Annotated in this window: 51 protein-coding genes (1 of these 51 running past the window's edge); 26 read left to right on the top strand and 25 right to left on the bottom strand. The window is 63.3% G+C overall.

All coding sequences use genetic code 11. The annotated features are described in order from the left end of the window. Together NKI19_RS23600 and NKI19_RS23595 are read left to right on the top strand one after the other, a co-directional pair. Positions 1 to 308, top strand: partial view of a baeRF12 domain-containing protein gene (locus NKI19_RS23600; protein WP_352488606.1) — the 3' portion only. 142 nt of this gene lie to the left of the window's left edge; 308 of the gene's 450 nt are visible here — the last part of the coding sequence; its start codon lies off the left edge, out of view; the stop codon is at positions 306 to 308. A gap of 440 nt (positions 309 to 748) precedes the next feature. Continuing rightward, a complete protein-coding gene (locus tag NKI19_RS23595; RefSeq protein ID WP_352488605.1) occupies positions 749 to 2,557 on the top strand; it encodes a cation:proton antiporter domain-containing protein in 1,809 nt (602 codons plus the stop codon). Here the strand turns inward: NKI19_RS23595 and NKI19_RS23590 are convergent. From NKI19_RS23590 to NKI19_RS23565, 6 genes are all read right to left on the bottom strand, one after another. Further along, on the bottom strand, positions 2,529 to 3,356 hold the full coding sequence (locus tag NKI19_RS23590) for a hypothetical protein (protein ID WP_352488604.1): 828 nt from the start codon (positions 3,354 to 3,356) through the stop codon (positions 2,529 to 2,531). The two genes, NKI19_RS23595 and NKI19_RS23590, sit on opposite strands and share 29 nt — an antisense overlap. After that, positions 3,353 to 4,105: an SDR family NAD(P)-dependent oxidoreductase gene (locus NKI19_RS23585; RefSeq protein WP_023675240.1), complete on the bottom strand. Its 753-nt coding sequence runs from the start codon at positions 4,103 to 4,105 to the stop codon at positions 3,353 to 3,355. Before NKI19_RS23585 ends, NKI19_RS23590 begins: the two co-directional genes overlap by 4 nt. A gap of 505 nt (positions 4,106 to 4,610) precedes the next feature. Next, positions 4,611 to 6,863 (bottom strand): transglycosylase domain-containing protein, encoded by a 2,253-nt coding sequence (locus NKI19_RS23580; protein WP_352488603.1) that lies wholly within the window; start codon positions 6,861 to 6,863, stop codon positions 4,611 to 4,613. Positions 6,864 to 7,291: 428 nt separating this feature from the next. Continuing rightward, positions 7,292 to 7,543, bottom strand: coding sequence for a hypothetical protein (locus tag NKI19_RS23575; protein WP_352448348.1), 252 nt, complete (start codon positions 7,541 to 7,543; stop codon positions 7,292 to 7,294). A gap of 267 nt (positions 7,544 to 7,810) precedes the next feature. After that, positions 7,811 to 8,431 (bottom strand): ribonuclease D, encoded by a 621-nt coding sequence (locus NKI19_RS23570; protein ID WP_352488602.1) that lies wholly within the window; start codon positions 8,429 to 8,431, stop codon positions 7,811 to 7,813. A 103-nt stretch (positions 8,432 to 8,534) separates the two neighbouring features. Continuing rightward, on the bottom strand, positions 8,535 to 9,920 hold the full coding sequence (locus NKI19_RS23565; RefSeq protein WP_352488601.1) for a M20/M25/M40 family metallo-hydrolase: 1,386 nt from the start codon (positions 9,918 to 9,920) through the stop codon (positions 8,535 to 8,537). A gap of 443 nt (positions 9,921 to 10,363) precedes the next feature. Here NKI19_RS23565 and polA point away from each other — a divergent pair, with 443 nt between their 5' ends. After that, positions 10,364 to 13,312, top strand: a complete 2,949-nt coding sequence (polA, locus tag NKI19_RS23560; protein ID WP_352565599.1) for a DNA polymerase I — start codon at positions 10,364 to 10,366, stop codon at positions 13,310 to 13,312. A gap of 502 nt (positions 13,313 to 13,814) precedes the next feature. Here the strand turns inward: polA and NKI19_RS23555 are convergent. Then, a complete protein-coding gene (locus NKI19_RS23555) occupies positions 13,815 to 14,219 on the bottom strand; it encodes a Fur family transcriptional regulator (protein WP_023675234.1) in 405 nt (134 codons plus the stop codon). 211 nt (positions 14,220 to 14,430) lie between these two features. On the opposite strand from NKI19_RS23555, the gene NKI19_RS23550 reads away from it, so the two are divergent. The 3 genes from NKI19_RS23550 to NKI19_RS23540 all read left to right on the top strand — a co-directional run bounded on the left by NKI19_RS23550 (position 14,431) and on the right by NKI19_RS23540 (position 17,812). Next, complete coding sequence (locus NKI19_RS23550) at positions 14,431 to 16,632, top strand: caspase family protein (protein ID WP_352488598.1); 2,202 nt, start codon at positions 14,431 to 14,433, stop codon at positions 16,630 to 16,632. A 98-nt stretch (positions 16,633 to 16,730) separates the two neighbouring features. Beyond that, the gene (locus tag NKI19_RS23545) at positions 16,731 to 17,111 is read left to right on the top strand and encodes a hypothetical protein (protein ID WP_352488596.1); all 381 of its coding nucleotides are present in this window, start codon (positions 16,731 to 16,733) and stop codon (positions 17,109 to 17,111) included. Further along, positions 17,108 to 17,812, top strand: coding sequence for a DUF4760 domain-containing protein (locus NKI19_RS23540; protein WP_352488595.1), 705 nt, complete (start codon positions 17,108 to 17,110; stop codon positions 17,810 to 17,812). Before NKI19_RS23545 ends, NKI19_RS23540 begins: the two co-directional genes overlap by 4 nt. 84 nt (positions 17,813 to 17,896) lie before the next feature. Here the strand turns inward: NKI19_RS23540 and NKI19_RS23535 are convergent, their stop codons facing one another. Continuing rightward, the gene (locus NKI19_RS23535) at positions 17,897 to 18,979 is read right to left on the bottom strand and encodes a trypsin-like serine peptidase (protein WP_352488594.1); all 1,083 of its coding nucleotides are present in this window, start codon (positions 18,977 to 18,979) and stop codon (positions 17,897 to 17,899) included. Positions 18,980 to 19,372: 393 nt separating this feature from the next. On the opposite strand from NKI19_RS23535, the gene NKI19_RS23530 reads away from it, so the two are divergent. Next, on the top strand, positions 19,373 to 20,464 hold the full coding sequence (locus NKI19_RS23530; protein ID WP_352488593.1) for a S1 family serine peptidase: 1,092 nt from the start codon (positions 19,373 to 19,375) through the stop codon (positions 20,462 to 20,464). Between the two features lie 67 nt (positions 20,465 to 20,531). On the opposite strand, the gene NKI19_RS23525 is transcribed toward NKI19_RS23530, so the two are convergent. Beyond that, positions 20,532 to 20,882 carry a hypothetical protein gene (locus NKI19_RS23525; RefSeq protein WP_352488592.1) on the bottom strand — a complete coding sequence of 117 codons (351 nt, stop codon included), beginning with the start codon at positions 20,880 to 20,882 and terminating at the stop codon, positions 20,532 to 20,534. A gap of 190 nt (positions 20,883 to 21,072) precedes the next feature. On the opposite strand from NKI19_RS23525, the gene NKI19_RS23520 reads away from it, so the two are divergent. Then, on the top strand, positions 21,073 to 21,402 hold the full coding sequence (locus tag NKI19_RS23520) for a DUF2934 domain-containing protein (RefSeq protein ID WP_352491744.1): 330 nt from the start codon (positions 21,073 to 21,075) through the stop codon (positions 21,400 to 21,402). Between the two features lie 29 nt (positions 21,403 to 21,431). On the opposite strand, the gene mgrA is transcribed toward NKI19_RS23520, so the two are convergent. The 7 genes from mgrA to NKI19_RS23485 form a co-directional block, all read right to left on the bottom strand. Next, positions 21,432 to 22,478, bottom strand: a complete 1,047-nt coding sequence (gene mgrA, locus NKI19_RS23515) for an L-glyceraldehyde 3-phosphate reductase (RefSeq protein WP_352565597.1) — start codon at positions 22,476 to 22,478, stop codon at positions 21,432 to 21,434. A gap of 129 nt (positions 22,479 to 22,607) precedes the next feature. Continuing rightward, positions 22,608 to 23,756 carry a Gfo/Idh/MocA family protein gene (locus NKI19_RS23510; protein WP_352491746.1) on the bottom strand — a complete coding sequence of 383 codons (1,149 nt, stop codon included), beginning with the start codon at positions 23,754 to 23,756 and terminating at the stop codon, positions 22,608 to 22,610. A 12-nt stretch (positions 23,757 to 23,768) separates the two neighbouring features. Next, complete coding sequence (locus NKI19_RS23505) at positions 23,769 to 24,515, bottom strand: sugar phosphate isomerase/epimerase family protein (protein WP_292664725.1); 747 nt, start codon at positions 24,513 to 24,515, stop codon at positions 23,769 to 23,771. Positions 24,516 to 24,621: 106 nt separating this feature from the next. After that, positions 24,622 to 25,752: an ABC transporter ATP-binding protein gene (locus NKI19_RS23500; RefSeq protein ID WP_352491747.1), complete on the bottom strand. Its 1,131-nt coding sequence runs from the start codon at positions 25,750 to 25,752 to the stop codon at positions 24,622 to 24,624. Between the two features lie 5 nt (positions 25,753 to 25,757). Further along, positions 25,758 to 26,693, bottom strand: a complete 936-nt coding sequence (locus NKI19_RS23495; RefSeq protein ID WP_352491748.1) for a carbohydrate ABC transporter permease — start codon at positions 26,691 to 26,693, stop codon at positions 25,758 to 25,760. After that, positions 26,686 to 27,579: a carbohydrate ABC transporter permease gene (locus NKI19_RS23490; protein WP_352491749.1), complete on the bottom strand. Its 894-nt coding sequence runs from the start codon at positions 27,577 to 27,579 to the stop codon at positions 26,686 to 26,688. Before NKI19_RS23490 ends, NKI19_RS23495 begins: the two co-directional genes overlap by 8 nt. A 107-nt stretch (positions 27,580 to 27,686) precedes the next feature. Continuing rightward, a complete protein-coding gene (locus NKI19_RS23485; protein WP_292663281.1) occupies positions 27,687 to 28,925 on the bottom strand; it encodes an ABC transporter substrate-binding protein in 1,239 nt (412 codons plus the stop codon). Positions 28,926 to 29,319: 394 nt separating this feature from the next. On the opposite strand from NKI19_RS23485, the gene NKI19_RS23480 reads away from it, so the two are divergent. After that, positions 29,320 to 30,390 (top strand): LacI family transcriptional regulator, encoded by a 1,071-nt coding sequence (locus NKI19_RS23480; protein WP_352491750.1) that lies wholly within the window; start codon positions 29,320 to 29,322, stop codon positions 30,388 to 30,390. Positions 30,391 to 30,672: 282 nt separating this feature from the next. Here NKI19_RS23480 and NKI19_RS23475 read toward each other — a convergent pair whose 3' ends face one another. After that, entirely contained in the window at positions 30,673 to 30,981 is a 309-nt protein-coding gene (locus tag NKI19_RS23475) for a hypothetical protein (RefSeq protein WP_352491751.1), read from the bottom strand. Positions 30,982 to 31,069: 88 nt separating this feature from the next. Between NKI19_RS23475 and NKI19_RS23470 the strand changes: the two genes are divergently transcribed. After that, positions 31,070 to 32,743, top strand: coding sequence for a winged helix-turn-helix domain-containing tetratricopeptide repeat protein (locus NKI19_RS23470; RefSeq protein ID WP_352491752.1), 1,674 nt, complete (start codon positions 31,070 to 31,072; stop codon positions 32,741 to 32,743). 403 nt (positions 32,744 to 33,146) lie between these two features. Here NKI19_RS23470 and NKI19_RS23465 read toward each other — a convergent pair whose 3' ends face one another. From NKI19_RS23465 to NKI19_RS23435, 7 genes are all read right to left on the bottom strand, one after another. Continuing rightward, complete coding sequence (locus NKI19_RS23465; RefSeq protein ID WP_352491753.1) at positions 33,147 to 33,377, bottom strand: hypothetical protein; 231 nt, start codon at positions 33,375 to 33,377, stop codon at positions 33,147 to 33,149. A gap of 188 nt (positions 33,378 to 33,565) precedes the next feature. Next, positions 33,566 to 34,990, bottom strand: coding sequence for an NADP-dependent phosphogluconate dehydrogenase (gene gnd / locus NKI19_RS23460; protein WP_352491754.1), 1,425 nt, complete (start codon positions 34,988 to 34,990; stop codon positions 33,566 to 33,568). Positions 34,991 to 35,130: 140 nt separating this feature from the next. After that, entirely contained in the window at positions 35,131 to 36,768 is a 1,638-nt protein-coding gene (locus NKI19_RS23455) for a copper resistance CopC/CopD family protein (RefSeq protein ID WP_352565596.1), read from the bottom strand. A gap of 52 nt (positions 36,769 to 36,820) precedes the next feature. Beyond that, a complete protein-coding gene (locus tag NKI19_RS23450) occupies positions 36,821 to 37,339 on the bottom strand; it encodes a YcnI family copper-binding membrane protein (RefSeq protein WP_352491755.1) in 519 nt (172 codons plus the stop codon). 25 nt (positions 37,340 to 37,364) lie between these two features. Continuing rightward, entirely contained in the window at positions 37,365 to 37,901 is a 537-nt protein-coding gene (locus tag NKI19_RS23445; RefSeq protein WP_352491756.1) for a copper chaperone PCu(A)C, read from the bottom strand. 102 nt (positions 37,902 to 38,003) lie between these two features. Further along, positions 38,004 to 38,360: a DUF2946 family protein gene (locus NKI19_RS23440; protein ID WP_352491757.1), complete on the bottom strand. Its 357-nt coding sequence runs from the start codon at positions 38,358 to 38,360 to the stop codon at positions 38,004 to 38,006. Positions 38,361 to 38,481: 121 nt separating this feature from the next. Then, entirely contained in the window at positions 38,482 to 39,384 is a 903-nt protein-coding gene (locus NKI19_RS23435; RefSeq protein WP_352491758.1) for a GntR family transcriptional regulator, read from the bottom strand. Between the two features lie 255 nt (positions 39,385 to 39,639). Between NKI19_RS23435 and NKI19_RS23430 the strand changes: the two genes are divergently transcribed. The 5 genes from NKI19_RS23430 to NKI19_RS23410 all read left to right on the top strand — a co-directional run bounded on the left by NKI19_RS23430 (position 39,640) and on the right by NKI19_RS23410 (position 46,175). Beyond that, positions 39,640 to 41,145: a UxaA family hydrolase gene (locus NKI19_RS23430; RefSeq protein ID WP_352565594.1), complete on the top strand. Its 1,506-nt coding sequence runs from the start codon at positions 39,640 to 39,642 to the stop codon at positions 41,143 to 41,145. Between the two features lie 326 nt (positions 41,146 to 41,471). Then, entirely contained in the window at positions 41,472 to 42,467 is a 996-nt protein-coding gene (locus NKI19_RS23425; RefSeq protein WP_352491760.1) for an ABC transporter substrate-binding protein, read from the top strand. A 102-nt stretch (positions 42,468 to 42,569) separates the two neighbouring features. Beyond that, positions 42,570 to 44,123, top strand: a complete 1,554-nt coding sequence (locus NKI19_RS23420; protein WP_352491761.1) for a sugar ABC transporter ATP-binding protein — start codon at positions 42,570 to 42,572, stop codon at positions 44,121 to 44,123. Continuing rightward, positions 44,120 to 45,085: an ABC transporter permease gene (locus tag NKI19_RS23415; RefSeq protein ID WP_292664616.1), complete on the top strand. Its 966-nt coding sequence runs from the start codon at positions 44,120 to 44,122 to the stop codon at positions 45,083 to 45,085. Before NKI19_RS23420 ends, NKI19_RS23415 begins: the two co-directional genes overlap by 4 nt. A gap of 70 nt (positions 45,086 to 45,155) precedes the next feature. Then, positions 45,156 to 46,175 (top strand): zinc-binding alcohol dehydrogenase family protein, encoded by a 1,020-nt coding sequence (locus NKI19_RS23410; RefSeq protein WP_352491762.1) that lies wholly within the window; start codon positions 45,156 to 45,158, stop codon positions 46,173 to 46,175. A gap of 341 nt (positions 46,176 to 46,516) precedes the next feature. Here NKI19_RS23410 and phnF read toward each other — a convergent pair whose 3' ends face one another. Then, positions 46,517 to 47,260 (bottom strand): phosphonate metabolism transcriptional regulator PhnF, encoded by a 744-nt coding sequence (phnF, locus tag NKI19_RS23405; protein ID WP_352491763.1) that lies wholly within the window; start codon positions 47,258 to 47,260, stop codon positions 46,517 to 46,519. A gap of 137 nt (positions 47,261 to 47,397) precedes the next feature. Between phnF and phnG the strand changes: the two genes are divergently transcribed. From phnG to phnE (NKI19_RS23350), 11 genes are all read left to right on the top strand, one after another. After that, entirely contained in the window at positions 47,398 to 47,859 is a 462-nt protein-coding gene (gene phnG, locus NKI19_RS23400; protein ID WP_352491764.1) for a phosphonate C-P lyase system protein PhnG, read from the top strand. Continuing rightward, entirely contained in the window at positions 47,859 to 48,470 is a 612-nt protein-coding gene (phnH, locus tag NKI19_RS23395; protein WP_352565592.1) for a phosphonate C-P lyase system protein PhnH, read from the top strand. Before phnG ends, phnH begins: the two co-directional genes overlap by 1 nt. Before the next feature lies 1 nt (position 48,471). Beyond that, positions 48,472 to 49,584 carry a carbon-phosphorus lyase complex subunit gene (locus NKI19_RS23390; protein WP_352491766.1) on the top strand — a complete coding sequence of 371 codons (1,113 nt, stop codon included), beginning with the start codon at positions 48,472 to 48,474 and terminating at the stop codon, positions 49,582 to 49,584. Then, positions 49,581 to 50,492, top strand: coding sequence for an alpha-D-ribose 1-methylphosphonate 5-phosphate C-P-lyase PhnJ (locus tag NKI19_RS23385; protein ID WP_352469194.1), 912 nt, complete (start codon positions 49,581 to 49,583; stop codon positions 50,490 to 50,492). Before NKI19_RS23390 ends, NKI19_RS23385 begins: the two co-directional genes overlap by 4 nt. After that, positions 50,489 to 51,265 carry a phosphonate C-P lyase system protein PhnK gene (phnK, locus tag NKI19_RS23380; protein WP_065009749.1) on the top strand — a complete coding sequence of 259 codons (777 nt, stop codon included), beginning with the start codon at positions 50,489 to 50,491 and terminating at the stop codon, positions 51,263 to 51,265. The genes NKI19_RS23385 and phnK overlap by 4 nt, the downstream gene beginning before the upstream one ends. A 2-nt stretch (positions 51,266 to 51,267) precedes the next feature. Further along, positions 51,268 to 51,852: a phosphonate C-P lyase system protein PhnL gene (locus NKI19_RS23375; protein WP_352565590.1), complete on the top strand. Its 585-nt coding sequence runs from the start codon at positions 51,268 to 51,270 to the stop codon at positions 51,850 to 51,852. Beyond that, on the top strand, positions 51,849 to 52,466 hold the full coding sequence (locus NKI19_RS23370; RefSeq protein WP_352491769.1) for a DapH/DapD/GlmU-related protein: 618 nt from the start codon (positions 51,849 to 51,851) through the stop codon (positions 52,464 to 52,466). The genes NKI19_RS23375 and NKI19_RS23370 overlap by 4 nt, the downstream gene beginning before the upstream one ends. A 244-nt stretch (positions 52,467 to 52,710) precedes the next feature. Beyond that, positions 52,711 to 53,559 carry a phosphonate ABC transporter ATP-binding protein gene (phnC, locus tag NKI19_RS23365; RefSeq protein WP_352491770.1) on the top strand — a complete coding sequence of 283 codons (849 nt, stop codon included), beginning with the start codon at positions 52,711 to 52,713 and terminating at the stop codon, positions 53,557 to 53,559. A gap of 90 nt (positions 53,560 to 53,649) precedes the next feature. Continuing rightward, a complete protein-coding gene (phnD, locus tag NKI19_RS23360) occupies positions 53,650 to 54,558 on the top strand; it encodes a phosphonate ABC transporter substrate-binding protein (protein WP_352491771.1) in 909 nt (302 codons plus the stop codon). 53 nt (positions 54,559 to 54,611) lie between these two features. Further along, positions 54,612 to 55,568 (top strand): phosphonate ABC transporter, permease protein PhnE, encoded by a 957-nt coding sequence (phnE, locus tag NKI19_RS23355; protein WP_352565588.1) that lies wholly within the window; start codon positions 54,612 to 54,614, stop codon positions 55,566 to 55,568. Positions 55,569 to 55,635: 67 nt separating this feature from the next. Further along, complete coding sequence (phnE, locus tag NKI19_RS23350; RefSeq protein WP_352565586.1) at positions 55,636 to 57,003, top strand: phosphonate ABC transporter, permease protein PhnE; 1,368 nt, start codon at positions 55,636 to 55,638, stop codon at positions 57,001 to 57,003. The last annotated feature ends 20 nt before the right edge of the window (positions 57,004 to 57,023 follow it).

The following is a 57,023-nucleotide window of genomic DNA, read 5'->3' as shown; positions in this document are numbered from 1 at the left end:
GAGAACAAGGCACGGACCGCCCCGGCCGCTACAGCGACGGCCCTTCCGTCCACCGCAGTGCGGTCGAGGACACCGATTGGCACCGTCTCGGCAAGGAGCGTTTTGCCGATGAGATTGCCGACAGGCTCTACAAGCTCGCGCATCGCGGCACGTTCAAGGAGATCGTGCTGATCGCGCCGCCGGCGGTGCTGGGCGACATGCGCAGGAAGCTGCACAAGGAGGTCACCGACAAGATAACGTCGGAAATTCCAAAGACGCTGACCAACCACAGCATACCCGATATCGAGAACCTGCTGCAGGCGACCTGATCGGCATCGGCGGCGCAGCAATTCCTTATTAATCGCCACGCTGGAGCAGGCCAGGGTAATCGGCTCGGTTTGCGCTGCCCCTCACCCTTACCCATTCCGGGGCGAGCCGCTTGTCTCGCCCGTCCTTCGGACCCCCGTGAAGGACGGGGAGAGGGGGTCGCCAGCGTTGCGTCCAAGCCCCTTCTCCCCGTTCTGCACGGGGAGAAGGTCCCGGCAGGGGGTTGAGGGGCGGCGCCGAGTTTGCCAATTGGTTGCGCCCTACTGAGCAAGCCGCGCCGTAGTGGCAAATCCCGCCGGCTCTCCGCCTTTTGCCGCCTTGTCATCGATTTCACGGTGATTGCGGGTTGTCTCGCGACTGTCGCAGCCTCCATACTGCCAAGGCGGCGGCTTGTGGGCGGCGCACACTCGACATCGCAATTCCTGAAGGCGCTTCATAGACAATGCCGCATGACACGCCCCTTATCGCCACCATCGTCGCCGGTCTGGGGCTGGCTTTCGTCTTCGGCGCACTTGCCAACCGTTTTCGCGTGCCGCCGCTGGTAGGTTATCTTGTCGCCGGCGTTCTGGTTGGACCGAACACGCCGGGTTTCGTTGCCGATGCCGGCCTCGCCAATGAACTGGCCGAGATCGGCGTCATCCTGCTGATGTTCGGCGTCGGCCTGCATTTCTCGCTGAAGGACCTGTTGTCGGTTCGCGCCATCGCCGTGCCCGGCGCCATCGTGCAGATCGGCTTCGCGACAGCCCTCGGTGCCGGCCTTGCCTGGATGCTCGGCTGGTCGATGGGCGCCGGGCTGGTCTTCGGCCTGGCGCTTTCCGTGGCCTCGACCGTGGTGCTGTTGCGCGCCCTGCAGGAGCGGCGGCTGATCGAGACCGAGCGCGGCCGCATCGCCATCGGCTGGCTGATCGTCGAGGATCTCGCCATGGTGCTGGCGCTGGTGCTTTTGCCGGCATTGGCCGGCGTGCTCGGCGGCCAAGAGCAGGTGGAGGTGCACTCCAGCGGTCTGCTGTCGCTGCCGGCGAGCTACGGCGTCTGGGGCGTCGTCGGCATCACACTGGCCAAGGTCGCGGCCTTTGTCGTGGTCATGCTGGTGGTCGGCCGCCGGCTTATCCCCTGGATCCTGCACTACGTCGCCCATACCGGATCGCGCGAACTGTTCCGGCTGGCGGTGCTTGCGATTGCGCTTGGCGTCGCCTTCGGCGCGGCCAAGCTGTTCGGTGTGTCGCTGGCTCTCGGCGCTTTCTTCGCCGGCATGATCATGAGCGAATCCGAGCTCAGCCATCGCGCGGCCGAGGAATCGCTGCCGCTGCGCGACGCCTTTTCCGTGCTGTTCTTCGTCTCGGTCGGCATGCTGTTCGACCCGTTCAGCCTGATCAGCAATGGCTGGCCGATCCTGGCGACGCTGGCCATCATCGTTATCGGCAAGTCGCTGGCAGCCTTCGTCATCGTCGTCGTCTTCCGATATCCGGTCGCAACCGCATTGATGATTTCGGCAAGCCTTGCCCAGATCGGCGAATTCTCGTTCATCCTTGCCGAACTCGGCGTCGGGCTGAAGCTGCTGCCCGAACAAGGCCGCGACCTCATCCTCGCCGGCGCCATCCTGTCGATCGTCCTCAATCCGCTGATGTTTCTTGCCGTCGACCGGATGAAACCCTGGCTGGAAGCACGCGCCGGCAGGGCGGCGCCGTCCGGCGAAGCAAGGCCGATCGGCCCGGCGACCGAGCCCGGCCAGGTCGCTTCGGTCGCGGCGCCTGCGAAGGAGGGTGGCCCGCCGCCCAGGACGAGGCTGACCGGCCACACTATCCTGATCGGCTACGGCCGGGTCGGCAGCCTCGTCGGCGCGTCGCTGAAACAGGCCGCCCTGCCCTTCCTCGTCATCGAGGATGCAGACAAGACGCTGGCGAAGCTCAAAGCCGACGGCATCGAAACCGTTGCCGGCAACGCAGCGAATAGCGACGTGTTCGCCGCATCCAATCCCGAGGGTGCGAAGCGGCTGATCCTGGCCATCCCCAACGCCTTCGAGGCCGGGCAGGTCGTGCTGCGCGCCCGCGCCGCCAACCCGGCAATCGAAATCATCGCCCGCGCCCATTCCGACGCCGAGGTCGAGCACCTCAAGGGCCTCGGCGCCGACACCGTCATCATGGGCGAACGCGAGATCGCCCGTGGGATCGTCGAAGTGGTGACGGCGAGCAGGACCGAGCCGGCTTTGGCTGCCGACACCGCTACGACGGCTGCTCTTTCACAATCGTGATTCCTGCATCGATCAGAAATTTTCTGATCTTTTGAATGTCTTCGGGCGGAACATCCCACCGCCATGACACAGGCGACAGTTGCCGCAAGACACCATAGGCGTTGTCCAGAATCCAATTCTGCAACCGCTTACGGTCGATCCGACGGTCCAAATGCCCCTGGGACAGCAAGTTGAACGGGAATACATCCCGGAGATTTACGTCGAGGTGCCGTTCATCACTTCGCGCATGAAAGGTTCGTCCGAAAACAAAGGATTGCGCCCGTAGCTGTTCTGGCGGGCCATAGAAAGTTTTGTCGACGGTCGCGAAGCGGGAAGACGTTGAGCCACGTGCAAACGCTCTTGGGCCCCAGGAATATGGCATGGACAATCCTACGCCATAGATCGGCTGAAGCTCTTGAACGAGCAGCTTGATGATTCTTTCGAAGGTTTTTTTCGCGTCTGCGTTAGCAGCTCGATCGATATGAATCTCGAAGAGCCTGAAACGATCGACAGAGCAGCCAATGTCTATAGAAAAATCCGATAGCACATTCGGACTTCTCTTCCACAAGTACCCGACCGACTGCCAATCTTTCTTGGTTATAACGTCGCGTTTCGCAAAATTTCGATAGAGATAATCCTTGCCCGTCTTTTCATCGGTGACCGTGGCGATATCAGGCGCAGAGCCGAGGACCTCGACTATGCGATCCAGTATGTCGCGCGCGCCGGAAATATCTAAACTGGCGGCCCATTCGTAGATAATGAGCGATCCAACCACGTTGGTTTCGGTGAAACGCTCATATCGATCGGTCTGCTCGCTCAAACGTGCTGGCCGCCATTGATGTGGATTTCCGAGCCGGTCACGTAGGACGCCTGCTGCGAGCATAGGAAGAAGATGATGTCGGCGACTTCCGCCGTGGTGCCCAACCGTCTCAGCGGAATGGTCTCGACGATTTTTTCCGTGCCCGGCGACAGGATCGCGGTGTCGATCTCGCCCGGCGCAATGGCGTTGACGCGAATGCCGTGCGGACCGAAATCATGCGCCATCTCGCGCGTCAGCGAGCCGAGTGCCGCCTTCGAGGTCGCATAGGCGGTACCGGCGAAAGGATGCACTCGGGTGCCGGCGATCGAGGTGACGTTGACGATCGAGCCCTTGGCCGACGCCAGCTCCTTGAACAGGCCGCGGGCCAGCATGATCGGCGCGAAGAAATTCACCTGGAAGACGTCGCGCCAGACATGCATCGGCGTGTCGATCGAGTTCATGCGGCTATTGCCGTCCTTGAGCTTCGGCGAGATACCGGCATTGTTGACCAGCGCGTGCAGCTGTCCGCCATGCGCCTCCAGCCGGTGGCGGATTTCCGAGATGGCGATGCCGACATCCTCCTGGTCGGCGAGGTCGACCTTGATGTGGTCTTCCGGGCCGGCCGGCCAGGGGCAGTCCTCGGCAAAGGCCTGGCGCGAGCAGGTGATGACGCGCCAGCCTTCGCGTGAAAAGCGCTTGACCGTGGCATGGCCAATGCCACGGCTGGCGCCGGTCAGCACGATGGTCTTTCTGGTGTCGGTCTCTGCCATTAGCGAGTCTCCGGCGCGTGATCTAGCCGAATATGGTTGCGGTGGCGAGGGCCATTCGACGGCCGCGCGAGCATGCGCCCCGATGCCGAATAACGGACGATCTCTTCAAAAACAGGTGGGGCACTCGTAGCGCATGCTGAGGTTTGAGAGGAACATGAGTACCGCCAAAACCCCCAGGACACTTAGAAATACGGTACGGGACCTCCGGAACACGCGCCCACTGAGCCAAGCCAGACCATACGGGATGGCAAGACTGGCAATGAAGGCGCCGGTCATTCCACCTATTCTCTCATCAAGAAGGTATGCCGGCTCAGATCTGAGATTAGGTATCTGTCGGAACAAAATGGCACTTGCTGTTATGGCGATCAGCAACGCCCATTGTTCAAAGCTCAGACGGTTGAACCTACGAACAGCTTCCATCGTTCGCCTTACCCGGCAATAGTCGACCAACTGATCAACTATAGGCCGAGTTTGTCAATCCCGATCAGTCTGATGGCTTTGACGTTCAGCCGCCTGTCAGAATATCCAGGATCGAGGTCTGCCGCTTCTTGACCGGGCCGCCGACTTCGCCGGGCGGCACCGGATGCTTGATCGATCCGGTAGCGCTGTCGACGCCCGGCATGGCCAGGCCGCCGGCATCGACCGTCTCGGCAGGACGCGCGGGACGCGAAGCCGACTGGGTGGCTGCTGCGGGCGGCGTCGATTGGCCAACGGAAGCGACCGGCGCAGGCGGTGCCGTGTCGGACGGTATGTCGTCCGGGACGACGGTGTCGGGCGGCGTCGATTTCCAGGTTCCGGGCAGCGGCCGCACCGGCACGCCCTCATGGGCGGCGACCATGAACTCGTGCCAGGCCTGCGCCGGCAGTGCGCCGCCGGTGACCTTCTTCATCGCGCTGCCGTCATCGTTGCCGAACCAGACGCCGGTGGTCAGGTTGGCTGTATAGCCGATGAACCAGGCATCGCGCGAGTTCTGGCTGGTGCCGGTCTTGCCGGCCGCCGGCCAGGCGAACGCCGCCTTCCTGGCCGTGCCGATCTCGACCGTGCCGGTCATCATCGAGTTCATCATGCCGACGATGTCGGCCTTGACGACGCGCGGCGCACCGCCGCCATTGTTTTCGTAGAGCACCTTGCCGTCGCTCGTCGTGATGCGGCGGATGAAATGGATATCCGGCTTATAACCGCCATTGGCGAAGGGAACATAGGCCGACGTCAGTTCCAGCGGCGTCACTTCCGAGGTGCCGAGCGCGATCGAGGTGTTGGCCGTCAGCTCGGACTGGATGCCCATGCGGTGCGCCGCCTCGACCACCGCATTCGGTCCGACTTCCATGGTCAGCTGCGCGGCAACCGAATTCAGCGATTTTGCCAGCGCCGTCGCCAGTGTCACCTTGCCAAAATATTTGCCGCCGTAATTGTCGGGCGTCCAGTTGCCGATCTTGATCGGCGCGTCGTTGCGCACGCTGTCGGGCGTACGGCCGGATTCCAGCGCCGCCATATAGACGAACGGCTTGAACGCCGAGCCCGGCTGGCGGCGTGCTTCCGAGGCGCGGTCGAACTGGCTGGTCGAATAATCATAACCGCCGACCATTGCGCGCACCGCGCCGGAATTGTCGATCGACACCAGCGCGCCCTGGCTGACGTTGAGCTTCTTGCCGCTCTGGTCGATCAGCCGGCGGATCGATTGCTCGGCGAGCTTCTGCAGCGTCAGATCGACGGTCGTGTCGACGACGATGTCGCGGCGCACGTCGCCGATCAGGTCGGGCAGTTCTTCCATGATCGTGTCGGCGACATAGTTTTCCGAGCCGGTCCAGTAGGACGGCGAACGCGTCGCCGGCGCGCTCATCGCCGTGGTCATCTCCTTGGCGCTGATCTTGCCTTCGTCGCGCATCGCGGCGAGCACCAGCTGCGAACGCTGTTCGGCCGCCTTCGGGTCGCGCGCCGGCGACAGCCGCGACGGCGCCTTGAGCAGGCCGGCGAGAAGTGCGGCTTCCGACAGCGTGACGTCGCGCGCGCTCTTGCCGAAATAGCGGCGCGAGGCCGCTTCGACGCCATAGGCGCCGGAGCCGAAATAAACCCGGTTGAGGTACATTTCGAGGATCTGGTCCTTCGTATGCTTGTGCTCCAGCCACAGCGCCAAAAGCACTTCCTGCACCTTGCGTTCCAGGGTGCGGTCCGGCGTCAGGAACAGGTTCTTGGCCAATTGCTGGGTCAGCGTCGAACCGCCCTGCGAAAAATGCCCGCCCAGCACATTGGTCGCCATAGCCCGGGAAAGGCCGATCGGATCGATGCCGAAATGCGAATAGAAGCGGCGGTCTTCGATGGCGATGACGGCCTCGGGAATATAGGGCGACATTTCGTGCAGGCCGACGGCCTCGCCGCCGCTCATCCCGCGATTGCCAAGCAGCTGGCCGTCGACCGAGACGATCTTGATGTTGGGGGCTCGGTCGGGAATGGCCCAGGTGGTGGCCGCCGGCATTTTCGCGCCGTAATAGACGACGATGCCGGCAGTGGCGATGCCGCCCCAGATGGCCAGCACGAAGCACCAGTAGAACAGCCGGGCAAGCACGCCGAACGCGCCGCGCCGGCCTTTGCCCCGCCCGCCGCGTGACGGCTTGGCCTTGGACGATTTGCGCTTTGCAGCGGCTTTTCGGTTGCTCGGCACGACGCGGTCCTCCTCGCTCACCGAAAAACCGGACGAGGATCTCGCCCCCGGCGATGCCTCGAAGCTGGGCTCGATGCGGCTGTCTTTCCGGTTCGCCATGCGCTGTGCTGTCTTCCCCATGCCTATGGCGTTTGGGTTGAAGACTAGATGCGGCGGTTTAAAGGCGGGTTAAGTCGGGAAAAATCGAAGTAAACTGTATTCAATCGCTTGCGAAACACGCGCGGCCCGCGACAGTGCCAAAGCCGGAAATGAAAAACCCGCCTCGGCGGGCGGGTCGTTGGAGCCAATTAGCACCATACTGAAATTAGTAGCATAGCTGCCGGCACAAAGCAAGAACAAAATACGCCTTGCCTCAGAATAATCACTTCAGGTCGGCGCTGCCCCTCACCCTTACCCTCTCCCCGTGAACGACGGGGAGAGGGGAGATCGCCGGCGTTGCGACAAGCCCCTTCTCCCCGTCCTTCACGGGGAGAAGGTCCCGGCAGGGGGTTGAGGGGCAGCGCCGAGTTCGGCGATTGCGACAGCCCTCAGTCGTCGGCGTCCGGATCGTCGGAGGCCGGCCGCCAGCTGATTGGCTCGATCTTCCTTTGCGTATGGCCGTCGGTATAGGCCCACCAGCCGGCATCGCTTTCGTCCCAGTCGCCGCCGGCCGCCTTCAGCCGGTCGAGCGAACGGTATTGCGCGATGCTCTCGTTCATCACGCCGTCGCTGTCCTGCCAATAGACGGTGACCTTGGAACCATCCTTCGGTGCCGTTTCGATCGGTTTTCGCGCAGCCATGTCAATTCCTCCCGGTGAAGCGAACGGAGCGCCGGGACAAGCGCCCTCGGTTGCTGGCCGATGGCCTTTATGAGAATTCGCTCCGGCGAGACATATGGCGTGGTTTTCGAGAACCGGAGCGCAGCGGACATTTGGGTCCGTGAGCACCGGCCTACGCCGGCCATAGCCTTAACTGCCACGACCGCTCAGAATGCTTCGGCCGGCGAAGGCCGGAAGCGGAGAAAACTGCGCCAGATGGCCGCCGGAGTAGAATTATCATGAAGGCCATTAGCTGTGGGCGAAGATATCCTCCTCATCCCAGCCCATCAGGTCGAGTTTCGCACGCGTCGGCAGGAAGCGGAAGCAGGCATCGGCCTCCCTGGTCCGGTTGTCGCGCGCCAGCCGCGCGCTCAGCACGTCGCGCAGCCGGTGCAGATAGAGCACGTCGGAGGCGGCATATTCGAGCTGCTCGGGCGACAGCGTCTCGGCCGCCCAGTCCGACGATTGCTGCGCCTTCGACAGGCCGACCCCGAGAAGCTCGAAGCAGATGTCCTTCAGCCCGTGCCGGTCGGTGTAGGTGCGCGTCAGCCGCGACGCGATCTTGGTGCAGAACACCGGCTCAGGCATGACGCCGAAGGCGTTGTAGAGCACGGCAAGATCGAAGCGGCCGTAATGAAAAAGCTTGGTGATGCTGCGGTTCTTGAGCAGGCTGACGAGATTCGGCGCCTTCTTCTGGCCGGGCGCGATCTGGATGACGTCGGCCGAGCCGTCGCCCGGCGATATCTGCACGACGCACAGCCGGTCGCGATGCGGGTTCAGCCCCAGCGTCTCGGTGTCGATGGCGATCGCCCCGACATCGTAATGCAGCAGGCCGGGCAGATCGTTTTTGTGGAAACGTATGTCGCTCATCGTCTTCTCCGGTCGCGGCCCCGTGCAGCGATGCGCGACGGACCATGCCCGTCCTTGCCGCGATCCGGCGAAAAATCAACAGAAACTTGAGTCTGGCGCAATTTCAGCGTGTCAGCGCCTCGAGAATGCGAGCCCAGGAGCGCTGGCCCTTGTGGAAGGAGCTCATCTCGTACTTCTCGTTCGGTGAGTGGATGCGGTCGTCGTCGAGGCCGAAACCGACCAGCAGCGATTCCATGCCGAGATAGGTCTGGAAATCGCCGACCACCGGGATCGAGCCGCCGCTGCCGGTCACCACCGCCGGTTTCGGCCATTCGTCGGACAGCGCCTGCTTGGCCTTGGCGAGGAAGGGCGAGTCGTAGGAAAGCTGGATCGCCGGCGAGCCGCCATGCGGGTGGAATTCGACCGAGCAGTCGGCCGGAACGCGCTGCCTGACGAATGCCTGGAAGGCGGCGCGGATTTTTTCCGGATCCTGTTTGTGGACGAGGCGGAAGGAGACTTTCGCCGAGGCTTGTGCTGCGATCACCGTCTTGAAGCCCTTGCCGGTGTAGCCGCCGATAATGCCGTTGAACTCGGCCGTCGGCCGCGCCCAGGTCAGTTCGAGCACCGAGCGGCCCTTTTCGCCGGACGGGATCGACAGGCCGATGGGGCCGAGGAAGGTCTCGGCGGTCTCGCCGAGCGACAGCCACGACTGCAATATCTGCGACGGCGTTTCCTCGACGCCGTCATAGAAACCCGGAATGGTGACGTGGCCGTCCGCATTGTGGATGTCGGCCAGGATTTTTGCCAGGATGCGGATTGGATTGGCGGCCGCACCGCCATAGAGACCGGAATGCAGGTCGCGGTCGGCGGCCGTCACCGTGATCTCCTCGCCGACCAGCCCGCGCAGCGAGACGCAGATCGATGGCGTATCGCGGTCCCACATGCCGGTGTCGCAGACCAGCGCGAAATCGGCCTTGAGCTCGTCAGCATTCGCTTCGAGAAACGGCTTCAGCGACGGCGATCCGGACTCCTCCTCGCCCTCGAACAGGATCGTGATGCGGCACGGCAATCCGCCATGCACCTGCTTCCATGCGCGGCAGGCCTCGACGAAGGTCATCAGCTGACCCTTGTCGTCGGCCGCGCCGCGACCGGTGATCACCTTATGGCCGGGCTCGATCTCCTTGACCGCCGGCGCGAACGGGTCGCTTTCCCACAATTCGATCGGATCGACCGGCTGGACGTCGTAATGGCCGTAAAACAACAGATGCGGCGCGCCCGCCGGCCCATCGTGATGCGCGACCACCATCGGATGCCCCGGCGTGTCGCGCACGCTGGCGTCGAAGCCGATCAGCTTGAGCTCGGCGACCAGCCATTCGGCGGCCTTGCGGCAGTCGGCGGCGTAGTCCGGATCGGTCGAGATCGACTTGATGGCGAGCAGGCCGAACAGGCGTTCCAGGCTCTGGTCGAAGTTCTTGTCGAGGCGGTCGAGAACAAGGGAAACTGCGGACATCTGGGAGGCCTTTCGATTCTGGCGGCGAATCTAGAGCCCATGCGGCGAAACGGAAAGCCCGCGACCGTTGGGCCACAGCTTCCTGTCGAAAGGCAAAAAAATGCCGCCGTGGTGGAGGGGGAACCACGGCGGCCTTACTCGAAACGATGCGGCAGCCCGGAGAGGGGGGATAGGCTGCCGCAAGTGTCCGGGATAGGCGGGGGACGGGCCTTGCTCCGGACTTCGGCGAAAACTGCCGATGGCGTTTATCTGTGTCTGCGAACGTGGCGATTCAAGGGCACAAAAATTACACTTTTGTAACATAGGCGTGAGCGAACAAAGCTCCGAGCAAGCCGCAATGGGCGGCCAGGCTCGCACGCCATTTGTCAGGGTGTTGCCGGAACGCTTGGCGCAAGCCGCCTTTGGCATGGACCGCGGCGCTGCGCCGCGCTATCCCTCGTGCCATGAAAAAAGGCGATCATCTCTTCCTTGTCGACGGTTCCGGCTACATCTTCCGTGCCTATCACGCGCTCCCGCCACTGTCCCGCAAGTCCGACGGGCTGCCGACCAGTGCCGTGCTCGGCTTCTGCAACATGGTCTGGAAGCTGACGCAGGACGCCCGCAACACCGATGTCGGCATCGTGCCGACGCATTTCGCCGTGATTTTCGATTATTCGTCGAAGACCTTCCGCAACGACCTCTACCCCGAATACAAGGCCAACCGCTCGGCGCCGCCCGAAGACTTGATCCCGCAGTTCGGCCTGATCCGCCAGGCGACCAGGGCCTTCAACCTGCCATGCCTTGAGACTGAAGGTTACGAGGCCGACGATTTGATCGCCACCTATTGCCGGCTTGCCTGCGAAGCCGGCGCCGACACCACCATCATCTCTTCCGACAAGGATCTGATGCAGCTGGTCGGCCCAACGGTTGCCATGTACGACCCGATGAAGGACCGCCAGATCGGCGTTCCCGAGGTGATCGAGAAATGGGGCGTGCCGCCGCAGAAGATGATCGACCTGCAGGCGCTGACCGGCGATTCGGTCGACAATGTGCCGGGCGTGCCCGGTATCGGGCCGAAGACGGCGGCGCAATTGCTCGAACAGTTCGGCGACCTCGACACGCTGCTCGCCCGCGCCGGCGAGATCAAGCAGGACAAGCGGCGCGAATCGATCATCGCCAATGCCGACAAGGCGCGCATCTCGCGTGACCTGGTGACGCTGAAGAACGACGTGCCGGTGACCGAGGGGCTTGACGAGTTCGTGTTGCATGCGCCGGACGGCCCCAGGCTGATCGGCTTTCTCAAGACCATGGAATTCTCGACGCTGACCCGCCGCGTCGCCGAAGCGACCGGAACCGACGCGGGCGACGTTCCAGCCACCCCCGTCACGATAGAGCGTGCCGATACCGCGCATGGCCCCGATATGGGTTTTGGCGTGCCAGCTGCCGCCGAGAGCGCACCGCCGTCGGACGAAGCGGCACTCGAAGCCCCGGCCGCAGCCAAGCAAGGCGACACCCCATCGCTGCTTTCGGCGCTTCGCCTGGAGGCTGCCACCGCCCGCAAGATCGACACCAGCGCCTACACCTGCATCCGCGACGCCGCGACGCTGAAGGCCTGGATCGCCGAGGCGATGGAGAGAGGCATCGTCGCCTTCGACGTTAAGGCCTCCTCGCCCGATCCGATGCGGGCCGAACTGATCGGCCTTGCCATGGCCGTCGCGCCCGGCCATGCCGCCTATGTGCCGCTTGCCCATAAGAACGGCAATGGCGACCTGCTCGGCGGCGGCGCGGTCGAAAACCAGATCCCGATCCGCGACGCACTGGCGTTGCTCAAGCCGCTGCTCGAGGACAAATCCGTCCTCAAGATCGTGCACGATATGAAATACCGCCTTGTCGTCATGAGCCGTCACGGTATCGAGATCGGACCCTATGACGACACCATGCTGATCTCCTACGTGCTCGAGGCCGGCACCCATGGTGGCCATGGCCTGGAGGCGCTGGCCGATAAATGGCTCGGCCACGCGACGATTCCGCTGAAGGAACTGGCCGGTTCGGGAAGAAGCTTCGTCGGCCTCGATCAGGCCGACCTCGGCAGGGCGACGGCTTACGGGGCCGAGCACGCCGACGTCGCGCTCAGGCTCTGGCAGGTGCTGAAGCCGCGGCTTGCCGCCAAGGGCCTGGTCTCGGTCTATGAACGGCTGGAACGGCCGCTGGTGCCGGTATTGGCGCGGATGGAACAGCGCGGCATCTCGGTCGACCGGCAGATCCTGTCGCGGCTCTCCGGCGAACTGGCACAGGGTGCCGCACGGCTCGAGGACGAGATCTACCAGCTGGTCGGCGAACGCATCAACATCGGCTCGCCAAAACAGCTCGGCGACATCCTGTTCGGCAGGATGGGCCTGCCCGGCGGTTCTAAAACCAAGACCGGCCAGTGGTCGACCTCGGCGCAGCTTCTCGAAGACCTCGCCGCCGAAGGCCACGAATTGCCGCGCAAGATCGTCGACTGGCGCCAGCTGACCAAGCTGAAATCGACCTATACCGATGCGCTGCCCGGCTTCATCCATCCCGACACCAAGCGCGTCCACACCTCCTACGCGCTTGCCGCGACGACAACCGGCCGGCTGTCGTCGTCGGACCCCAATTTGCAGAACATTCCGGTGCGCACTGTCGAGGGCCGAAAGATCAGGACGGCCTTCATCGCCGACAAGTGCAACAAGCTGGTATCCGCCGACTACAGCCAGATCGAATTGCGCGTGCTGGCCCATGTCGCCGAAATCCCGCAGCTCAAGCAGGCCTTCGCCGACGGTGCCGACATCCACGCGATCACCGCGTCTGAAATGTTCAACGTGCCGGTCGAGGGCATGCCATCGGAAGTGCGCCGTCGTGCCAAGGCGATCAATTTCGGCATCATCTACGGCATTTCGGCCTTTGGCCTCGCCAACCAGCTGTCGATCGCGCGCGAGGAAGCCGGCGATTACATCAAGAAATATTTCGAGCGCTTCCCCGGCATCCGCGACTATATCGACGCGACCAAGGCCTATGCCCGCGAGCACGGCTTCGTCGAGACCATTTTCGGCCGCCGCATCCACTACCCGGAGATCAGATCGTCAAATCCCTCAGTCCGCGCCTTCAACGAGCGCGCCTCGATCAACGCACGCCTGCAGGGCACCGCCGCCGACATCATCCGCCGCGCCATGATCCGCATGGACGAGGCGCTGGAAAAGGCCAGGCTTTCTGCCCGCATGCTGCTGCAGGTGCATGACGAGCTGGTTTTCGAGACGGTCGAAGCCGAGGTCGAGGCGACGATCCCGGTCGTCTGCCACGTGATGGAGAACGCCGCGATGCCCGCAGTATCGATGTCGGTGCCGCTGCACGTCGACGCCCGCGCCGCCAACAACTGGGAAGAGGCGCATTAGGGCCGTGTTGTGTTCAAGCGACGCCGGCCTGCGAACGGCGGCTTCTGCATTCCATAACAGCACCAACTGATAGTCCTCGGCGCCGCCCCTCATCGCCCTGCCGGGCACCTCTCCCCGTCCTTCACGGGGAGAGGGTAAGGGTGAGGGGCAGCGCAAACGCCTGGAATCGGCGCAAAGTGAAAAATCCAAACGCGTCCCCAGTATGATACAAAGCCCTCATGATCACCAAGATACTCGAGAGTCTCGTAAAGCGTGCGGAGGCTTGGCCTCGCGAAGACCAAGAGGAACTTGCTAATTACGCCCGCGTCATCGAGGCGCGGCGAACTGGTGTATATGCGACGTCGAAACCAGAGCGCAGCGCGGTCACAGCGGGGCTAGCAGAGGCCGATCACGGCACCTTCGTATATGAGGATACCGTTCGCGCGGCCGACACCCGCCGCAGGCTATGAAGGTCCGATTTACGCGGCAGCCTGCCGAACGCGAGGCGCGTTGCGCCGGCTTGCTAAGCCGCCTCGGCCAAACACTTTGCACATGTCCCACGAAACTCGATCACCGCCTTCTTGGCGGCGAAGCCAGTCGAACGCACCCATTCGTCGAGCCGGTGTCCGACATCGTGGTCGGAGAACTCGGTTACCTGGCCGCAGGTGTCGCAGATGGCAAACGCCGTCATCGAATGGCTGTGGTCGTGCGGCTCGGCACAGGCGACGAAGGAATTGAGGCTTTCGAGCCTGTGCACGAAGCCGGACTTCACCAGCGTGTCGAGCGCCCGGTAGACCTGCAGCGGCGCGCGAAAACCGCGCTCGCGCAATTGGTCGAGCAACGTATAGGCGCTGAGCGGGCCGCTGGCGGCCTCGAGTTTCTCGAGAACGCAAAGCTGGTTCTTCGTCAGTACATCCCTTGCCGCCATGATCCTGTTCCAAGCCGCTCCATGCCGATCAATGCCAGTTCGCATGCAATCGGACCTTTTCCATTGAGATAGCGACGAACTGCCATTTTTGCTACTGTTTCTATTCGCAGCCGGTGGTCGGCTGGCCGGCGGCGCCATATTCAAAATACTGACAAAATCGTCGGCCAGGCTGGCCGTGCTTGGAAATTCGATCGGGCTTGGGGAAGCAATCATGATCAAAGTGACGCGGCGGACGCTGCTTGCCGGCACGTCCGCGCTGGCCGCTGCCGGCCTGGTGCCGTTTCGGGCATTCGCAGCGGCGCGCACCTACCATGCGCTGCTTGTTGCCTGCACCGATTACCCGAACCTGCCGAAGAAAAACTGGCTGATCGGACCGAAGAACGATGCCGGCTTGGTGCGCGATTACCTCCTGAAGAACACGCCCGCGCCGGTGAAGTTTTCAGCCGAAAACGTCACGCTGCTCGCCAAGGATGTCGAAGGCGCCAACGGACCGCCGACACATGCGGCGATCAAGGCGGCGTTGGCCGACCTTGCCGCCAAGGTCCAGCGCGACGATTTCGTCTACCTGCATCTGTCCGGTCATGGCGCGCAACAGCCGGCGGCGAACAAGGGCGACGAGACCGACGGCCTCGACGAGATTTTCTTGCCGTCCGACATCGACAAATGGGTGAACCGCGAACAGGGTGTGCCCAATGCGCTGGTCGACAACGAGATCGGCACCGCGCTCGACGCCATTCGCGACAAGGGCGCCTTTATCTGGGCCGTGTTCGACTGCTGCCATTCCGGCACGGCGACGCGCGCCGCCGAGGTCGACGACGAGCTGGAACGCAAGGTCGAGTTCGCCGATCTGGTCGGGGGCGACGACGCTGCCAGGGCGGCTGCGGTGAAAGCCTATGACGGGATTGCGTCGGCCGCGCCGCGCGGCTTTGACGAGGACGGGCAGCGCAAGCCGGCTTTCAAGCTGACGCCGACCGGCGCCGAGCCGACCACCAAGGGTAAATTGGTCGCCTTCTACGCGGCGCAGACGGTCGAGACGACACCTGAGATGCCGCTGCCCAAGGGCACGGCCGATGCGCCGCGTTTCGGGCTGTTCACCTTCACCATCCTGTCGAAACTGGCCGAGAACCCCAACATCACTTACCGCCAGCTCGGCCAGGCGGTGCTGCAGCAATATTCGGCGGACGGCCGCACCCGGCCAACGCCGCTGTTCGAGGGAGAACTCGACGCACGCGTCTTCGGCACCGACAAGACCGACGCGGTCATGCAATGGCCGATCGTCATCGAGAGCGACAAAGCCACGATCGGCGCCGGGCTGCTGCATCGGCTCACTCCAGGCAGCAGGCTCGCAATATTGCCGTCGGCGCTGTCGCTGCTGTCCGAGGCGCTTGGCTATCTCCAGGTGCAGTCGGCGAAGAACCTGGAAAGCCGCGTCCAGCCGGTCGAGTTTGGCGGTAAACCGGCGCTCAAGCTGGCCGACATCCCCGCCAATGCCTATGCCCGGCTGGCCGAGCTCGCCGTCGACTACAAGCTCGTGGTCGCGCGGCCGGCGGCGGCCAAAGGCTTGGAGAAGGCGGCAGCGCTGGCGAACTCGGTTCTCGACGATCTGGCGGCCAGGCAGAACTCAGGATTCCACATCGCGCTGGTCGAGCCGGGCAAGACCGCAGATCTGCGTCTCGCCGTGCTGCGCGAGAACGCCATTGGCGGCGCCACGGAAGATGCCACCGACGCGCCGGCGTTGTGGTTCCTGCCGGCTTCGGGCGACATGACTCTCAAGGACGGCAGCAAGCCGCCGTCGATCGTCATTCATCCGGATGGCCGCGAAAAGTTGATCGATGCCGCGGCAGGGACTCTGACGAAAATCTTCCGCGCCATCGGCCTGTCGCGGCTAGCCGCCGCTTCCGACTATCGGCCGGAAGAAGTCAGTGTCGAGTTCCGGATCAAGCGTTTTGACAGTGACACGCTGCAGCCGATCGAACCGTCGACGGTGCCGCGTGTTTCGCCCGACGATCAGGTGCACGTGCTGGCCAGGAACGGCTCGACCAACCTGGTCGACATCAACGTGCTCTACGTCGGCTCCGACTATTCCATCCAGCATTTTCTTGCCGAGCGCCTGACCGAAGGCGCCGTGCTCGAGGAAGGCCTGTTCAAATTCACCGATACCAGCTTCGGCATGGAGCGGATGATCGCCGTCTTGACCGAAGCACCGCCGCAGAGCGAGAAGCAGGACCTGAGTTTCCTGGCGCAAGACGGCGTTGTCTCGGTAACGCGCGGACTGGGACAGCCAAGTTTCTCCGACATGCTGGCCGATATCGGCATGGCGCCGGCGACGCGGTCGGCCATGCGGCTCACCGATGACAAGACGTCGAAGGGCGCCGTGATGATCTTCCCGATGGAGACGGTGCCACGCGCCTGAGGCGGGATCAGGCGGCCGGGCCTCTTGCCTGATCGGCTGATAATGAACATTCTTCGACCGCCGCTGTCGGCGGCCGAACGGAACGGATGAGGGCGTTCGTGAACGGGATCGTATTTTCGTGGCACGCAACAATCGCCGGCCTTGCCGCCGGGCTGTTGCTGGCCGGCAATGCCTCGGCGGACGAGGCTTGCGGCCTCTGCGCCAAGGAGGTCGTCATCAACTCCGAACTGGCGAGCTGCTTTCTCGACCAGTACGACCAGATCGCCAAAACCGGCAACACCGCCGTCGTCGTCGATCTCAGCAGCTGTACCTCACGCGGCGTGGTCGAAGCGTTGCCGTCGCCAGGCAAGGCGCAGGTGGCGCCTGACGTGCAGTTCATCGTTTCGCGCACGCAGCTGGATTGCCTGAAGAAGAAGCTGGAGACGCCGGGCATCGTGCTCGACCCGTCCGCCACCATAGAACTGGACAGCTGCGGATGACGAAAGCAGGGGGCAGCGCAACGCAGCAGGCAGTGTCAGCGCCTGCATCGGGAAAGAAGCCGGTGTCGCTGCCGGAAACCGTCGAAGGCCTGCCGTGGGTGAGCAATCACGAGGTCAAGAAGGAGGCGAACCCGTTCACCGATCGCGACTGGCGCATGCTCGTCTATGCCTGGTCCGGATTGCTGGTGCGCCTGGCGATCATCTTCACCTTGATCTTTTCGGTCTACCACTTCCTGGCAAACCAGGAGCAGAAGCGCGTCGAGCAGACGATGTCGCTGGTCGAGCTCTGGGAAAGCAAGGACTACCAGCAGGCGCAACGGGCCCTCAAGCAACGCCTGGCGGCGCTCAACGCCAAATACGGCAATCTGCTCAGCGCCAATCCGACGCCGACCGAGGAACAGGTCTATCGGCAACGCATCGGCATCGAGGCAATGAGCGCAACTGGCGGCGACATGCCGCTTACCGAGTTCAGCGATAATTTCGACCGCATCGTCTATTTCCTCAACCGCCTTTCCTTCTGCGTCGAAGGCAGGCTGTGCTCGCGCGAGGTCGCCGACTCCTATTTCCGCGACTATGCCGCTTCCTTCTGGAGCTATTTTGCCGGCTATATCGACAAGGAGCGCAAGGCCGGCTCGCCGACCTTCGCCCTGCCGATCGAGAACTATGTGCGCCAGGCGCCACCTTCGACCCAGTCCAGATAATCCCCCAAAATGCGAAAGCCGGCGACGGAAATGCTCCGCCGCCGGCTAATTCTCCGCGACGATCGCGGCCGAAATTCTGCACGCCTATTTGTACAGGCTGTTGATCCACTGGACGTTGATGGCGTTCAGGCGCACGGCGGTATTGGCATCCGGGCTCTCGGCCACGTTCACGCCGGTGATGACGCGCTGCTTGGAGCCATTGTCATAGGCATAGACCGAGCTGCCGCTCGATCCTGGATACGTGTCGCAGTCGTACTGGAAATACTCGGTGGCGATGTTTTCGGCGTGCACTTCGCAGGTCGCCTTCCACATCGTGCCCATCGGCTTGTCGCCGGGATAGCCGATGATGTTGGCGGTAAAATCGCCGAGATCCACATAGTTGGCATAGCCCAGCCAGCCGAGATTGGTGCCGACATCCTGTTTCAGGGTGACGATGCCGAGATCCCACGGCACGACCGAGCCGTAAAAGCCCTGGTAATTGTCGATGAAACCCTGGATGACATAGGCGCTTTCATAGGTGAAGGCGCCGAACGGTGCGTCGTCGGCGGTTTTGCCATTGAGGGCCGGGACGAACAGGATATCGTCGAGCCAGGCCTTGTCTTCGTGGCTGTAGAGGCAGTGCGCCGCGGTGAGCACCGTGCGCGGGCCGATCAGTGTCGCCGAGCAGCTGCCATAGCTGCCGCTCTTCGATTTGCCTTCGAGATAGCCGATCGCGGTGAACGGGTAGGTCTTGGTATTCTTGATCTGCTCGCGGTCGTCCGTGCCGAACACCTGGCGGCCGGCCTCTTCGCCTCCGTTCAGCCCGGAATTATCGGACTTCTGCCCGTCGGCGGGCGCGTTCATTTCCTTGATGACAAGGTCCTTCAGCGTCTCGTTCGGGTCGATCTTGATGTCCTTGCCATCGGCGGAGCGGCCGATGATGCCGTAGGATTTGACGGCAGTTGCTTCGTCGGTGAGCGGCGCGGCGCGATTGGCCTCGTCGTCGGTCAATTTCGGCGGGGCGATCGGTTTCGCCCGGCCAGGCTTGTAATCGCCCGATGTTACGTCCCGCATGCTTTCGCCGTTGCCGGCATTGGCGGAACCTGGATCGGCTGCCAAGGCAGGAACCGCCCACATTGCGGTGGAAAGCAACGCGGACGCAATAATGCTATGTGTCAGTTTTGTCATGGTGAGACTCTCCCAAAAAGTCAGCAAGGACTGGATCAAGATAGAGAAATATTGTCGAGATCGTGGTGGCGCAGAAAAATGAAATTGGTTACCGGTGCCTTTACCGGGCCATTATTCAGTGCAGCCAGTTTAGGTCCCCGCCAAAAATGCCTGCAACGGTATACTGCCTAAAATAATCCAACATTGGCAACGACAAATTGCTTCCACATAGCCCGTGGGGGGCTATAGGATTTTGGGCGGGTTTGGCTCGACAGCACGACTGGCAGAAATGGTGCTCGGCTTTGTGACGGATCGTGCTTCGCCGTGGAGCATGATCTCACCGGCCGGTTCCATTTCAGTGGATCATGCGTCGGCGACTGACCTGTCGGGAACATCGTCTCAGGGGGGTTCGAGGTGAAGATCATCCATAGGTTCAGACCGATTGCCGCCGCGCTGCTCGGCATCGCGGCGGCCGTGCCGGCCGTCAATTCCGTTCATGCTACGGACGCGGCCGCCCGGCCGGAGGCGGCGATCTCGCCGATGAAACGCGTGGCCGAGGCGAGGGCCAAGGCCAGGGCGGAGGACCCCGACGGCGCCGATCGCGTCTACGGCGGCAAAGAGGCCGAGAAGGGCGCTTACCCGTTCCAGGTGGCATTGCTGACCACCGGCAAACTGGACAAAAGCCCGGCCTCGCAGGCGAATGCGCAGTTCTGCGGCGGCAGCCTGATCGCGCCGCAATGGGTGCTGACGGCGGCGCACTGCCTCAATGACGACGGCGAGCCGATTTCGCCTGATGTGGTGACCGTGCTCACCGGCGCCACCGATCTCAGCGAGGGCAAGCGCTACAAGGCGGTGGAGATCATCGTCAACGAGGGCTATAGCGAGCAGACGCTGGACAACGATCTCGGCCTGATCCGGCTGGCCGAGCCGGCTGATGCCCCGACCATCAAAATTGCCCGTGAGCCGACCCCCGACGCCGGCAAGACGACGGTCACCGGCTGGGGCAAGATGCAGGACGGAACATTTCCCACCGCGCTGATGGTCGCCGACCTGGACCTCCAGCCGAACGCAACCTGCAACAGCGGCATCAAGGCGATTTATGCGCGTGATTTGAAAGCAGCGCTCGGCGAGCTCGCCCGCCGCATGCGTTATTCGGAAAGGGGCATCGAGGCGGCCGCCAACGCGATTGCTGCCGATATGGCCGATCCGCTGACCGGCAACATGATCTGCGCCGGCACCGCCAGCGGCGAGCGCGACGCCTGCAATGGCGACAGCGGCGGACCGCTGTTCATGACCGGCGCCGATGGCCCGGTGCAGGTCGGCGTCGTCAGCTGGGGCGAAGGTCCGGCCGACGGCGGCACCGCCTGCGGCCACAAGAACGCCTACGGCATCTACACGCGGCTGGCCAATTACACCGGCTGGATCGAGGAGAAGATGAAAACGGCAGCGCCCGTGCCCGCAGCACCCAAAGCCCTCGGCACGGCCCAGAAGCCGGCCACGCCCTGACCGCTTTCGCCTGCTGATAAACGGCGGGAGCAATCCCGCCGCTTCTGCCAGGAAACTTTGGTCGGGACTAGAACCAGCGATCGCGGCGCTGGTCCGTGGCGGCCAAGGTGAGGCCGAGTAGCGCCCCTACAGCCGCTCCGAGTATGAATGCCGACGATACCGTGCCGGGATTGTCCTGGACGACCCCGGACACCGTCTGCGCCCTGTTGCGGAGGGCTTGTGCCGTCCGGGAGGCGCGCTCAGCAGCGTTGTCATACCAGCCGCCGGCGTCTTCGATCGCCTCTTCCGCGCGTTCGGCTAAGGTCCGATTGATCTTGCTGATCTCGCGCCTCAGCTGCGCGACCTGCTTCTCCAGGGCTTCCTGAGCTTCACGTTGAGTCATCTTCGGCGTTGCGGATTCGTTCGGTTCGTCGGCCATGGTAATCTCCTTTGCTCAGGTTCGGCTCAACGGCCGGCCCGCTATCTAGGTTCCTCCGCAAAACGCGTCTGCCCGGTGTTTGTTCGATGAGAGACTGGGTTTTGTCCGGCATGTGTGCAAAATCGGCTTGAACATAGGATCGTTCCGGCGCTCCCCGCGTTGGTGAAAACGCCACAAGGGAGGAACCGTCATGGACAACGATCGGCATGAAAAGATTCGGCAGCGAGCCTATGAAATCTGGATGCGCGAGGGCCGCCCGGATGGCGCGCATGAGCGTCATTGGCAGCAGGCGAAGCAAGAGCTTGGCTACGATGAGACGACGACCGGCCAGGCTGATGATGACGCGGCCGCGCACGGTCCAGCTGGAACGATCGCCAGTTCCGACGTTCTGACGGTCGAGGCACTGGCGATGCGCACCGGGATAACCGGCGATCAGGCGCAAGAGCTGATCGACAGGCTTGGCAACGACAGGGCGACGCTCGAGGAAGCCGCGCGGAACCTCAAGGCAGCCGAAAGTTAGAGCATTCACGGCTGCCCGGCCGTCGTCGCCTACTTCCGTGGCGGCCCCTTGCGTTCGGCCGATGCCGCCCAGAGGTTGATGTCCGACTCGCGGGCAAAGGTGTCGATCTCGGCGAGCTCGGCATCGCTGAAGTCGAGCGCCTTCAGCGCGCCGACGCAATCCTCGACCTGGTCCGGCCGGCTGGCGCCGATCAGCGCCGACGTCACCCTGCCCCGGCGCAGCACCCAGGCCAGCGCCATCTGTGCCAGCGTCTGGCCGCGGCGACGGGCGATGACGTTCAGCGCCTCGATATTGGCGATCGATTTGTCGTTGATGAATGCCGGGCGCAGCGACTTGCCCTGGCTGGCGCGGCTGCCATCGGGGATGCCGCCGAGATATTTGTCGGTCAACATGCCTTGCGCCAGCGGCGAGAACACGATCGAGCCGACGCCAAGCCCCTCGAGCGTGTCGAGCAGGCCGTCATCCTCGACCCAGCGGTTGAGCATCGAATAGCTCGGCTGATGGATCACGCAAGGCGTGCCGAGCTGCTTCAATATGTCGGCGGCCTCGCGGGTGCGCTGCGAATTATAGGAGGAAATGCCGGCATAAAGCGCCTTGCCCGAGCGCACCGCGTGATCGAGCGCGCCCATCGTCTCTTCCAGCGGGGTGTCGGGGTCGAAGCGGTGCGAATAGAAAATGTCGACATAGTCGAGCCCCATCCGCTTCAGGCTCTGGTCGAGGCTGGCTAGCACATATTTGCGGCCGCCCCATTCGCCATAAGGTCCTGCCCACATTTCGTAGCCGGCCTTGGTCGAGATGATCAGCTCGTCGCGATAACCGGCCAAGTCCGTCCGCAATATCTCGCCGAAGGCCCGCTCCGCCGAGCCGGGCGGCGGGCCGTAATTGTTGGCGAGGTCGAAATGCGTGATGCCGAGGTCGAAGGCCTTGCGCGTGATCGCCTGCTTGGTTCTGTGCGGCGTGTCGTCGCCGAAATTGTGCCACAGCCCAAGCGAGATCGCCGGCAGCTTCAGGCCGGACCGCCCGCAGCGATTGTAGACCATCTTTTCGTAGCGGTTTTCGGCGGGAACATAGGGCATGGAAAATTCTCATATCGAAACGAGCCCGACGGCTGCCGCCGCGACAGTGGGGCAGTCGAGCTTGCCACCCTTAGCCTCTCCCCGCGCAAACGGGGAGAGGCTTTTTGCGGTGCTTGGGAGGTGCGCCGCCTACTTGGTTTTCTTCTTCGCCAGCAGCTCCTTCGCCGCCTTGACGCCGAGTGCCGCAGGCCGCTCGCAGCTGGTCTGCATGGCGACGAACTTTCCGGTCTCGCCCGAGCGCAACAGGCCGGTCATGACGTCGACGGCATGCAGCGCCAGCTCCATCGAGCAGCGATGCGGCCGACCTTCCCTGATCGCGATCGCCATGTCGGCCAAACCGGCGGTGCGGTAGTTGGCCATCATGCCATGCGAATGCATCTCGTTGGGCACGCCGAACGGATGCCGCCATTTCGGCAGCTTCTTTACCGGCTTGGCGGCTTCGGTGTAGCGCACCTCGCCACCGAAGAAGTTCGGATCCGGCACGAACACCGTGCCTGCCTCGCCATAGAGCTCCATCGGCGCGTGGCCGTGGCTCCAGACATCCCAGCTGGTGTTGAGCGTCACCACGGCGCCGTTCTCGAATTCCAGCACACCATGGATCGTCGTCGGCGTGGAGACCGGGATCTTTTCGCCGGCGCGCGGCTTCGAGCTGATGACGCGTTCCGTCATCGGGATCGAAGCAAAAGCCGCGACCTGCTTTACCGGCCCGATCAACTGGATCAGGTTGGTGATGTAATAGGGTCCGATGTCGAGCACCGGCCCGGCGCCCGGCTGGAAGAAGAAGTCCGGATTGGGGTGCCAGTGCTCCATGCCATGGCTCATCACATGACAGGTGCCGCTGGTGATCCTGCCGAGCCTGCCGGTGTCGATCAGGTCGCGGACAAGCTGGTGCGCGCCGCCGAGGAAGGTGTCGGGGGCAGAGCCGATGCGCAGCCCCTTGTTTTCCGCCCGTTTCTTCAGGTCGAGCCCTTCCTTGACCGACAGCACGAAGGGCTTCTCCGAATAGACGTGCTTGCCGGCGTCGAGGATCTGCTTCGACACCTCATAATGCACCGCCGGAATGGTCAGGTTGACGATGATGTCGATATCGTCGGCCTTGAGCAGCCCCTCGACGGTCTCGGCGCGCAGCTTGAACTCTTTTGCCCGCGCTTTCGCCGCTTCCATGTTGATGTCGGCGCAGGCGCGCATCTCGATGCCGCGAAACAGCGGCGCCAGTGAGAAATACGCCTTCGAGATGTTGCCGCAGCCGATGACGCCGATCCCAAGTTTTGTTGCCATGCTGGTGTGCTCCTAATAGGTCTTGGCGGCTGCGATCGAGCGGCGGGCGAAGCGCTCGATGTCGTTGGGATTGTCCTGTTCCATGACGTAGTATTTTGCGGCGCTTTTGGCGCGCAGCGCCTTGATCAGGCCGGGCCAGTCGATAGTGCCGTGGCCGACGTCCGACCAGCCGTCCTCGTCGAGGCCCTCGCCCGGCTTGGCCAGGTCCTTGACATGGACGGCGACGATGCGCTTGCCGTGCTTCTCGATCCAGGGCAGCGGATCGACGCCGCCGCGCACCACCCAGGCGACGTCCATCTCCCAGCCGATATCGGGCGCGGAAGACAGGATATGATCCTGCGGCACCGAGCCGTCGGCAAGCGCCTTGAACTCGAAATCATGGTTGTGCCAGGCAAAACCATAGCCGGCTTTCTTGGCCGTCTCGCCGACCTTGGCCAGGCGTTCGCCGAAGCCGCGCCAGCCGGCCGCGTCGGCCGGCCTGAACTCGGCGTTCAGGAAGGGGCAGATGAGCAGCGTGATGCCGAGCGCGTCGGCCGTCCTGCGCACGCCGTCGAAATCCTTCTCGAGCGCGTCGATCGAGAAATGCCCGGTCGGCATGGCAAGGCCGTTCTTGTCGAGCTCGGCACGGAACGCCTTGGGATCGTCATAGACGCCGCCGAACCCTTCGACTTGGCTGTAACCAAGCTCGCCCAGCATTTTGAGCACGCCCTCCCAGGGCTGGAAATTGCGGGCGCTGTAAAGTTGGAATGACCAGTTCATCGTCTCTGTCCGTTTTCTTGTGGATGGTTAGTTTTGGGGGGATGAGTAAGTCTTGGGGGATGAGTCTTGGGGGGAATGGAAGAGTCTTGGGAGGCTAAATCATGCTCTAGAGGCGGTTACCTGTGGCGGCGTCGAAAATCGAGGCGCGCATCGGGTCGAAGCCGATGCCAACGGCCTCGGCGTTGTTTGGCGTGCGCTCGGCTGTCACCCGCACCGTGAAATTCTGGCCGCCGAGCTTCAGCCAGACCAGCGTGTCGGAACCCATGGGCTCGACGACCTCGACACTTGCCGTGGCTGCGAACGGCCATCCCGTGCCGCTGTTGAACGCCACGTGCTCGGGGCGGATTCCGAACACGGCCGGCCCCGGCACCGGGTCCTTTTCGAAGGTATAGGTGGCAAGCGGTATCCGCACATCCTCGGCGACAAAGTGCCAGTCGCCTGCCGCCTGCTCCAGCCTGCCGTCGAGGAAGTTCATTGCCGGCGAGCCGAGGAAGCCGGCGACAAACCGGTTGACCGGCCGGTTATAGATGGTCTGCGGCGCATCGAGCTGCTGGATGACGCCGCCCTTCATCACCGCGATGCGGTCGGCCAGCGTCATCGCCTCGATCTGGTCGTGGGTGACGTAGATCATGGTGTTCTCGAGCTTGCGATGCAGCAGCTTGATTTCGACGCGCAATTCCGCGCGCAGCTTGGCGTCGAGGTTGGAGAGCGGCTCGTCGAACAGGAAGACGTCGACGTCGCGCACAAGTGCGCGCCCGATCGCCACGCGCTGGCGCTGGCCGCCGGACAGGGCCGCCGGCTTGCGATGCAAGAGCGGTTCGATCTGCAGGATCTCGGCGGCCCGGGCGATGCGCTTGGCGATCTCGTCCTTGGCAAGACCGGCAACGCGCAGCCCGAACGACAGGTTCTTCTCCACCGTCATCTGCGGATAGAGCGCATAGGATTGGAACACCATGCCGATGCCGCGATCCTTGGGCTCTTCCCAGGTGACGTTCTTGCCCTTGATGAAGATGCGGCCTTCGGAAACGTCGAGCAGCCCGGCAATGCAGTTGAGCAGGGTCGACTTGCCGCAGCCGGACGGGCCGAGCAGCACGATGAACTCGCCTTCCGCGACATCGAGGTTGAGCGTCTGCAGCACCGATATCGCGCCGAAATTCAGCGACAGGTTCTGGATCGAGACGCTGGTGCCGTTTGCCCCCTTGCTGCCGTTTACCGCAATGCTGCCGTTTGCGTTCATCGCCATCATCCTTTCACCGCGCCGGCGGCGATGCCGCGCACAAACAATTTTCCGGACAGGAAATAGACGATCAGCGGCACCAGGCCGGTCAGGATGGTGGCTGCCATGTTGACGTTGTATTCCTTCACGCCTTGCACCGAGTTGACGATGTTGTTGAGCTGCACCGTCATCGGATAGGTGTCGGGGCGGGTGTAGACGACGCCGAACAGGAAGTCGTTCCAGATGCCGGTCACCTGCAGGATGATGGCGACGACGAAGATCGGCAGCGACATCGGCAGCATGATGCGGAAGTAAATGCCCCAGAAACCGGCGCCGTCGACACGCGCTGCCCGGAACAGCTCCTCCGGCATGGAGGTAAAGTAGTTGCGGAACAACAGTGTGAGGATCGGCATGCCGAAGATGGAATGGACGATCACCAGGCCGCTGAGGCTGCCGTAAAGGCCGACTTCCCGCAGGATGATGACGATCGGATAGATCATCACCTGATAGGGGATGAAGGCGCCGACGATCAGGATGATGAAGAAGGTGTCGGCGCCTTTGAAGCGCCAGTTGGCAAGCGCATAACCGTTCACCGAGGCGAGCGCGATCGACAGGATCACCGACGGGATGGTGATGCGCACCGAATTCCAGAAGCCACGCGACAGCCCGTCGCAGTTGAGCCCGGTGCAGGCGCTCGACCAGGCCTTGACCCAGGGCTCGAAGGTGATCTCCATCGGCGGCGAGAAGATGTTGCCGAGGCGTATCTCGGGCATGCCTTTGAGCGATGTCACCACCATCACGTAGAGCGGCAAAAGATAGTAGAGCGCGACCACGATCAGCGTGCCGTAGAGGAAGATGTTGCGGCGCGAGAACGTGTGGCGCGGCTTCGGTCCGCTCGGCCCGTAGGCTTCGAGCCCGCTGGCGGCGCCAATGGCAGGCGATGAAACGGCTTGGTCAGACACGCTTCTTGCCTCCGAACTCGAGATAGGCCCACGGCACGATGACGATGATCACCGACAGCAGCATCATCGTCGAGGCGGCGAACCCCTGGCCGAGGTTCTGGGCGAAGAACATGTAATCATAGACATATTTGGCCGGGACTTCGGAGGCGATGCCAGGCCCGCCGCTGGTCTGGGCGACGACAAGGTCATAGACGCGAACGATGTTGGAGGCGACGATGACGAGCGTCGTGATGAAGACCGGCCGCATCATCGGTATGATGATGAACAGATAGGTCTTCCAGGTCGGTATCCCGTCGACCCGCGCGGCCTTCCAGATATCCTCATCGATGCCGCGCAGGCCCGCCAGCATCAGGCACATGATGAGCCCGGTGCCTTGCCAGAGAGCGGCGATCAATATGCCGTAGATGACGATGCTGGAATCATAGAGCGGATTGAAGCTGAAGCTCGTCCAGCCGAGGCTGCGCACCACTCCCTGGACACCGAACTCTGGGTTGAGCAGCCATTGCCAGACGAGACCGGTGACGATGAAGGACAGGGCGAAGGGATAGAGGAAAATGGTCCGGAACGTGTCCTCGAACCGGATCTTCTGGTCGAGCAGGGCAGCAAGCAGGAAGCCGATGACCAGCGAGAACACCAGCGACAGCACGCCGTAGATCAGCAGGTTCTCGATCGAGATCAGCCAGCGCGGCGTTGCCCACAGCCGGTAATACTGGTCGATCCCGACGAAGTGCAGCCGCGGCAGCAGCTTGGAATTGGTGAAGGAATACAGCACCGTCCAGACGGTGCCGCCGACAAAAATCACCAGCGCGGTGAAGATCATTGGGATCGAGGCGATTTTCGCATTGAGGTTGCGAAAGAGTTGGCTGGGGCGTTCGCTCTTGCTCATCTGCACAGCCGCGCTGGATCGGGTAAGGGCGGGAAGGTCAAGAGGCCTTGACCCGAGCTCCCGACCCTGCGCTCGCAGGGGCGGGAGTGAGGCGGTTGGTCGATCGGTCAATCGGCCGAACCGACGATGGCGGCGAAGCGCTTCTGCGCATCTTCCACGGTCATGTCCTGCTTGGCGAAGAACTCGGAGAAAAGATCCTCCTTTTGCTTCTGCGTATCCTGCGAAAGCAGCTGATCGGTCCAGGGCATGACATTGCCCTTGGCGAGGATTTCGAGGCCCTTTTTCATGCAGTCGTTCGCCGCCTTGAGGTCGACGTCGCCGCGCACCGGCAGCGAACCTTTCTTGAGATTGAAGGCGACCTGCGTCTTGGGATCGAGCAGCGTGTGGGCCAGCACTTCCTGCGCCTTCGATTTTTCGGGGTCCTTCAGCAGCGGGAAGTAGAAAGCGTCGCCGCCGGTGGCGATCATCTCGTTGAGACCGAGGCCCGGAAGGCAAGTATAGTCCTTGCCGGCGACCTGACCGGCAACCTGGAACTCGCCCTGCGCCCAGTCACCCATGATCTGGCCGCCGGCCTTGCCGGTGATGACCAGATTGGTGGCCTGGTTCCAGTCCTGCACATTGGTGTTCTTCGCCATCTTGCGGGCGTCGTCCGCGGCCTTGAAGACCTTGGCGACTTCGGGCCCGGCGGCGAATTCCGCGTCCTTGTCCTTATAGACCTTGAGGAAGGCGTCGGTGCCGCCGACCGCCGCGAGCAGCACGTCGAACGCGCCGGAGGCTTGCCAGGGCTGGCCGCCGACCGCGAGCGGCTGGATGCCTGCTTTTTCAAGCGCGGGCGCCGCAGCGACATATTCATTCCAGTTCTTCGGCACCGGCACGCCGGCTTTTTCGAAGGCGGCATTCGACAGCCACAGCCACTGCCAGGAGTGGATGTTGACCGGCACGCAATAGATTTTGCCATCGAGGGTACAGCCGTCGAGCAGGCTCTTCGGCTGCACGATTTCCGTCCACTTTTCCTTGGTGGCGAGATCGGTGAGGTCGCGCATCAATCCGGCCTGCACCAATTCTTCCGCCTGCCGGCCGTGATTGAACTGGGTCGCGCCCATCGGGTCGCCGCCAGTGATGCGGCTGATCATGATCGGCCGCGCCGTGCCGCCGGAGCCGGCGATAGCGCCGTCCACCCAATGATTGCCTGTTGCGTCGAAAGCCTTGGCGAGTTCGGCGACCGCTGCCGCCTCGCCGCCGGAGGTCCACCAATGGGTGACTTCCAGATCCGTCGCGGCCGCCGGGCCGGCGAATTGCAGCGCGACCGTCGCAGCCAGTGCAGCAGTCATGAGTTGGTATCGCATTTCGTTCCTCCCAGAATCTGAAACGTTACAGATTTTCGATACGGCAATTGCTTGAGGCGCGCAACCCCTCAGGCGAAGGTGGTATCAAGTTTTTTCGAAGCACGAATAAAATCGCGCGGCTCACTGGCCTACCGCATCGCAACAAGCGGGGTTGCACTGCAAAATGGAATGCTGCGACGCCAAAAAATCGGAAAAGCCCGTTCCAATCACGGTTTTGCACCGATTTGCGGCACCGCTCGTTCTGCATCTGTCACCAGTGATATGGCGATGGTCGTGACAATCTGTAACGTTTCAGTATATAGCGGTTTCATTCGGTGAAGGCCCGCGGCGAACCCGCGGCCGGCCGATTGCCGGGCGGTTCGGCAACTGTTATGCGCCTGACGGGGCGGGACGAATGAACAGGCATCAAAAAGAGAAGGCCGACGAAGCGTCGGGCCAGGGCCGGCCGACACTGAAGACGCTCGCCTTCATGACCGGGCTGGGCGTCACCACCGTGTCGCGCGCGCTGAAGGATGCGCCCGAGATCGGCGCCGAGACCAGGCGGCGCGTCCAGCTTGTCGCCAAGCAGATCGGTTATCGGCCCAACCGTGCCGGCGTACGCCTGCGCACCGGCAAGACCAATGTCATCAGCCTGGTGCTCAACACCGAGCACGAGATCATGAGCTTTGTCTCGGATATCATCTACGGCGTTTCCGAAGTCATTGCCGACACGCCCTATCATTTGATCGTGACGCCCTACTCGCGCTCGCAGGATCCGCTCGACCCGATCCGCTACCTCGTGGAAACCGGTTCAGCCGACGGCGTCATCATTTCGCGCACGCAGCCGAACGATCCGAGGGCCCGTTATATGGTGGAGCGCGGCATCCCCTTTGCCACGCATGGCCGCACCGATATGGGGCTGATCCATCCCTATCACGATTTCGACAATTACGCTTTCGCGGCCGAGGCAGTGCGCCATCTGGCCGGCCTCGGCCGCCGCCGGCTGGCGCTGCTGGCGCCGCCGGTCGAGCTGACCTATCACGGCCACACGCTCGCCGGCTTTGCCGATGCGCTGAGCGAGGTCGGCGCCAGCGAGATCCCGTTCAACACCGTTTCGATCGATCATTCGATCGAGCAGATCAGAATGCGGACGGCGCAGCTGATGCGCCGCGAAAACCGCCCGGACGGTTTCATCAGCAGCGCCGCCGCCGCGACGCTCGCCATCGTCGCCGGCATCGAGGACGCCGGCCTCAAGCTTGGCCGCGATGTCGATGTGGTATCCAAACAATCGTCGGAGCTTCTGCACCTGTTTCGCAGCGAATTGCTGGTCGTCAACGAGAACTTCCGGCTGGCCGGCGCCGAGCTCGCCCGCTCGGTGCTGGGCTGGATCGGCGGCGCCGCACCCGGCACCCTGCAAAGCCTGAGCGAACCGGGCGAAGTCCAGGCCTATCGCCGCCCCGACCAGAGCGGGATACGTTCAGATTGAACTGGGCTCCATCTAACTGTCTTCCCTATGGCAATGGACGGAAGTGGGCGCGCTGTGACGGATCTCTTGCCGTAGTTCCGGAACGCCTAACGTCCTCAACAGGGATGTCGGCTTTCACGCGGCAAGGGGTCGTAGGTGAACGGTCGATTTGGCGGCCCGTTGCTGACAGTCAGCCTTGGCGCCGAGAGCGGACCTGCAGGTTAAGACTGCAAGTCTTCAATATACGGACCGTGGTCGGTCGCATGCGAGATGAAGCTGTCGAGGGGCGATCGAGGATCACCCTCACTGACCCTCCTGAGCAACTTGGGAGATACTAGCCGTTGGAGTAGGATCAAAGTTAGTCAGCTCACAGAACGTGGAAGAAGCAAAAGAACCCGGTTGCGGCGGAAGAAATTCCCCCTGGTGCTTCCATGCGAAGCAGATTTTGATCGTGTCGAAAGATTTTTGTTCTCGGCGTTCATCGAAGCGGCCATCGACAAATACAAGAGAAATTATATGCGCGGTTGCATTTAGAGATTGAGGATCTGCTTTCGCAGCCGTTGACACTGTCAGGAAAAGAGCCAGAGCGATGATGAGCTTGGTGCGATTCATGTCGTCCTCCCTTTCATCCGGTGCCGCCAGGATCGCTTGGAGGCGACGGCCGAATGGGCTATGCTAGGAGGCGCGCCAAGAGGGTGAAATGTCCCGAACGGCCCCTGAAATTGACCTGAAATCTGCTGAAACGGTCACGTTCCGCGGTTTTGTTTTTCTTGCGAACAGCAACGAACTCCGAACCGTGGAAGGCAAAGCGGTCAATCTTCGCAGCCAGTCCGTCGAAGTGCTCTCCGTGCTCGCGGCGCGACCAGGCGAAATCGTGTCCAAGGATGCGATGATGCAGGCGGTTTGGCCCGATACCTTCGTGACCGAAGACAGCCTTACTCAATGCATTGCCGATATTCGCCGCGCATTGGCGGACGACGCGCACGTGATCGTGGAAACCGTGCCTCGGAGAGGCTACCGATTGAACGCCGATCTATCGGACGCGGCAGACCCAAACGGAGCAGCCGGCACGGAACGTGCCAGGACACGATTCTCGCAGCGCGGCTTCATTCTTGCTGCACTCGCTCTCCTTGCGGCAGCGATCGGCGCATACTACGGCGCGGAAGCATGGCGAGCCGCTACCGTTCGTTCGAGCGACATGCCCAGGATTGCAGTCCTTCCCTTCGACGACATGAGTGCCGGTGCGGATAAGGGATATCTCAGCGATGCCGTTGCCGAGGGGATCATCACCGAGCTGGCGCGGAGCAAGACTTATGCCGTCATCGCGCGGAACTCGAGCTTCAGGTACCGCGATAAGCCCATCGACACCAGGCAGATCGGAGATGAACTCGGCGTCGACTACCTGCTCGAAGGCAGCCAGCAGAAGGCCGGAGACCGGCTGAAAGTGACCGCCCAGTTGCTGAATGCGCATGACGGATCGCATGTCTGGGCCAACACCTACAACCGGGAGATCGGCGATCTTTTCGTCGTCCAGGAGGAGATCATCCGCACGCTTGCGGCTCGGGTCGGGCAAAGGATCGAGCGACCCTTGCCACAGAGCGACGCCGCCCGGGTTAGCGCGCTCAGTTATCTCATGATGGGGTCTGCCGCGAACAAAAAGGATTTTTCTGCCGCGGGGAACGAACTGCTGCGGCAGTTCAGCCTCACGGCGATTGAAGCGGATCCGAACTCCCAATTCGGCTATATTGGGCTGGCCTGGTCCTATCGCTTTGATTCGGTATTCTGGCACAAGCAGGAAAACAATCCCGACGAGGCGTTGAAGCGGGCCGCAGAGTACGCCGACAAGGCCATCCTGCTCGCTCCGGACGATGCCAACGCGCATCAAATCCGCGCCCAAATCCATAGTGAAGCCGGCGAGATCGAGCAGGCCATTGCGCAGTTCGATCAGGCGATCGCCCTGAACCCCAGCGCCTCGAATATCCTCGAGGGCAGTGCGGCCCCGCTGCTCTTTGCCGGCCGCACCGACGAAGCGATCGATCGGATCGAGCTGGCCAAAGGCATCGATCCCTTCTACCCCGACTGGTACAACTGGGACATGGGCTGGGCGCTCTATGAAAAGAACGATTGCGGGGCTGCGCTAACGGCGATGCGGAAAATGTCCCCAATCCCGATCGGCGCACACCGAATGCTTGCGGGGATCTACGCTTGTCTGGGAAACCAGCGGGAGGCAAAGGAAGCGCTTGCGGTTTTCCTCAAAGACTCGCCCGGCGACTCCATCAGCAAACAACGCAAGCAGTGGGAGAAGAACTGGACCGCCCCCGGACCCCTCGAGCGCTGGATCGGACACATGCGGTTCGCGGGCTTGCCGGAGTGACGGCTGACCGTATGCGGCCCGGCAGAAGCCAATTGGCCGCAAAAAACCGTTGAAGCCTTTGTGTTGTGGGCGCTGGTTGCCCTCAAAGCAGGATCATCCTTCGCAAGAATATTGGATGCGGGAACGTCGGCAATGGCAATGGACCGACTTGCGCCATAGTGCGCTCGCACCCCAACTTCTGGAACGGGGCCGACGGCTGCGGTTCATCGGCGATGCCTCGAACTTCCGCAGATGGCGCAACCGCGACCTCCAAAATGGTCGCCAACAATGTCTGCTCTCAGGTAGTGACAACAGTCACCTCAATGGCCGATATGCGGCGCAGTCCCGACGTCCAGATGGCGAACCGCCGGACCGGCCCGAGAACTCCCAACGGCGCGCTTGAGATCACCCGCGCGCGGCTCTACTAATCCGAAAACCTCACGCTCACGCCACGCTGCCGAAAATAGGCCTGCATCAACTTGCGGCCCGAGCGGTTGTTCTGCGCCAACTTGGTCGGATCGAACACCGCCTGTTTTATTCCTTCTCGTGTCAGCGCCGCTTTAAGCGTCGCGATATGTGCGTCGATGTTGGCATTGTCCGCCCGGAGGGAGGCATAGATACTTTCGGTCGCCTGGGCCACGGTCGGTTCGCTCACAGGTGTCGTCCTTTGGTTGGTTGAGCGGCGGCTTACCACAGATTCGCGGCTCCGCCGATACCGATGAGACCGTCAATCGTCTCTACCGGCATAGCAGGTTCCCGGCGCGACCCGACACCTCAGTTGGTCGCTGGAGATGTCTGCTTTCTGGCAACCGCAAAATTGGACTCTAGGTCCAAGTCGCGGCGCTAACCCGCGGCGCCGCTTCCCCATGGGCCATGGAAAGCGCCCTGCCCATCGATGCGCTCGAAGCCGTGCGCGCCGAAGAAATCGCGTTGCGCCTGGATCAGGTTCGAAGTGCCGCGGCCCTGCCGGTAACTGTCGAAATAGGCAAGTGCGGATGACAGGGCCGGCACCGGCGAGCCGGCTTCGGCCGCCCTTGCCACGACACGGCGAAGCGACGGATGTGCCTCCTGCATCAAGGAAACGAAAGCCGGCGCCATCAACAGGTTGGTGGCCGCACCGCCGGCGCCGAAGGCCTCCGCCATCGTATCCAGCAATTGCGAGCGGATGATGCAGCCGGCCCGCCAGATCTTGGCGATGACCGGCATCGGCAGGTTCCAGTTGAACTCCTTCGATGCGCCGCTCATCACCGCGAAGCCTTGCGCGTAGGCGGCGATCTTGCCGGCAAACAGCGCCAGCTCGAGATCGCCGAGCAGGGCGTTCCTGTCTCCGGAAATCTTGCTCACGCCGCCGCCATAGACCTTTTCGGCGGCCAACCGCTCGTCCTTGATCGACGACAGCACGCGGGCCGCCACAGCCGCCTCGATCGCGGTGGCCGGGATACCGAGCTGCTGCGCCTCGATCACCGACCATTTGCCGGTGCCTTTCTGGCCGGCGCGGTCGAGGATGATGTCGACCACCGGTTTGCCGGTCTTGGGATCGTCGGCGGCCAGCACCTTGGCGGTGATCTCGATCAGGTACGAGTTGAGCCGGCCCGTGTTCCACTGCGAAAACACCTCGGCGATCTCTTTCGGCCCCATGCCGAGCCCGTCGCGCAATATGCCGTAGATCTCGGCAATCATCTGCATGTCGGCATACTCGATGCCGTTGTGGATGGTCTTGACGAAATGGCCGGCGCCGTCGGTGCCAAGCCACGCCGCGCAAGGCTCGCCCTTGAACTTGGCCGAGATCGCGGTCAGCACTTTTTCGACGCGCTTCCAGGACTCTTCGGTGCCGCCCACCATGATCGAGGGACCGTGGCGTGCGCCCTCCTCGCCGCCGGACACGCCCATGCCGATGAAAGTCAGGCCCGAATCGGTAAGCTCCGAGAAGCGCCGCATCGTATCGCGGAAATTGGCATTGCCGGCGTCGATGACGATGTCGTTGGCCGACAGCACGCCGCGCAATGCCGCGATCTGCTCGTCGACCGGCTTGCCGGCCAGCACCATGATGATGATCGGCCGCGGCGGCCGGATCGCGGCGGCCAGTTCCTCGAGGCTGTAGCAAGGCACCACCCTATCCCTGAGCGCGCCGGCATTTTCGACAAAGGCATCGGTGCGCGCCCCGGTGCGGTTGAAGACGGCGATGCGGTGCCCCTTCTCGGCGATATTGAGCGCCAGGTTGGAGCCCATCGTGCCAAGGCCGATCAGGCCTATTTCGGCTTTTTCCATCGTTTCTTCCCTGCTTTCGGATCTTGTTGCTTTGAGCCCGCGATTGGGTTGGACGCCCATTCTTGATGGCGATGATTGACGGGCCTTCAAGGCCGCGTCAACCGTCTCGCCGAATTGTGTTGCGCGGACCAGCGCTGTCTTCATGGCCGGATATCGATCGGCGCCTCTATCTTCACCATCTCGAAATCCGAGACCAGGATATCGAGCCGCGCCGTCCACTGGCCGGCGACCGGAATGACGAGATCGTCGACGCGCCAGGTGCCGTCGCCGGGCTTTGTCGCCGCGCGTTTTATCGGCTCGATGCCGGAATCGGGCTTTGACAGGACCAGCGTCACCTGCTTGGCGGCGAGCGGGCCGAAATCGCCGGTCATGATGAAGATCGAAGCGGCAACAGGCCCGGCATGGCCGGGCACAATGCTGAGATCGGCCATCGCTTGCAGCGTGTGGATATGCACCGACGCCGGCTGTGCCGCGACGATCGCCAGCGCGCGCGGCGGCGGCGTGAAGCGCCAGCCGGCGGCAACGCCGAAGATCGCCACCACGATCAGCACCTCGATGCCGATCGAGCGGACCAGCCGCCGCTGGACTTCCGTTTCGCCCGCCTCAGCCGGGACCGTAAGCTTGAAGCGGTTGACGGCAGCGAGCGTGAACAGAAAGACAAGCAGCACCAGCTTGATCAGCAGCAGCCGGCCATAGGCAGTGTGGACCAGCGCCGACGGCGTTTGCACCTGGATGACGGCGAGCACGATGCCGGCTGCCGCAAGCACGGCCACGACGAACAGGATCGCTCGCGAAAACCGGCGCAGCAACGGCCCGGCTTCGGCCGGCTGCCGTTTCAAGGCTAGACCGAGCGGCATCAGCGCGCCGGCCCAGACAGCAATGCCGACGCCGTGCAGAAACACCATCGGCCTTGTCAGCCATTGCGGCTCGGCGGCACTGGCATGCCCGCTGGCGGCAAGTGCAGCGCCGACGCCGACCAGTCCGGCCAAGGCGAGCGGCCTGGCGTCGGCGGGCGGCACGACCAGCGACAACAGGCCAAGGCCGAGCGCCATCAGCGCGATCAGCACCGTCCAGCCAAAGCTGGTACCGAGCGCGGTCTGCCAGATGACCGGCTGCGCCAGCCGGGCGAGCGGCGCACCGAGTGCATCCAGCCCCTGGAAACCGAGCGACAGCGGTGCCGCCGCCAGCCCGCACAGGATCGCAGCGACGACAAGGTTCCGGCCGGATCGCCCGCCTTGCGCCAGCCAGGCCAGCGCAAAGGCACCGCCGACGCCGAAGAACAGGCCGATATACAGAAAAACCTTGCCAATCCAGATCGCCGTTCGAAGCCCCAGGTCGACGGCTTCGGAGGCGGCCGGCGCGGCACTCGGTGCACCGACCGAGAACAGCACCGAGCCGCCTACTGGATGCCCGTCGGCGGAGATGACCCGCCAGCTCAGCACATGCGTGCCGGATTTCAGCGCCTGCGGATTGTCGATCTCGACGGTCTGGCCGCTGAGCCGGAAAGAGGTCAGCGGGACCGGCGTGCCGTCGGGCCGCACCAGCGTCAGCACCAGCGGCGAAACCGGCTCGCTGAAGGTCAGCGACATCTGCGACGGGCTCTGCGCCAGCACCGCACCGTCAGCCGGCTCGGCCTTGATCAGCGCCGCATGGGCGAAGGCCGGACCAGGCATGGCAATTGCGGCGAGCAGCACGATGGCGGCAAGCAGGCCAGCCACAAGCCGGCCAGAATAGTTGCCGGCCATGCAAGCTTGCCGCAGGAAGGATGCCGCGCTCATCTCACCGCCAAGAGCAGCGGCGCGCTCATCCGCCAAAGCGCGCCGCAGGAGCTCACTTCTTCGGCAGCAGCTTGAGGCCGGGCGCCGGAAATTCCAGCGCGTCCTCAGCCTGCCCGGCCGCCGGAATTTCGATCCAGCGATCGGCAACCCCGTCACATTCCTGCACCACCGGGAAATGCAGCATCTGGCCTGCCGGCAGGTCCGCCGCCAGCGTCGCGCGAAAGACGAATTCGTCGTAGAATTCGTCCGGCAGGCTGCCGGCGCTCCAGTCGATCTCCTTGACGCCGCTGGTCACTGCCTGGCCGTAGAGCTGGTAGGACTTCTCGTATTTGCCGTTCTTGACCTGCAGCGTCCAACCCGGCTTCGGCATCGGTTTGACCGAAAGCACCCCTTCCGGGATCTGCACGCGCAGCGCGGTCGTAGCCTTGCCCTCGCAGCCATGCGGCACCCGAAGAACCGCCTTGTAGGTCGAGCCGACCGCCGCCTCCGGCGTTTCGAGCGTAATGTGGGCAAAGGCCGCGCTGGTCCCGAGGACAAGAAGCACGCAGCCGGGCAAAAGAGATTTCTTCATGACGGTACCTCTCGAAGCGGCCAAGTCAGTCGTCGTCCTGGGGCGCCGCGCTGCCGATGCCTTGCACGGCGAATTCAATCTGCACGGGCCCGGCTTTCTCGAAGGTCAACGTGGCGGAGAACATTTCGCCCTCCTTGGGCTGCCGCTTCAAATCCATGAACATCAAATGATAGCCGTTGGGCGCCAATGCGACCTTGCCACCGGCCGGGATTTCAAGGCCGCCGGTGACCGGCCGCATGGTCATGACGCCATTGCTGACGCTCATCTCATGCAGTTCGGCCTTGGCCGAGATGTCGGAGGTGATCGACAGCAGGCGATCCGCCGCACTGCCGGTGTTGGTGATGGTGAAGTAGCCGCCGGCTACCTTGGCACCGGATGGTGTGGCGCGCGACCAGGGGTGCCCGATCTCGAGATCGCCAAGCTTGAACTCATGTGCCAACACCGTCTGGGCGCTGGCGAACAGGAGGGCAAGAACGCAAAGGGCGACGCCGAGACGCTGCTCGAAACCACCCAGTGCGAAGCGCCTGCGGCTGGATGCGGCAGCGCGAAAAGAGTGAGACATGATTGCTCCGTGGACTTTAATGGGGGATCGCGCCGATGGCCGGTCGCGAACGATGTCGATAAACGCGCCGGCAAAGCGTTGCGCGGCGCGAACCAGAACGGATCAGGCCGTCGCCGGTGGTGCGCGCGGATTGGACGGAGTGCGGGCGCGGGCGAAATCGCGATGCCGGAAGGCCGGCAGGACAAAGGCGATGGTTTCGACGGAAAGGCCGCGAGACAGGCTGCCGGCGGCACCGGGCGGCGCGTAGATCGCCGAGACCAGGTTGCAGCCAAGCATGCAGCAAGCCGGCATGTGCTGCTGATGCGGATCGCCGGCGGGGAGTTGCGCCGCACCGTCATGGGTGCAGATCGTGTTGCCGAAAGCATCGAATTGCGAGGCGTTCGGCGCGACGCCGGAAGCAAACGCGCCGAACATCGACTGGAGCACGAAAAGCCACGCCGCGGCGAACGCGACCGGCATGCTCCATCGTCTCCGGCGTATGGTCAAGAACCAGCCTCTTCACGCAGCAACGTCAGCTCTCTCTAGCACGGAGCCGGCGGCCGGAAAATCGCCAAAACGTTGCTGCGGCAACGCAACACAATCACGCGCGCAGCGGCTGCCTGCCCTCGGGAATCGATGTCAGCAGCGTGTGGCGAGCCGATTTCAGGTGCTTGCGGCAGGCGGCGTCGACCTTGGCGAGATCGCGCGATTTGAGCGCGGCGATATAGGCGAGATGCTCCTGGACCGCGACTTCGTTGCGCTCGCGCTCCTGGGCCTTGTTCCACTGGTAGTGGTAGTGGAAGATCATGGCGATGACGTCGTAGAAATCGACGATGAAGCGGTTGTGCGACGCCCGGTGGATCAGCCGGTGAAAGCGCTCGTCAAGCTCGGAGAATTCGTTGAAACGCACGGCGATCTCGCGTGCCAGCCGGTGATGCTCGTCTTCCAGGCCGTCGAGGTCGGCCCACACCGGGCTGTCCTCGGGCAGAGCGGCAAAGGCTGCGGCCGAGCGCAGTTCGAACATCTCGCGGATTTCGGTCAGCTCCAGCGCGAAGGCGCGGGTAAAGCCTTTCAGCACCCAGTGGCTGTTGCGGCGCTTCTCGATCAGCCCAAAGCGCGAGAAGCGGATCAGGAATTCGCGCACGCTGGTGGTGCCGACGCCGATCTCGCGCGCCAGTTCGAGCTCGTTGATCTGCATGCCGGCTTCGGCACCGCTGGCAAGCAGCCGCCGCATGAAGGAGCGCTCGATGATCTCGGCCAGCGTGTCGGTTTCTTCCTCGGGGAAGAAATCGTCCGGCCGCGGTTCGCGCAGAACCGTCTTGCTGCGCTTGTTCCAGTCGATGAGCCCGGTCTCTTCCATGCGTGCAAGGATGGTGCGGACTGTCGTGCGGCTGACGCCGAGCAGCGTGCCCAGTTCCGGCTCCGAAGGCAGGCTCCTGGTCTCGTCGAGCAGCCTCAGACCGCGATTATAGGCATCCTTGTAAACGTTGTTGCTCTTCGACATCCCCTGCCCCGTGGCGCGCCGGCGTTTGCGTCCGACGTGAAGCGTTTCTCGCGCATGAAACCGGTACCGCTTCGGAAAACATCATGCGCAACGCTAGTTTTGGTTGTAGAGCCTACTTCGCGCATCCAAAGATGCGTCGCGCTCTCGCGAAAAAACAATTGACGCAAAAATGTTTTTTCACGATAAAAGACATTATATGTTAAGAGCCGCGTGTCAATCCGCTCGCGCACCCAGGAACACACCCAGGAAGCTCCCGTGAACGCCGCAAACAGCATTCTTCTGTCTCCCGCCGACAATGTCGCGGTCGCCAATGGCCGCATCGAGATCGGCACCGTGCTGCCGGGCGGCGCCGTCGCCGCCGCGCTGATCGAGCCGGGCCACAAAGTGGCGATCAAGCCGATTGCGGCCGGCGAAGCCGTGGTCAAATACGCGCAGGCGATCGGCCGCGCCACGCAAGACATCGCGCCCGGCGAGCATGTCCATTCGCACAATCTGGTCTTCGAAAGCGGGCGTTTGCCGGTGGTGCCGCCGAGCGAGGCGGTGCACGCGACCGAGGCCGACCGCGCCCGCACCTTCATGGGCTACCGCCGCGCCGACGGCCGCGCCGGCACGCGCAACTTCGTCGGCATTCTCGCCAGCGTCAACTGCTCGGCCACCGTCTGCCACGCCATCGCTGACGCGGCGAACCGCACGCTTCTGCCGCAATATCCCGGCATCGACGGCTTCGTCCCGATCGTCCACGGCCAGGGCTGCGGCATGAGCGCCACCGGCGACGGCATGATGGTGCTGCACCGCACGCTGGCCGGCTACGCCCGTCATCCGAATTTCGGCGGTGTGCTGATGGTCGGGCTCGGCTGCGAGGTGAACCAGCTCACCCTCTATGGCCAGAAGGGCGTTGCTGCGGGAAAACGCCATTTCAACATCCAGGAAGCCGGCGGCTCGCGCAAATCGGTCGAAAAGGCGTTGGTCGTGCTGGCCGAGATTGCCGAAGAGGTCGGCAAGCTTCAGCGTGAGCCGATCCCGGTCAGCGAGATCGTCGTCGGCCTGCAATGCGGCGGCTCCGACGGTATGTCCGGCATCACCGCCAATCCGGCGCTGGGTGCCGCGGTCGACATCCTGGCCGGCGTCGGCGGGATCGGCATCCTCTCCGAAACGACGGAGATCTACGGCGCCGAGCACCTGCTTGCCTATCGCGCCGCAACCCCCGAGATCGCCTCCAAGCTCGACGGTCATGTGAAATGGTGGGAAGACCACGTCGCCAAGCATGGCGCATCCATCGACAATAATCCCTCGCCGGGCAACAAGCGCGGCGGCCTGACCACCATCCTGGAAAAGTCGCTCGGCGCGGTTGCCAAGGGCGGCCAGACGCCGCTCAACGGCGTCTTCGGCTATGCCGAAAAGGTCACCGGGCACGGGCTGGTGTTCATGGATACGCCCGGCTACGACCCGGTCTCGGCCACCGGCCAGGTGGCGGGCGGCGCCAATGTCATCGTCTTCACCACCGGCCGCGGCTCCTGCTTCGGCTGCCGGCCAACGCCGTCGATCAAGGTCGCCAGCAACTCGACCATGTATCACACCATGGAGGAAGACATGGACGTGAATTGCGGCGTCATCGCCTCCGGCGAAAAGACCATCGCCGGCATGGGCCGCGAGATCTTCGAACTGATCGTCGAGACGGCTTCGGGCCGCAAGACCAAGAGCGAGGAGTTCGGCTACGGCGACAACGAGTTCGTGCCGTGGCACCTCGGAGCGACGCTCTAAGCCGGACGCCCGCTGCAGTCGCGAACACGATGCGGTCGCCAGGTTTCCCAGTTCCTCCAGTCAAAAAAGAATGAACATTCTATATTGACTGGTCGATGGAATTAATATTCCATGCTGGATATTGGAGGAGATTGGCAACGGAGTTCCGACGGAGAAAACCCTTCCGCCCAGCCATTCGAAGCGGCCATCAAACATCGCTTGCGCCGACCGAGTTGATGCACTATCAAAATGCGGTAAATGTTTTTTATTGATAAAGTTCCGTTTGGGCCGCGCCATCCGAATGGAGCTTCCGTAACATTCACCGGGCGACTTAGGGAGGACTCCTAATGAAATTCGTGACCAGCATTCTCAATCGCCGCGCCTTCGTGGCGCTTGCAGCCGCCTCGATGCTTGCCGGCGTGATGCATTCGGCCCCGGCATCCGCGGCCGACGTGACCATTCCGATCATCGTCAAGGACACCACGTCCTTCTACTGGCAGATCGTCCTGGCCGGAGCCCGCAAGGCCGGCAAGGATCTCGGCGTCAACGTGCCGGAACTCGGCGCCCAGGCAGAGACCGACGTCAACGGCCAGATCTCGATCCTCGAAAATGCCGTCGCCGGCAACCCGGCTGCCGTCGTCATCGCGCCGACCGAAGCCAAGGCGCTCGGCAAGCCGATCGACGAGGCCGCCACCAAGGTCAAGATCATCGGTATCGACTCCGGTGCCGACTCCAAGGCCTTCACCTCGTTCCTGACCACCGACAACATCCAGGGCGGCCGCGTCGCCGCTGACGGCCTTGCCGCAGCCATCGGCGAAGCCAATGGCGGCAAGGTCGAGGGCGACGTCGCCCTGATTACCGCGCTTCCGGGCGCCGGCTCGCTCGAACAGCGCGCCCAGGGCTTCAAGGAACAGCTCGCCGCCAAATATCCGGGCCTCAAGCTGGTCGCCGACAAATACGCCGACGGCCAGGCCACCACCGGCCTCAACATCGCCACCGACCTGATCACCGCCAATCCCAACCTCAAGGGCATCTTCGCCTCCAACCTGATCATGGCGCAGGGCGTCGGTCAGGCGATCGCCGAGAACAGCCTCTCAGGCAAGGTCGGGCTGGTCGGCTTCGACAGCGACGAGAAGCTGATCAAGTTCCTCAATGACGGCGTCATTTCGGCGCTCGTCGTCCAGGATCCGTACCGGATGGGCTATGACGGCATCAAGACGGCGCTCGCCGCCTCGAAGGGCGAGAAGGTCGAAGCCAATGTCGACACCGGCGCCAATTTGGTCACCAAGGCCAACATGAAGGACCCGAAGATCGACGCGCTGCTCAACCCCAAGCTCGACTGAGCATAGCCGCAAGCGAACTGTTTCCGGGGCCTTTCGCCCCGGAAACATCCCACTCGTGCCAATCGCGAGGCCAATCTTTGGGGCCAATCTGGGAGGATTGTCATGATGTCGACGGCGCAGGAACTCCATCCGGCCCCAACGCTGGAACCGGGCAGGACCATCCTCGAGCTGCAAGGGCTGGAAAAGCGCTATCCCGGCACCCACGCGCTGAAGCCGGTCGATCTCGCCTTCAAGGCCGGCGAGATCCACGCCATCGTCGGCGAGAACGGCGCCGGCAAATCCACCCTGATCAAGCTTCTGACCGGCGTCATGCCGCGCACCTCCGGCGACGTCATCTGGGAGGGCAAGCCTGCCGCATTGGCGACACCGCATGAAGCGATGGCGCTCGGCATCAATGCCGTGCATCAGGAAGTCGTCCTGTGCCGCCATCTCACCGTCGCCGCCAACATGTTCCTCGGCGAGGAGGATGCACGTTTCGGCATCCTGCAGCAGCGGGCGATGGTCAGGCAGGCGCAGAAGATCATCGACGATCTCGGCTTCGACCTGCCGGCGCATGTCATGCTGGGTGACCTGACCATCGGCCAGCAGCAGCTGATCGCCGCCGCCCGCGCCACCGTGCGCGGCACCAAATTCCTGATCTTCGACGAACCGACCGCCTACCTCACCCGCAAGGAGGCCGACCAGCTGTTCACGCTGATCCGCCGGCTGAAGGGCGAAGGCGTCACCATCATCTACATCAGCCATCGCATGGAAGAAGTGTTCGAGCTCGCCGACCGCGTCTCGGTGCTGCGCGACGGCACGCTGGTCGGCACCAGGAACATTGCCGAGACCAATGACGCCGAGCTGGTCAAGATGATGATCAACCGCTCGATCGAGCAGGTCTACCACAAGGAGCATTTCACCCCCGGCGCGATGCTTGTAGAAACCAGGAACCTGTCCGGCAAGGGTTTCGAAAATGTCTCGATGTCCGTCCGCGCCGGCGAGATCGTCGGCCTCTATGGCCTGATCGGCGCCGGGCGCAGCGAGTTCGTCACCACGCTCTATGGCCGGCACCGCAAATCGGCCGGCCAGATCCTGTGGGAGGGCAAGGAGGTCAAGGTCAATTCCGAACATGACGCGATCAGGCTCGGCATGGCGCTGGCCCCGGAAAGCCGCCGCGACCAGGGCCTCTGCCTCAACCTGCCGGTCGGACTCAACCTCAATCTGCCGGTCTACAAGCGCATCTCGAGCAATCTGCTGATCTCCCGCGCGCAGGAAAAGGCGCAGGCCGATCGCCAGATCGCCGACCTGCGTATCAAGACGCCGACGCGCAGCGCCCTGGCCTCCAGCCTGTCCGGCGGCAACCAGCAGAAGATCGTCATCGGCAAATGGCTCGCCCATGGCGCCAAGCTGTTCATCTTCGACGAGCCGACTGTCGGCGTCGATGTCGGCACCAAGGCCGAGATCTACCGCCTGTTTGGCGCGCTGCTGTCCAAGGGAGCCGGCATCATCCTGATCTCGTCCTACCTGCCTGAGGTCTATGAGCTCGCCGACACGCTGCACGTGTTCCGGCGCGGCAAGCTGGTGGCCACGCATGGGTTTCGTACCGCTGATCACGAGGAGATCCTCACCCAGGCGCTGGCCGAGAAACAAGAAAGACCGGGAGGACGGATATGAGCACCGAGGCGATCGCTGTCGAAAGGCCGAAACGCAACTACAACGCCCTGTTCGGGCTGACACTGCTGGCGCTGCTGGTTCTTTTGTGGGTCATCCTGTCGGTGGCGACGCCGAGCTTCGCCTCGGCGAACAACATCTCGAACCTGTTGCGGCAAGGGTCGATGATCGCCATCCTGGCGGTCGGCCAGACCTTCGTCATCATCACCGGCGGCATCGACCTTTCCGTCGGCGCCGTGGTTGGCTTCGCCACCGTCATCGTCGCGATGCTGATCAACGCCGGCACACCGGTTTTCCTCGCCATCCTGATCACCTTGCTGGTCGGCGTCGCCATCGGCATGTTCCACGGCTTCGGCATCGTCAAGATGGGCCTGCCGCCCTTCATCATCACCTTGGCAACGCTGACCTCGCTGCGCGGCATCGGTCTGTTGATGACCAACGGCAACTCGATCTCGATCAACAACGACGCCTTCCAGACATTCTCGCGCAGTTCCTTCGTCGGCGTCCCCAATCTGTTCTGGATGGTGATCCTGGTCGGCATCCCGGCCTACATCTTCCTGCACCACAGCCGCTGGGGCCGCTATCTGTTCTCGGTCGGCTCCAACGCCGAGGCGTCGCGTCTGTCGGGCGTCAACGTCCAGCGCACCATCTACATGGCCTACACGCTATCCGGGCTGTGCGCGGCCTTCGTCGGTGTGCTGCTTGCCTCGCGCATCGGCATCGGCAATCCGACGCAGGCCGAGGGCTGGGAATTGCAGGCGATCGCCTCTTCGGTGATCGGCGGCACCTCGCTGTTCGGCGCTGTCGGCTCCGTGCACGGGCCGCTGCTCGGCGCCTTCATCCTTGCCACCATCAACAACGGCGCCAATCTGCTCAACGTCAACGCCTTCTGGCAGCGCATCATCACCGGCGTGCTGATCATCGTCATCGTCTATTTCGACGGGCTGCGCCGCCGCGGCAAATAGACCGCCTCCCAACAACCGCCGGCCTCGCGACAGCAGAGCCGGCGGTGCCATGAACCGACTGGATTGAAGCATGAAAGCCGTCGTCTGCCGCTCGCCCGGCGAACTTGTCCTCGAAGATCGTCCGGCGCCTGGCGCCCCCCCCGCCGGCTGGGCGCTGGTCGCCGTCAGCCATGTCGGCATCTGCGGCACCGACTATCACATCTTCGAAGGCAAGCACCCGTTCCTCGCCTACCCCCGCATCATGGGCCACGAGGTTTCCGGCACCGTGATCGAGATTGGCGAGGGCGTCGATCTCGCCGTCGGCGAAGCGGTGATCGTCAATCCCTATCTCGCCTGCGGCAAATGCATCGCCTGCCGGCAAGGCAAGCCCAATTGCTGCGTCAGGATCGAGGTGCTCGGCGTCCACCGCGACGGCGCCATGTGCGAGCAGATCCTGGTGCCAGCGCAAAATCTTTATCCGGCAAACGGCCTGTCGCTGGCCGATGCCGCCGCCATCGAATTCCTGGCGATCGGCGCCCATGCCGTGCGGCGCTCGCTGGCTGATCCAGGTGCGCGCGCGCTGGTCATCGGCGCCGGCCCGATCGGGCTCGGCACGGCGCTGTTCGCCCGCATCGCCGGGCTCGACGTGACGCTGCTCGACATGAGTGCGGAGAGGCTGGGTTTCGCCGAAAGCGAACTCGGCTTCGCGACCCTCGACGGCTCGCGAGGCACCGCTGCCGACCTGGTGCGGGACGCAACCGGCGGCGACGGCTTCGACGTGGTTTTCGATGCCACCGGCAACACCCAGTCGGTGCAGTCGGCCTTCGCCCATGTCGCGCATGGCGGAGCGCTGGTCCTGGTCAGCGTCGTCAAGGACGACATCGCCTTTTCCGATCCCGAATTCCACAAGCGCGAGATGATGCTGATCGGCAGCCGCAACGCCCTGCGCGCCGATTTCGACCATGTCGCTGCCTCGATCCGCAACGGCGCGGTGCCCTTGGCGAAGCTCGTCACCCATCGCACTACGCTTGGCGAAACGCCGCACGACCTCGCCCGCTGGGCGCATGAGAAGTCCGGCCTGATCAAGGCTGTGATCGAGGTGGGGTCATAACATGGCAGGCGGTGAACCCGGCCCGAATTGACGACGCCCCGCGCAGGTCGACCCCCACTCCGCCTCGGCTTCGCCGAGCCACCTCTCCCCCGATCGACGGGGTAGAGGAAGGCTGCGAGCCTATTGCAGCCAACGCTCCTCAACCAGACTCCCTCCTTCTCCCGCCGTCAGCGGGCTCCCTTCCTCTCCCTCCGGAGGGGGGAGAGGTGGCTCGGCGAAGCCGAGACGGAGTGGGGGAAGGCGGTCCTCAAACGCCAAGCCGCTGATAAGTAAGCGCGACCGAGCCGGTATGATATCAGCGTGAGTCAGATAAATCACGGTCTCGTACCGGCCGGCACTACCTACAGCGCCGACAGATTGAGCTCGATCCGCTCGGCCGGGAAGCGCGACTCCGAAAACTGGATCGGCTGACCGTCGGGCGTGACGTTGACGGCGACGGTCACCAGCACGATGGCGCCGGGTTGCAGGTCGAGGTCGGCAAGGTCGGCGGCATCGGCATGGCGCGCCGACAGCACGGTCGATTGCCTGAGATAGTCGTCAATGCCGAAACGTGCCAGCGATGCTGTGATCGAACCGGTTTCCTCCATGGCGGCATCGATGCCGGCAAAGCGCCTGGCATCGAACCAGCCGGCCGCGCGGGACACCGGCATTCCATCGGCTTCGCCGCGCGTTTCCAGGCGTATCACCTCGGCCCCCGTCGCAAGGCCCAAGCCCTCTGCGACACGACGGTTGGCCGGCTCGACCGACGACGCCAGCAAAGTGATATGCCGCTCGGACGCCTGTCCTTGCAATCCCTCGGAAAAGCGTGTGCGGGCACCGATCGGATAGGACAGCCGCCTGCGCGACAGCACGAAGGTGCCGCGCCCCTGCTCCGCCCTGAGCACGCCCTCCTGCACCAGCGCTGCGATAGCGCTGCGCACTGTGTGGCGGTTGACGCCATAGCGTCCGGCCAACGCGATCTCGGGCGGCAGCGCGGCATTCTCGGGAAAATCGCCGACGGCGATTGAATGCAGGATCTGGTCGGCGATCTGTCGCCACAGCGCGACACCGCTGCGCCGCTCGATGCTGCTGGGCTGCCCGATCATTTCCGCCCCCGATCTTTTTGCCCCAGACATTTTCCTCGTGTCATGCACTCGTCATGGACACGCATTAGAAAATAGATATAATTTGTATAGTTGTCTATATCAATAGACAAGTTTTTGGTGACAAGGGACTGTTAACTATGCGAGGACGGGAAGCGCGAGAGCAGGCCGAGCGCAAGGCCGTGATGGCGACGCTGGCACAATCGGCCGGCGACGATATCGTCCGCCTGTGGGACGAAGCCGGCCTGCCTTCCGAAGCGGAGCTTCTGCGTGGCCCCGAAACCGGCCTGGTTACCGTGCGCGGCCGCATTGGCGGCGGCGGCGCGCCCTTCAATGTTGGCGAGGCGACGGTCACGCGCGCCACGGTGCGGCTTGCGTCCGGCCATGTCGGCCACTGCTACGCGCTTGGCCGCGACAAGCAGAAGGCAAGGCTGGCGGCAATCGCCGATGCGCTGTGGCAGGACCCGGCCCACCGCAACGAGGTCGAGACCAGGCTCGTCGCGCCCTTGCAGGCGGCGCTGGCCAAGGCGCGTGACCAGCGCCGCGCCGAGACGGCGGCGACCAAGGTCGATTTCTTCACCATGGTGCGCGGAGAAGACTGATGGACGCTGCTGTGCAATCGATCGAAGGCGGCTTCGCCGATCCGGTATTCAACGCGCAGACCGTATTCCGCGGCGTCATGGACGCGATGGCGCGGCCGGGCAGCGTGCAGCCCTTGCCGGCCCTCGCCCACCCGCCGGCGCCGCTGTCGGCCACCGCCGGCGCCATTGCGCTGGCGCTGTGCGATAACGACACGCCGCTCTGGCTCGACCCGGTCTTGCAGGGATCGGCAGCGGTGAAATCCTGGCTTGGCTTCCATACCGGCGCACCGCTGGCCAACACCCCGGCCGACGCGCATTTTGCGCTGATCGCCACGCCGGCGGAGATGATGGCGCTCGACGGGTTTTCGCAAGGCACCCAGGATTATCCCGATCGTTCGACGACGCTGATCCTCGAGGTCGGCGATTTCGTCTCCGGCGCTCCGCTGCTGCTCGAAGGCCCCGGCATCGAGACGACGGCGACGATCGCGCCGGCGCAAATGCCGCGTCATTTCGTCGAGCAATGGAAGCAGAACAACCAGCGCTTTCCGCGTGGCGTCGACATCATCCTCGCCACGTCCGACGCGATTGCGTGCCTGCCGCGCACGACGCGCATCAAGACGATGGAGGCGTAGCATGTACGTTGCGGTAAAGGGTGGCGAAGCGGCCATTCGCAATGCTCACAAACTGCTCGCCGACCGCCGGCGCGGCGACCGTTCGGTGCCCGCACTTCGCCTCGACCAGATCGTCGAGCAGCTGGCGCTCGGCGTCGACCGGGTGATGAGCGAAGGTTCGCTCTACGACAGGGAATTGGCGGCACTCGCCATCGTCCAGGCGCGCGGCGACATGATCGAGGCGATCTTCCTGGTTCGCGCCTATCGCACCACGCTGCCGCGCTTCGGCTACACCGGGGCGATCGACACCGGCACGATGCTGGTCGAGCGACGGGTGTCGGCGACCTACAAGGACCTGCCCGGCGGCCAGTTGCTCGGCCCGACCTTCGACTACACCCACCGGCTGCTCGATCCCGAGCTTGCCGCCGGCGGCGATGTCGCCGAACCGGAACAGCGTGCAAGCGACGCGGAGGCGATGCCGCGCGTCTCGGCCATCCTCGCCCGCGAAGACCTGATCGAGCCCGACGGCGACATGCCTGGGGATCATGTTCCCGGCGACATCACCCGTGAGCCGCTCGAATTCCCGATGGCGCGTGACATCCGCCTGCAGGCGCTGTCACGCGGCGACGAGGGGTTTCTGCTGGCGCTCGGCTATTCCACCCAGCGCGGCTATGCGCGCAACCATCCCTTCGTCGGCGAGGTTCGCATCGGCGAGGTCGAACTGGAACTGGACGTGCCGGAACTGCCCTTTGCCGTGCCGCTCGGCAGCATCCGCGTCACCGAATGCCAGATGGTCAACCAGTTCAAGGGCTCGGCCAAGGCGCCGCCGCAATTCACCCGCGGCTACGGCCTTGTCTTCGGCCAGAGCGAGCGCAAGGCAATGGCCATGGCGCTATGCGACCGCGCGCTGCGCGCCTCGGAACTCGGCGAAGACGTCGTCGCCGCCGCGCAGGACGAGGAATTCGTTATCTCGCATTCCGACAATGTCCAGGCGACCGGTTTCGTCGAGCATCTGAAGCTGCCGCATTATGTCGACTTCCAGGCCGAACTCGACCTCGTGCGCCGCATGCGCGCCGAGCATGATGCCCGCGAAAATGCCGGCAAGGCCGAAGAAAAGAGGGAGGCAGCGGAATGAGTGCACAACCAGCGGACATCGCCACCTACAACTTCGCCTATCTCGACGAGCAGACCAAGCGGATGATCCGCCGCGCCATCCTCAAGGGCATTGCCATCCCCGGCTACCAGGTGCCGTTTGCCTCGCGCGAAATGCCGATGCCCTATGGCTGGGGCACCGGCGGCGTGCAGGTCACCGCTTCGATCATCGGCCCGGACGATGTGCTCAAGGTCATTGACCAGGGCGCCGACGACACCACCAATGCGGTTTCGATCCGCGCCTTCTTCAAGAAGGTCGCCAATGTCGCCGTCACCACCGAGACGGCCAAGGCGACCATCATCCAGACGCGTCACCGCATCCCCGAGTATCCGCTGAGTGCCGGCCAGGTGCTGGTCTACCAGGTGCCGATCCCCGAGCCGCTGCGCTTCCTCGAGCCGCGCGAAACGGAGACGCGCAAAATGCATGCGCTGGAGGAATATGGCCTCATGCATGTGAAGCTCTACGAGGACATCGCCAGGCACGGCCGCATCGCCACCACCTATGCCTATCCGGTCAAGGTGGAGGGCCGCTATGTGATGGACCCGTCGCCGACACCGAAGTTCGACAATCCGAAGATGCACCGTTCGCCGGCTTTGCAATTGTTCGGCGCCGGCCGCGAAAAGCGCATCTATGCACTGCCGCCCTTCACCGATGTCGTCAGCCTCGACTTCGAGGACCATCCGTTCGAGGTGCAGACCTTCGACCAGCCATGCGCGCTGTGCGCGGCCGAGAACGTCTATCTCGACGAAGTTATCCTCGACGACCATGGCGGCCACATGTTCGTCTGCTCCGACACCGATCATTGCGAGAAGCGGCGCGCGGAAGGCCACCGCGGCCATCTTGCGCCCGAAACCCATCTTGCCCCAGAAAAAACGGAGCCGGCGCAATGACCGACGAACCGCTGCTGCGCGTTTCGGCGCTGTCCAAATTCTATGGCTCGCGCGTCGGCTGCGAGAACGTCACCTTTGACCTCTGGCCGGGCGAGGTGTTGGCGGTGGTCGGCGAATCCGGTTCCGGCAAGACGACTTTGCTCAACTGCCTGTCGACAAGGCTGTTGCCCAGCTCCGGCACCGCCAGCTACCGCATGCGCGACGGCCAGTTCCGCGAGCTTTACCGCATGAGCGAGGCCGAGCGCCGCTTTCTGATGCGCACCGATTGGGGCTTTGTCCATCAGAACCCCGCCGACGGGCTGCGCATGACGGTATCGGCCGGCGCCAATGTCGGCGAACGGCTGATGGCGGTCGGCGACCGTCACTATGGAAAAATCCGCGCCACGGCGGTCGACTGGCTGTCGCGTGTCGAGATTGATGAGGACCGCATCGACGACGAGCCGCGCGCCTTTTCCGGCGGCATGCGCCAGCGCCTGCAGATCGCCCGCAACCTCGTTACCGGGCCGCGGCTGGTGTTCATGGACGAGCCGACCGGTGGCCTCGACGTCTCGGTGCAGGCGCGCCTGCTCGACCTGTTGCGCGGCCTCGTCACCGACCTTGGCCTGGCGGCCATCGTCGTCACCCACGATCTCGCCGTGGCGCGGCTGTTGTCGCAGCGCATGATGGTGATGAAGGACGGCCGCGTCGTCGAAAGCGGCCTCACCGACCGCGTCCTCGACGATCCGCGCGCGCCCTACACCCAGCTCCTTGTTTCTTCGATATTGCAGGTGTGACCGTGGCAACCCCGCTCGTTGTCTCCGATGTCGCCAAGAGCTTCACCATGCATCTGCGCGACGGTATCGATGAAGGCCAGATCATCGTCCAGCACCAGGGCGGGCTCATCGATCTCGCCTCGGCCAGCCCGCGCACCGTGCTTGCCGTGCGCCGGCTTACTATCGGCTATGTCAGCCAGTTCCTGCGCACCGTGCCGCGTGTCTCGGCGCTCGATGTTGTGGCCGAACCGCTGGTCGAGCGCGGCGAGGACCGTGAGGTCGCGCGCGGCAAGGCGCGCGCCTTGCTGGCGCAGCTCAACCTGCCGGAGAAACTCTGGGCGCTGCCGCCGGCAACGTTCTCCGGCGGCGAACAGCAGCGCGTCAACATCGCGCGCGGCTTCATCACCAAGCATCCGATCCTGCTGCTCGACGAGCCGACCGCCTCGCTCGACGCCAGGAACCGCGACGTAGTGATTTCCCTGATCGCCGCCAAGAAGGCGGCGGGCGTCGCTTTGCTCGGCATCTTCCACGATCACGACGTGCGTGAGGCGGTGGCCGACCGCGTCATCGACGTGACCGCCTTCGCCGCCGGAAAAATCGCCGCATGACGAGGAAACTGTCGGAGGCGCCGCTGGTCCACGAGACGGCGCAGGTCGAGAACTCGAAGCTCGGCCGCTGGACCGAGATCGCCGAGCGCTGTCGGGTTTCCGAAAGCACCCTCGGCGACTATTCCTACATGATGCAGGACTGCGGCGTCTGGTGCGCGACCATTCGAAAGTTCTCCAACATCGCGGCCGCCGTGCGCATCAACGCCACCAACCACCCGACCTGGCGGCCGACGCTGCACCACTTCACCTACCGCGCCTCGGACTATTGGGACGATGCCGAGCATGAGAGCGAGTTTTTCGCAGACCGTCGCGCAAAGCGCGTCACCGTCGGCCACGACACCTGGCTCGGCCATGGCTCGACCATCCTGCCCGGTGTTACCGTCGGCGATGGCGCGGCGGTCGGCGCCGGAGCGGTGGTGTCGAAGGACGTCGCGCCCTACACCATCGTCGGCGGCGTGCCGGCCAGGCCGATCCGCGAACGCTTCGACCGCCGCACCGCGGAGCGCTACCAGGCGCTCGCCTGGTGGGACTGGGACCATGCAAGGCTGCGCGCCGCGCTCGACGATTTTCGGGAGCTGTCGGCGGAGGCTTTCCTGGAGAAGTATGGCGGCTGAGGGTCGTGAAATGGTGAATAGTGAATGGGGGCAGCGGATAGGTTTCGAGGCTCAGGAAAGCCTTTCTTATCACCATTCACCATTCACCATTCACCATTCGAGCTTCTCGCTCCGAGTTGATTTCCGCCCCGCGCCAGCCTGTGGGCGGTAACAAAACTGACATCATTCCGACACCGCAGGTTCACGTGGCTGCGCTAGCGAGGGTTAACAGACCTTCACTTGCGACTGGACTGGAGCCTGCACCATGTCAGCTACGCTCGAAATCCGCGGCGTCACCCGCCGGTTCGGCAAGAACACTGCCGTCAGCAATGTTCATATCTCGATTCCGCAAGGCCAGATGGTCGGCATCATCGGCCGCTCCGGCGCCGGCAAATCGACGCTTCTGCGCATGATCAACCGCCTCATCGACCCCAGCCAGGGATCCATCCTGTTCGACGGCGTCGAGGTCTCCGCGTTGCGCGGCTCGCCGCTCCGGCGCTGGCAGCGCGACTGCGCCATGATCTTCCAGCAGTTCAATCTGGTACCGCGCCTCGATGTGCTGACCAATGTGCTGCTCGGCCGGCTCAACCACCGCTCGACCCTGTCCAACCTGTTCGGCATGTTCTCCCGCGGTGAATGCGCCGAGGCGGTTGCAGCCCTCGAGCGCCTCGACATCGCCCGCACCGCGCTGCAGCCTGCCGGCACGCTTTCCGGCGGCCAGCAGCAGCGCGTTGCGATTGCGCGTGCCATGATGCAGCAGCCGAAGGTGCTGCTGGCCGACGAGCCGATCGCCTCGCTCGATCCGCTCAACGCCAAGGTGGTGACGGATTCGCTGCAGGACATCAATTTGCGCGAAGGCATCACCGTCATCACCAATCTGCACACGCTCGACACGGCGCGCAATTACTGCAACCGCATCATCGGCATGGCCGCCGGCAAGGTGGTCTTTGACAGTCCGCCCGAAGCCCTCAACCGCGAGGCCGTGCGCATGGTCTACGGCGCCGACAGCAATGGCGACGAAATCTCCGAGGCCATCACCTCGACCAGTGTCGCCATCAAACAGAAAATCGCAGCATCCGCCGGACCGCTCGAGCCCGCGTTCCCTGGCTACTGAGAACGGCCTGATCGCCCGCCCGCGTCAAAGGCACCTGTCAAAAAATTCGAACGCTACCGGCGCGAGGCCGGGACCAACAGGAGAGAGATAATGTTCAGGAAGATGGTTTTTGGCGCCGTTTCATTGCTCGCCATCGCGGCCAGCGCCGCTCACGCCCAGAATATCAAGGAATTCCGCATCGGTATCCTTGGCGGTGAAAACGAAGCGGACCGGCTGCGCAACTTTCAGTGCCTCGCCGATCACCTGAAATCCGAATTCGGCTTCGAGAAGGTCTCGCTGTTCCCGGCCGCCGACTATGACGGCGTTATCCAGGGCCTGCTCGGCGGCACCCTCGATTTCGCCGAGCTTGGCGCGTCAGGCTATGCCAGCGTCTACCTCAAGGATCCGAACGCCGTGACCCCGATCCTCACCACCCAGCAGACCGACGGCGCGACCGGCTATTATTCGATCGGCCTGGCGCTGAAGTCGTCCGGCATCACCGACATCAAGTCGGCAAAGGGCAAGAAGCTTGGCTATGCCGACCCGGATTCGACCTCCGGCTATCTGATCCCGCTGACCCAGATCCCGAAGGACACCGGCGCCTCGAACGAAACCTTCTTCGCCTCGACCCAGTTCAATGGCGGCCACGAGAACAACCTCCTCGCCGTCCGCGACGGCAAGGTCGACGTGGCGGTTGACGACTCGTCGGGCATCGGCGACTTCAAGAACGGCTACACCTCCGGCACTTTCCACAAGGAAGTCGCCAAGGGCGCCGTCGACCCCAACGATTTCGTCGAAGTCTGGCGCTCCGGCTTGATCCCGAACGGCCCGCTGGTCGTGCGCACCGCGCTCGGAGGCGATACGAGCGCCAAGCTCGCCAACTTCTTCACCAGCCTGCCGGCCAAGGACAAGCCTTGCTTCGAGGCCATCGAAGGCGGCGATTTCACCGGCTACGTTCCGGTGAAGCCGGACTTCTACAGCGTCATCGTCGAAGCCCGCAAAGCCGCGATCGGCGGCTGAATGCAATTGGGAAGGGCGGCGTTTTCTCGCGCCGCCCTTTTTGCATGCCCATCATGACCATCTCAGCCACGATCCGATCAGACGTGACCCGGCGGACGGCCGATACCTGGCGACGCCAGACGTCCTTGCGCCGGTTCTACACGGCGCTCGGCATCGGCCTGCTGCTTATTGCCATGTGCACAGCCATGTGGTTCGCCGACGAGGCCAATGCCGGACATTTCTTCGATCGGCTGCCCCACATACTGGATTTCCTTAGCTGGCTTGTTCCCAAGGACTGGAACGACGTCTGGCGGGCGCTGTTCGACATCGCATCGCCGCACGACAAGGGCAGCCAGGAGTTCAACTTCCCGCTTGGCCGCGTCTATCTCTGGGGCGGCTTTTATCTACCCGAATATTTCGAGCTGATGCTCACCACACTTAACGTGGCGCTGGTTTCCACTTTCATCGGCTTTGTCTTTGCGGTGCCCTTTTCCTTCATCGCGGCCCGCAATTTGACACCCAGTCCGGTGCTCAGGCTCGTCGTCAAGCGCCTCATGGAACTGCTTCGCGCCTTCCCCGAGATCGTCATTGCCGGCCTGTTCGCAGCCATCCTCTCGCCCGGCCCGGTCGCAGCCATCATCGCCATCGGCCTGCATTCGATCGGCGCGCTCGGCAAGCTCTTCTACGAGATCAACGAAAACATCGACATGCGCGCCGAAGAAGGCCTGCGCGCGGTCGGCGCGAACTGGTTCGAGCGCGTGCGTTTCGCCGGCCTGCCGCAAGTGCTGCCCAATTTCATGTCCTACGCTCTGCTCAGGATCGAGATCAATGTGCGTATCTCGACCATCATCGGCGCGGTCGGTGGTGGCGGCATCGGCGAGGAGCTGAAGCTCTCCATCTCGCGCGGCTTCGGCGCCAAGACGCTGGCGCTGGTGCTGCTGTTGTTCACCACCATCTTCCTCGTCGACCAGTTCTCCGCCTGGCTACGCCGCAAGCTCGTCGGCGAGCAGGCATTCATGATGGGTGCCTGACCATGATCCCAAAAAGTGGATTCCGGTTTTTGGAAAAGATCATGGCAAATCAACAAGAAGACTGACCATGGCCGCGATGACCGCCAATGAGATGCAATCGATCGAGGAACGCTTTCCCGAGGTGTTCCGGCGGCCCCTGTACAAGCGCTTCGGCCCGCTGGTCCTGTTCGCCGGCATCCTGCTCTACCTCCTCTACGCCTTGTGGTTCTTCAGCCTGCCGCAAGTACTGAGGGAATCGCACTGGGAGCGCCTGCCGCTCTTCCTGACGCAATGGATCAGCTACGATCTGCAGCCGGAATTCCGTCTCGATCAGCCTCAGATCACGCCCAAATACCCGCGGTTTTCCGCACTTGGCGAATACCCTCATCCCGATTGGGTCATCACCAATGCCAACGGCTCCTACACCATCCTGATCGACGGCCGAGCCAAATCCGTCACCTTCGACAAGGCCGAGGCGACGCTTGTCGCCAATGGCCAGGCGGTGCCGGTGTCGTTGACCAGCGGCAAACCGGCAATATCCGGCCCGGTGCCGGAGTGGATCACCGCGCACGACGATGAGATCGTCGCCAGGATGGGCTTTGCCGGCGAGGTCCGTATAACCGTCGATCGCGTCAAGGTCCGCAAGCGCTTCCTCGGCTGGGCGAATTTCGTCTTCGACACACGCTCGCCCTTCTTCGGCAAATCGCCCGGCGAGGTGGTCTCGTTGCTGGTGTCCGGGCCCCAGCTCAAGCCGGGCACATCGAACATTGCGCTGGCCGCCGACAATATCTGGAACAACGCCCAATGGCAGCATGGCGATGTCTGGACGAAGCTGTTCCAGACCATCGTCATGGCATTTCTCGGCACCTTGCTCGGCGGCATGGCCGCCTTCCCGCTCGCCTTCTTCGCCGCCCGCAACATCACCCCGAGCGGCCTGCTCAGCCAGGTGCTAAAGCGGTTCTTCGATTTCATGCGTTCGGTCGACATGCTGATCTGGGCGCTGTTCTTCACCCGCGCCTTCGGCCCAGGCCCGCTTGCCGGCAGCGCCGCGATTTTCTTCACCGAGATCGGCACGCTCGGCAAAGTCTATTCGGAAGGCCTCGAGAACATCGACGACAAGCCACGCGAGGGCATCCAGTCGACCGGCGCCAACGGCTTGCTGGTGCAGCGCTATGGCGTGCTGCCGGAAGTGATCCCAGTCTTCATCAGCCAGACACTCTATCAGTGGGAATCCAACACCAGGGGCGCGACGATCATCGGCGCCGTCGGTGCCGGTGGCATCGGCCTTAAGCTCTGGGAGGCGATGCGCACCAATTCCAACTGGGCCAATGTCTTCTATATGGTGCTCTTGGTCCTGCTCGTCGTTTTCATCTTCGACAACATTTCCAATTTCCTGCGCCGCCGCTTGAGCAGGACGATCCACGACTATAACAGGATCCAGGCCGAGCAGGGGTGATCCCCTCGCCAGAAGCCGGC

Origin of the sequence: Mesorhizobium sp. M0751 (assembly GCF_040320265.1) — a bacterium.
Taxonomy (GTDB): domain Bacteria; phylum Pseudomonadota; class Alphaproteobacteria; order Rhizobiales; family Rhizobiaceae; genus Mesorhizobium.
Note: the sequence above shows the minus strand (reverse complement) of the source record. Positions and strands in the feature narration are given on the sequence as shown.

Excerpts from the sequence above, each read along its gene's own strand:
- NKI19_RS23470 (WP_352491752.1), top strand. The coding sequence starts at position 31,070 with ATGTCCCGAACGGCCCCTGAAATTGACCTGAAATCTGCTGAAACGGTC.
- NKI19_RS23570 (WP_352488602.1), bottom strand. The coding sequence starts at position 8,431 with ATGAGCGACATACGTTTCCACAAAAACGATCTGCCCGGCCTGCTGCAT.
- NKI19_RS23420 (WP_352491761.1), top strand. The coding sequence starts at position 42,570 with ATGATGTCGACGGCGCAGGAACTCCATCCGGCCCCAACGCTGGAACCG.
- NKI19_RS23390 (WP_352491766.1), top strand. The coding sequence starts at position 48,472 with ATGTACGTTGCGGTAAAGGGTGGCGAAGCGGCCATTCGCAATGCTCAC.
- NKI19_RS23520 (WP_352491744.1), top strand. The coding sequence starts at position 21,073 with ATGGACAACGATCGGCATGAAAAGATTCGGCAGCGAGCCTATGAAATC.
- NKI19_RS23535 (WP_352488594.1), bottom strand. The coding sequence starts at position 18,979 with ATGACAAAACTGACACATAGCATTATTGCGTCCGCGTTGCTTTCCACC.
- NKI19_RS23485 (WP_292663281.1), bottom strand. The coding sequence starts at position 28,925 with ATGCGATACCAACTCATGACTGCTGCACTGGCTGCGACGGTCGCGCTG.
- phnE (WP_352565588.1), top strand. The coding sequence starts at position 54,612 with ATGACCATCTCAGCCACGATCCGATCAGACGTGACCCGGCGGACGGCC.
- NKI19_RS23575 (WP_352448348.1), bottom strand. The coding sequence starts at position 7,543 with ATGGCTGCGCGAAAACCGATCGAAACGGCACCGAAGGATGGTTCCAAG.
- mgrA (WP_352565597.1), bottom strand. The coding sequence starts at position 22,478 with ATGCCCTATGTTCCCGCCGAAAACCGCTACGAAAAGATGGTCTACAAT.
- NKI19_RS23525 (WP_352488592.1), bottom strand. The coding sequence starts at position 20,882 with ATGGCCGACGAACCGAACGAATCCGCAACGCCGAAGATGACTCAACGT.
- NKI19_RS23415 (WP_292664616.1), top strand. The coding sequence starts at position 44,120 with ATGAGCACCGAGGCGATCGCTGTCGAAAGGCCGAAACGCAACTACAAC.
- NKI19_RS23450 (WP_352491755.1), bottom strand. The coding sequence starts at position 37,339 with ATGAAGAAATCTCTTTTGCCCGGCTGCGTGCTTCTTGTCCTCGGGACC.
- NKI19_RS23370 (WP_352491769.1), top strand. The coding sequence starts at position 51,849 with ATGACGAGGAAACTGTCGGAGGCGCCGCTGGTCCACGAGACGGCGCAG.
- NKI19_RS23410 (WP_352491762.1), top strand. The coding sequence starts at position 45,156 with ATGAAAGCCGTCGTCTGCCGCTCGCCCGGCGAACTTGTCCTCGAAGAT.
- NKI19_RS23445 (WP_352491756.1), bottom strand. The coding sequence starts at position 37,901 with ATGTCTCACTCTTTTCGCGCTGCCGCATCCAGCCGCAGGCGCTTCGCA.
- phnD (WP_352491771.1), top strand. The coding sequence starts at position 53,650 with ATGTTCAGGAAGATGGTTTTTGGCGCCGTTTCATTGCTCGCCATCGCG.
- NKI19_RS23435 (WP_352491758.1), bottom strand. The coding sequence starts at position 39,384 with ATGTCGAAGAGCAACAACGTTTACAAGGATGCCTATAATCGCGGTCTG.
- NKI19_RS23500 (WP_352491747.1), bottom strand. The coding sequence starts at position 25,752 with ATGAACGCAAACGGCAGCATTGCGGTAAACGGCAGCAAGGGGGCAAAC.
- NKI19_RS23425 (WP_352491760.1), top strand. The coding sequence starts at position 41,472 with ATGAAATTCGTGACCAGCATTCTCAATCGCCGCGCCTTCGTGGCGCTT.
- phnC (WP_352491770.1), top strand. The coding sequence starts at position 52,711 with ATGTCAGCTACGCTCGAAATCCGCGGCGTCACCCGCCGGTTCGGCAAG.
- phnE (WP_352565586.1), top strand. The coding sequence starts at position 55,636 with ATGGCCGCGATGACCGCCAATGAGATGCAATCGATCGAGGAACGCTTT.
- NKI19_RS23510 (WP_352491746.1), bottom strand. The coding sequence starts at position 23,756 with ATGGCAACAAAACTTGGGATCGGCGTCATCGGCTGCGGCAACATCTCG.
- NKI19_RS23565 (WP_352488601.1), bottom strand. The coding sequence starts at position 9,920 with ATGTCCGCAGTTTCCCTTGTTCTCGACCGCCTCGACAAGAACTTCGAC.
- NKI19_RS23595 (WP_352488605.1), top strand. The coding sequence starts at position 749 with ATGCCGCATGACACGCCCCTTATCGCCACCATCGTCGCCGGTCTGGGG.
- polA (WP_352565599.1), top strand. The coding sequence starts at position 10,364 with ATGAAAAAAGGCGATCATCTCTTCCTTGTCGACGGTTCCGGCTACATC.
- NKI19_RS23480 (WP_352491750.1), top strand. The coding sequence starts at position 29,320 with ATGAACAGGCATCAAAAAGAGAAGGCCGACGAAGCGTCGGGCCAGGGC.
- NKI19_RS23490 (WP_352491749.1), bottom strand. The coding sequence starts at position 27,579 with ATGAGCAAGAGCGAACGCCCCAGCCAACTCTTTCGCAACCTCAATGCG.
- NKI19_RS23550 (WP_352488598.1), top strand. The coding sequence starts at position 14,431 with ATGATCAAAGTGACGCGGCGGACGCTGCTTGCCGGCACGTCCGCGCTG.
- gnd (WP_352491754.1), bottom strand. The coding sequence starts at position 34,990 with ATGGAAAAAGCCGAAATAGGCCTGATCGGCCTTGGCACGATGGGCTCC.
- NKI19_RS23580 (WP_352488603.1), bottom strand. The coding sequence starts at position 6,863 with ATGGCGAACCGGAAAGACAGCCGCATCGAGCCCAGCTTCGAGGCATCG.
- phnG (WP_352491764.1), top strand. The coding sequence starts at position 47,398 with ATGCGAGGACGGGAAGCGCGAGAGCAGGCCGAGCGCAAGGCCGTGATG.
- phnK (WP_065009749.1), top strand. The coding sequence starts at position 50,489 with ATGACCGACGAACCGCTGCTGCGCGTTTCGGCGCTGTCCAAATTCTAT.
- NKI19_RS23555 (WP_023675234.1), bottom strand. The coding sequence starts at position 14,219 with ATGGCGGCAAGGGATGTACTGACGAAGAACCAGCTTTGCGTTCTCGAG.
- phnH (WP_352565592.1), top strand. The coding sequence starts at position 47,859 with ATGGACGCTGCTGTGCAATCGATCGAAGGCGGCTTCGCCGATCCGGTA.
- phnF (WP_352491763.1), bottom strand. The coding sequence starts at position 47,260 with ATGATCGGGCAGCCCAGCAGCATCGAGCGGCGCAGCGGTGTCGCGCTG.
- NKI19_RS23455 (WP_352565596.1), bottom strand. The coding sequence starts at position 36,768 with ATGAGCGCGGCATCCTTCCTGCGGCAAGCTTGCATGGCCGGCAACTAT.
- NKI19_RS23475 (WP_352491751.1), bottom strand. The coding sequence starts at position 30,981 with ATGAATCGCACCAAGCTCATCATCGCTCTGGCTCTTTTCCTGACAGTG.
- NKI19_RS23585 (WP_023675240.1), bottom strand. The coding sequence starts at position 4,105 with ATGGCAGAGACCGACACCAGAAAGACCATCGTGCTGACCGGCGCCAGC.
- NKI19_RS23540 (WP_352488595.1), top strand. The coding sequence starts at position 17,108 with ATGACGAAAGCAGGGGGCAGCGCAACGCAGCAGGCAGTGTCAGCGCCT.
- NKI19_RS23385 (WP_352469194.1), top strand. The coding sequence starts at position 49,581 with ATGAGTGCACAACCAGCGGACATCGCCACCTACAACTTCGCCTATCTC.
- NKI19_RS23440 (WP_352491757.1), bottom strand. The coding sequence starts at position 38,360 with ATGCCGGTCGCGTTCGCCGCGGCGTGGCTTTTCGTGCTCCAGTCGATG.
- NKI19_RS23505 (WP_292664725.1), bottom strand. The coding sequence starts at position 24,515 with ATGAACTGGTCATTCCAACTTTACAGCGCCCGCAATTTCCAGCCCTGG.